At 70.8% G+C, this 57,671-nt stretch carries 50 protein-coding genes and 1 tRNA gene (2 of these 51 cut by a window edge); 38 read left to right on the forward strand and 13 right to left on the reverse strand.

All coding sequences use genetic code 11. The annotated features are described in order from the left end of the window. From ACFYPG_RS16800 to ACFYPG_RS16810, 3 genes are all read right to left on the reverse strand, one after another. Window positions 1-497 carry the 5' portion of an MMPL family transporter gene (locus tag ACFYPG_RS16800; RefSeq protein ID WP_387352626.1) on the reverse strand. 1,705 nt of this gene lie to the left of the window's left edge, so 497 of the gene's 2,202 nt are visible here — the first part of the coding sequence; it begins with the start codon at window positions 495-497; its stop codon lies beyond the left edge, outside the window. Next, window positions 497-1,084: a TetR/AcrR family transcriptional regulator gene (locus ACFYPG_RS16805; RefSeq protein ID WP_355008097.1), complete on the reverse strand. Its 588-nt coding sequence runs from the start codon at window positions 1,082-1,084 to the stop codon at window positions 497-499. Before ACFYPG_RS16805 ends, ACFYPG_RS16800 begins: the two co-directional genes overlap by 1 nt. Window positions 1,085-1,189: 105 nt before the next feature. Next, window positions 1,190-1,621 (reverse strand): helix-turn-helix domain-containing protein, encoded by a 432-nt coding sequence (locus ACFYPG_RS16810; RefSeq protein ID WP_355008096.1) that lies wholly within the window; start codon window positions 1,619-1,621, stop codon window positions 1,190-1,192. Window positions 1,622-1,696: 75 nt separating this feature from the next. Here ACFYPG_RS16810 and ACFYPG_RS16815 point away from each other — a divergent pair, with 75 nt between their 5' ends. The 5 genes from ACFYPG_RS16815 to ACFYPG_RS16835 all read left to right on the forward strand — a co-directional run bounded on the left by ACFYPG_RS16815 (window position 1,697) and on the right by ACFYPG_RS16835 (window position 7,512). After that, entirely contained in the window at window positions 1,697-3,181 is a 1,485-nt protein-coding gene (locus ACFYPG_RS16815) for an MFS transporter (RefSeq protein WP_387352628.1), read from the forward strand. A 31-nt stretch (window positions 3,182-3,212) separates the two neighbouring features. Beyond that, entirely contained in the window at window positions 3,213-4,172 is a 960-nt protein-coding gene (locus ACFYPG_RS16820) for a DNA polymerase domain-containing protein (protein ID WP_387352630.1), read from the forward strand. A gap of 63 nt (window positions 4,173-4,235) precedes the next feature. After that, window positions 4,236-4,685, forward strand: coding sequence for a helix-turn-helix transcriptional regulator (locus tag ACFYPG_RS16825; protein WP_355008093.1), 450 nt, complete (start codon window positions 4,236-4,238; stop codon window positions 4,683-4,685). 5 nt (window positions 4,686-4,690) lie between these two features. Continuing rightward, entirely contained in the window at window positions 4,691-5,101 is a 411-nt protein-coding gene (locus ACFYPG_RS16830) for a VOC family protein (RefSeq protein WP_387352632.1), read from the forward strand. A 29-nt stretch (window positions 5,102-5,130) separates the two neighbouring features. Beyond that, complete coding sequence (locus ACFYPG_RS16835; RefSeq protein ID WP_355008091.1) at window positions 5,131-7,512, forward strand: excinuclease ABC subunit UvrA; 2,382 nt, start codon at window positions 5,131-5,133, stop codon at window positions 7,510-7,512. A 15-nt stretch (window positions 7,513-7,527) separates the two neighbouring features. Here ACFYPG_RS16835 and ACFYPG_RS16840 read toward each other — a convergent pair whose 3' ends face one another. Beyond that, window positions 7,528-8,154, reverse strand: a complete 627-nt coding sequence (locus ACFYPG_RS16840; RefSeq protein ID WP_387352634.1) for a TetR/AcrR family transcriptional regulator — start codon at window positions 8,152-8,154, stop codon at window positions 7,528-7,530. Between the two features lie 123 nt (window positions 8,155-8,277). Between ACFYPG_RS16840 and ACFYPG_RS16845 the strand changes: the two genes are divergently transcribed. Continuing rightward, window positions 8,278-10,413 carry an ABC transporter permease gene (locus ACFYPG_RS16845; protein ID WP_387352636.1) on the forward strand — a complete coding sequence of 712 codons (2,136 nt, stop codon included), beginning with the start codon at window positions 8,278-8,280 and terminating at the stop codon, window positions 10,411-10,413. Window positions 10,414-10,470: 57 nt separating this feature from the next. Here ACFYPG_RS16845 and ACFYPG_RS16850 read toward each other — a convergent pair whose 3' ends face one another. After that, window positions 10,471-10,896, reverse strand: coding sequence for a VOC family protein (locus ACFYPG_RS16850; protein WP_355008089.1), 426 nt, complete (start codon window positions 10,894-10,896; stop codon window positions 10,471-10,473). Window positions 10,897-11,004: 108 nt separating this feature from the next. On the opposite strand from ACFYPG_RS16850, the gene ACFYPG_RS16855 reads away from it, so the two are divergent. Then, a complete protein-coding gene (locus tag ACFYPG_RS16855; RefSeq protein ID WP_387352638.1) occupies window positions 11,005-11,973 on the forward strand; it encodes a helix-turn-helix transcriptional regulator in 969 nt (322 codons plus the stop codon). A 194-nt stretch (window positions 11,974-12,167) separates the two neighbouring features. Then, the gene (locus tag ACFYPG_RS16860) at window positions 12,168-12,947 is read left to right on the forward strand and encodes a M23 family metallopeptidase (RefSeq protein ID WP_355008087.1); all 780 of its coding nucleotides are present in this window, start codon (window positions 12,168-12,170) and stop codon (window positions 12,945-12,947) included. 105 nt (window positions 12,948-13,052) lie between these two features. On the opposite strand, the gene ACFYPG_RS16865 is transcribed toward ACFYPG_RS16860, so the two are convergent. From ACFYPG_RS16865 to ACFYPG_RS16880, 4 genes are all read right to left on the reverse strand, one after another. Continuing rightward, window positions 13,053-13,127 (reverse strand) — tRNA-Arg (locus tag ACFYPG_RS16865). 92 nt (window positions 13,128-13,219) lie between these two features. Beyond that, on the reverse strand, window positions 13,220-13,915 hold the full coding sequence (locus ACFYPG_RS16870) for a winged helix-turn-helix domain-containing protein (RefSeq protein WP_387352640.1): 696 nt from the start codon (window positions 13,913-13,915) through the stop codon (window positions 13,220-13,222). Between the two features lie 320 nt (window positions 13,916-14,235). Beyond that, complete coding sequence (locus tag ACFYPG_RS16875) at window positions 14,236-14,904, reverse strand: DUF305 domain-containing protein (protein ID WP_355008085.1); 669 nt, start codon at window positions 14,902-14,904, stop codon at window positions 14,236-14,238. 8 nt (window positions 14,905-14,912) lie between these two features. Further along, entirely contained in the window at window positions 14,913-15,710 is a 798-nt protein-coding gene (locus tag ACFYPG_RS16880; protein WP_355008084.1) for a DUF3105 domain-containing protein, read from the reverse strand. A gap of 97 nt (window positions 15,711-15,807) precedes the next feature. Here ACFYPG_RS16880 and argS point away from each other — a divergent pair, with 97 nt between their 5' ends. The 10 genes from argS (at window position 15,808) to ACFYPG_RS16930 (ending at window position 34,297) form a co-directional block, all read left to right on the forward strand. Further along, a complete protein-coding gene (argS, locus tag ACFYPG_RS16885) occupies window positions 15,808-17,475 on the forward strand; it encodes an arginine--tRNA ligase (RefSeq protein WP_387352642.1) in 1,668 nt (555 codons plus the stop codon). 1 nt (window position 17,476) lies between these two features. Beyond that, complete coding sequence (gene lysA, locus ACFYPG_RS16890) at window positions 17,477-18,862, forward strand: diaminopimelate decarboxylase (protein WP_355008082.1); 1,386 nt, start codon at window positions 17,477-17,479, stop codon at window positions 18,860-18,862. Between the two features lie 8 nt (window positions 18,863-18,870). Next, the gene (locus ACFYPG_RS16895) at window positions 18,871-20,181 is read left to right on the forward strand and encodes a homoserine dehydrogenase (protein ID WP_355008235.1); all 1,311 of its coding nucleotides are present in this window, start codon (window positions 18,871-18,873) and stop codon (window positions 20,179-20,181) included. Between the two features lie 139 nt (window positions 20,182-20,320). After that, window positions 20,321-21,370 (forward strand): threonine synthase, encoded by a 1,050-nt coding sequence (thrC, locus tag ACFYPG_RS16900; RefSeq protein ID WP_355008081.1) that lies wholly within the window; start codon window positions 20,321-20,323, stop codon window positions 21,368-21,370. 141 nt (window positions 21,371-21,511) lie between these two features. Next, entirely contained in the window at window positions 21,512-24,793 is a 3,282-nt protein-coding gene (locus ACFYPG_RS16905) for an efflux RND transporter permease subunit (protein WP_387352644.1), read from the forward strand. 159 nt (window positions 24,794-24,952) lie between these two features. Next, a complete protein-coding gene (locus ACFYPG_RS16910; RefSeq protein WP_387352645.1) occupies window positions 24,953-25,771 on the forward strand; it encodes a polysaccharide deacetylase family protein in 819 nt (272 codons plus the stop codon). Between the two features lie 11 nt (window positions 25,772-25,782). Continuing rightward, window positions 25,783-27,027: an MFS transporter gene (locus ACFYPG_RS16915; RefSeq protein ID WP_355008078.1), complete on the forward strand. Its 1,245-nt coding sequence runs from the start codon at window positions 25,783-25,785 to the stop codon at window positions 27,025-27,027. A gap of 64 nt (window positions 27,028-27,091) precedes the next feature. Beyond that, window positions 27,092-28,036, forward strand: coding sequence for a homoserine kinase (gene thrB / locus ACFYPG_RS16920; protein ID WP_387352647.1), 945 nt, complete (start codon window positions 27,092-27,094; stop codon window positions 28,034-28,036). A gap of 296 nt (window positions 28,037-28,332) precedes the next feature. After that, window positions 28,333-30,600, forward strand: a complete 2,268-nt coding sequence (gene rho, locus ACFYPG_RS16925; protein ID WP_387352649.1) for a transcription termination factor Rho — start codon at window positions 28,333-28,335, stop codon at window positions 30,598-30,600. A gap of 202 nt (window positions 30,601-30,802) precedes the next feature. Continuing rightward, a complete protein-coding gene (locus ACFYPG_RS16930) occupies window positions 30,803-34,297 on the forward strand; it encodes a phosphodiester glycosidase family protein (RefSeq protein WP_387352651.1) in 3,495 nt (1,164 codons plus the stop codon). A gap of 43 nt (window positions 34,298-34,340) precedes the next feature. Here the strand turns inward: ACFYPG_RS16930 and ACFYPG_RS16935 are convergent, their stop codons facing one another. Then, window positions 34,341-35,237, reverse strand: coding sequence for an AAA family ATPase (locus ACFYPG_RS16935; RefSeq protein ID WP_387352653.1), 897 nt, complete (start codon window positions 35,235-35,237; stop codon window positions 34,341-34,343). Window positions 35,238-35,512: 275 nt separating this feature from the next. Here ACFYPG_RS16935 and rpmE point away from each other — a divergent pair, with 275 nt between their 5' ends. Both rpmE and prfA read left to right on the forward strand, forming a co-directional pair. After that, complete coding sequence (gene rpmE / locus ACFYPG_RS16940) at window positions 35,513-35,737, forward strand: 50S ribosomal protein L31 (protein ID WP_355008073.1); 225 nt, start codon at window positions 35,513-35,515, stop codon at window positions 35,735-35,737. A 133-nt stretch (window positions 35,738-35,870) separates the two neighbouring features. Next, the gene (gene prfA, locus ACFYPG_RS16945; RefSeq protein WP_387352655.1) at window positions 35,871-36,959 is read left to right on the forward strand and encodes a peptide chain release factor 1; all 1,089 of its coding nucleotides are present in this window, start codon (window positions 35,871-35,873) and stop codon (window positions 36,957-36,959) included. A gap of 121 nt (window positions 36,960-37,080) precedes the next feature. On the opposite strand, the gene ACFYPG_RS16950 is transcribed toward prfA, so the two are convergent. Continuing rightward, entirely contained in the window at window positions 37,081-38,625 is a 1,545-nt protein-coding gene (locus ACFYPG_RS16950) for a diguanylate cyclase domain-containing protein (protein ID WP_387352657.1), read from the reverse strand. A gap of 73 nt (window positions 38,626-38,698) precedes the next feature. On the opposite strand from ACFYPG_RS16950, the gene prmC reads away from it, so the two are divergent. The 4 genes from prmC (at window position 38,699) to ACFYPG_RS16970 (ending at window position 43,123) form a co-directional block, all read left to right on the forward strand. Then, a complete protein-coding gene (prmC, locus tag ACFYPG_RS16955) occupies window positions 38,699-39,646 on the forward strand; it encodes a peptide chain release factor N(5)-glutamine methyltransferase (RefSeq protein WP_387352659.1) in 948 nt (315 codons plus the stop codon). After that, window positions 39,646-40,293, forward strand: coding sequence for an L-threonylcarbamoyladenylate synthase (locus tag ACFYPG_RS16960; RefSeq protein ID WP_091406475.1), 648 nt, complete (start codon window positions 39,646-39,648; stop codon window positions 40,291-40,293). Before prmC ends, ACFYPG_RS16960 begins: the two co-directional genes overlap by 1 nt. Then, window positions 40,294-40,905: a phosphotyrosine protein phosphatase gene (locus ACFYPG_RS16965; protein ID WP_355008069.1), complete on the forward strand. Its 612-nt coding sequence runs from the start codon at window positions 40,294-40,296 to the stop codon at window positions 40,903-40,905. Between the two features lie 106 nt (window positions 40,906-41,011). Next, the gene (locus ACFYPG_RS16970; protein ID WP_355008068.1) at window positions 41,012-43,123 is read left to right on the forward strand and encodes a transglycosylase domain-containing protein; all 2,112 of its coding nucleotides are present in this window, start codon (window positions 41,012-41,014) and stop codon (window positions 43,121-43,123) included. A 339-nt stretch (window positions 43,124-43,462) separates the two neighbouring features. On the opposite strand, the gene ACFYPG_RS16975 is transcribed toward ACFYPG_RS16970, so the two are convergent. After that, the gene (locus ACFYPG_RS16975) at window positions 43,463-44,926 is read right to left on the reverse strand and encodes an SDR family oxidoreductase (protein ID WP_387352661.1); all 1,464 of its coding nucleotides are present in this window, start codon (window positions 44,924-44,926) and stop codon (window positions 43,463-43,465) included. Between the two features lie 35 nt (window positions 44,927-44,961). Here ACFYPG_RS16975 and glyA point away from each other — a divergent pair, with 35 nt between their 5' ends. From glyA to ACFYPG_RS17040, 13 genes are all read left to right on the forward strand, one after another. Then, window positions 44,962-46,251, forward strand: a complete 1,290-nt coding sequence (gene glyA / locus ACFYPG_RS16980) for a serine hydroxymethyltransferase (protein ID WP_387352662.1) — start codon at window positions 44,962-44,964, stop codon at window positions 46,249-46,251. Next, on the forward strand, window positions 46,244-46,669 hold the full coding sequence (locus tag ACFYPG_RS16985) for a hypothetical protein (RefSeq protein WP_387352663.1): 426 nt from the start codon (window positions 46,244-46,246) through the stop codon (window positions 46,667-46,669). Before glyA ends, ACFYPG_RS16985 begins: the two co-directional genes overlap by 8 nt. Window positions 46,670-46,850: 181 nt before the next feature. Beyond that, on the forward strand, window positions 46,851-47,087 hold the full coding sequence (locus tag ACFYPG_RS16990) for a hypothetical protein (RefSeq protein WP_355008064.1): 237 nt from the start codon (window positions 46,851-46,853) through the stop codon (window positions 47,085-47,087). Window positions 47,088-47,098: 11 nt separating this feature from the next. Next, complete coding sequence (atpB, locus tag ACFYPG_RS16995; RefSeq protein ID WP_355008063.1) at window positions 47,099-47,896, forward strand: F0F1 ATP synthase subunit A; 798 nt, start codon at window positions 47,099-47,101, stop codon at window positions 47,894-47,896. A 63-nt stretch (window positions 47,897-47,959) separates the two neighbouring features. Then, a complete protein-coding gene (locus ACFYPG_RS17000) occupies window positions 47,960-48,187 on the forward strand; it encodes an ATP synthase F0 subunit C (RefSeq protein ID WP_074314047.1) in 228 nt (75 codons plus the stop codon). 32 nt (window positions 48,188-48,219) lie between these two features. Next, a complete protein-coding gene (locus tag ACFYPG_RS17005; protein WP_355008234.1) occupies window positions 48,220-48,759 on the forward strand; it encodes a F0F1 ATP synthase subunit B in 540 nt (179 codons plus the stop codon). Then, a complete protein-coding gene (locus ACFYPG_RS17010) occupies window positions 48,759-49,580 on the forward strand; it encodes a F0F1 ATP synthase subunit delta (protein WP_355008062.1) in 822 nt (273 codons plus the stop codon). Before ACFYPG_RS17005 ends, ACFYPG_RS17010 begins: the two co-directional genes overlap by 1 nt. Before the next feature lie 143 nt (window positions 49,581-49,723). Then, entirely contained in the window at window positions 49,724-51,376 is a 1,653-nt protein-coding gene (gene atpA / locus ACFYPG_RS17015; RefSeq protein ID WP_355008061.1) for a F0F1 ATP synthase subunit alpha, read from the forward strand. A 4-nt stretch (window positions 51,377-51,380) separates the two neighbouring features. Then, window positions 51,381-52,310, forward strand: a complete 930-nt coding sequence (locus ACFYPG_RS17020) for a F0F1 ATP synthase subunit gamma (RefSeq protein WP_355008060.1) — start codon at window positions 51,381-51,383, stop codon at window positions 52,308-52,310. Next, a complete protein-coding gene (atpD, locus tag ACFYPG_RS17025) occupies window positions 52,310-53,746 on the forward strand; it encodes a F0F1 ATP synthase subunit beta (protein WP_387352664.1) in 1,437 nt (478 codons plus the stop codon). Before ACFYPG_RS17020 ends, atpD begins: the two co-directional genes overlap by 1 nt. A 224-nt stretch (window positions 53,747-53,970) precedes the next feature. Next, a complete protein-coding gene (locus ACFYPG_RS17030; protein WP_355008233.1) occupies window positions 53,971-55,113 on the forward strand; it encodes an LCP family protein in 1,143 nt (380 codons plus the stop codon). Window positions 55,114-55,201: 88 nt separating this feature from the next. Continuing rightward, on the forward strand, window positions 55,202-55,483 hold the full coding sequence (locus ACFYPG_RS17035; RefSeq protein WP_355008058.1) for a F0F1 ATP synthase subunit epsilon: 282 nt from the start codon (window positions 55,202-55,204) through the stop codon (window positions 55,481-55,483). 12 nt (window positions 55,484-55,495) lie between these two features. Further along, window positions 55,496-55,951, forward strand: a complete 456-nt coding sequence (locus ACFYPG_RS17040) for a DUF2550 domain-containing protein (protein ID WP_355008057.1) — start codon at window positions 55,496-55,498, stop codon at window positions 55,949-55,951. A gap of 405 nt (window positions 55,952-56,356) precedes the next feature. Here ACFYPG_RS17040 and ACFYPG_RS17045 read toward each other — a convergent pair whose 3' ends face one another. After that, entirely contained in the window at window positions 56,357-56,929 is a 573-nt protein-coding gene (locus tag ACFYPG_RS17045) for a cob(I)yrinic acid a,c-diamide adenosyltransferase (RefSeq protein WP_355008056.1), read from the reverse strand. On the opposite strand from ACFYPG_RS17045, the gene murA reads away from it, so the two are divergent. Further along, window positions 56,928-57,671 carry the 5' portion of a UDP-N-acetylglucosamine 1-carboxyvinyltransferase gene (gene murA / locus ACFYPG_RS17050; protein ID WP_387352666.1) on the forward strand. 699 nt of this gene lie beyond the right edge of the window, so the window shows 744 of its 1,443 coding nt (coding positions 1-744); its start codon is at window positions 56,928-56,930; its stop codon lies off the right edge, out of view. The genes ACFYPG_RS17045 and murA overlap by 2 nt on opposite strands.

Consider the following 57,671-nt stretch of genomic DNA (forward strand, 5'->3'; position numbering starts at 1 on the left):
AGCACCTCGCCACCCGGGGCGACCTGCCAACCCTTCGCCTCGACGGCCGCGCCGACCTCCTCGTACGCGGTGCGCTGCTCGTCGGTCACCTCGTCGCCGCCAGTGGCGAACTGAACCTGGACCAGCGCGTACCGGCCGTTGGGCGAGACCGCGCCGACCTGGAACGGGTTGACCGCGCCGACCACGCCGGGCAGTGTCGAGGCCTCCTGGACCAGCTCCTGCACCACGGCCTGGCCGTCGGGGGTGGCCAGTTGGCCGTCGGCGGGTGCCTTGAGCGCGATGGTGCCGGTGGCACCACTGGCCGCAGGGAACTGGTCGGCCAGCAGGTCGAGCGCGCGCTGGCTCTCGGTGCCGGGCATGGTGAAGTTGCTCGCCGTCGGGCCGCGCAGGGTCGCCGCGGCCAGGCCGGCGACGACGAGTACGACGAGCCAGAGCGCGACGACGAGCCGTCGCCGGCGCAGCGCGCCCCGGCCGAGCCGGTAGAGCAGGGTGGCCATCAGGAGTCCTTGTCCTCGGTCGTGGGTGGATGGGGCACTGGTGCGTCGACGGGCTCGACGGCCCGCCGGGCGAGGGTGAGCAGGGCGAGGCGCAGTTCGTCGTCGGGGATGTCGGCGAACTCGGCGCATGCCTCGGAGATGCCGGCGAGCAGCACCAGCGCGGCGATCCGGGCGCCTGGCCGGTCGGAGTGCCCGGCAAGGGCGTCCCGCAGCCGGTCGGAGATCTCCTGGATGTGCGCGAAGGCGGGCTGGCACAGCAGCTCCGGGAACTCGCCGCGCAGTACGGCGATCTCCTGTCGGAACCGCACCGCGAGGTCGACGAAGCCCCGCGCGGCGACCTCCTGGGCGGCAGCTCCGGTCAGGCCGTTGAGCTGGTCGTCGAGGCTGCGAAGCACCTCGATCGCGGGTGCCATCAGTTCGGCGAGCAGGGCTTCCTTGTTGGCGAAGTGGTAGAGCACGGTGGCCTTGGAGCAACCGACCTCCCGGGCGATGTCCTGCAGGGAGGTGCCCCGGTAGCCGGTCACCGTGAACTGCCGCGCCGCCGCAGCGAGAATCTCGCCGTGCGTGTCGGGTACCGCTCTGCCCATGCCCGGTCCACCTCCCGCAGACCAGCATGCCTGACCGATCGGTCAGACCCTGACCGATCGGTCAGATGGAAGCGGTGGCGTTCACCACACCCCTGGCCGGTTTCATCAGGCGTGCTGGGCGTCGTACCTGGTCCGGGCCTCGGCGATGGCCCGCCGATGCCGCTCGGCCCAACTGGTGAGCGCGACCAGCGACTCGTAGAGCTCCAGCGCCATCGGGGTGGCCGTGTACTCGACCTTGGGTGGGACGGTCGGGTAGACGGTGCGGTGCAGCAGGCCGTCCCGCTCCAGGTTGCGCAGCGTCAGCGTGAGCATCCGCCGGCTGATCCCCTCGATGTGCCGCTCCAGTTCGGTGAAGCGCACCGGGCCGTGCGAGGCGGCCACCAGGATGCCGATGCTCCACTTGCCGCCGACCCGGTCGAGCACCTCGCGGACTGTGCACGCGCGAGCCTGGCCCGGGGTGAACGGCACGTTCTCGGCCGAGCAGGTCAGCTCGGCCTTGACCAGCGCGGACACATCGCTGTTCCTCTGGGACATCAAAGTGCCTCCTTCCGCCGCGGTTAATGGTCACAGACGATGACCTCGGTAACAAACCGTGCACCAAGGAGGGGTTCCGTGGAACGTGTCGTCCCATCCCGCTGGCCGGCGCTGCTGGTGCTCTGCGCCGGCAGCCTGATGATCATCCTGGATGGCACCGTCGTCGCGGTGGCGCTGCCCGCCATCCAGCGCGACCTGGGCTTCAGCGCCACCGACCTGGCCTGGGTGGTGAACGCCTACCTGGTCGCGTTCGGCGGGCTGCTGCTGCTCGCCGGCCGGCTCGGAGATCTGCTGGGCCGGCGCAGGGTCTTCCTGGCCGGCGTCGCGATGTTCACAGTCGCCTCGCTGGCCTGCGCGGTCGCCACCGGGCCGGCCCTGCTGGTGGGCGCGCGGTTCGGGCAGGGCATCGGCGGCGCTCTGGCCATGGCGGTCAGCCTCGGCATGATCGTCCGGCTCTACCCCGAAACGGCCGAGCGGGCCCGCGCCATCGCCGTCTTCAGCTTCACCGGCGCGGCCGGCGCGTCGGTCGGCACGGTCGCCGGAGGGGTGCTCACCGAGGCCGCCGGATGGCGGACCATCTTCCTTGTCAACGTGCCGATCGGGGCGGTCATCCTCATCGCGTCCCTCCGCCGGCTGCCGGCCGAACGAGGGATCGGCCTGCGCGCCGGCCTGGACCTGCCCGGCGCGCTGCTCGCCACCGCCGGTCTGATGGCCGCCGTGTTGGGCATCGTCGGAACGGGCGAGCACGGCTGGACCAGCCCCCGGACACTCGGCGCAGTGGCCCTCGCGGTGCTGCTGCTCGGCGGGTTCGCGCTGCGCCAGCGGGTGGCCACGGCCCCGCTCGTGCCGTCCCGGGTGCTGCGCGTCCCGGGCCTGGTGGCGGCGAACGCCGTGCAGTTCCTCATGGTCTGCGCGTACTTCGGGTTCCAGTTCCTGCTCGCCGTGGAGCTGCAACTGGTGCTGGGGTTGGATGCCGCCGCGACCGGCTGGGCCTTCCTGCCCACCCCGGTCGTGATCGCCGTGGTCTCGCTCGGCCTGGCCGGTCGGCTGATCGCCCGCTTCGGTGCCCGGATGGTCCTGCTGGTCGGGCTCGGTCTGGCGAGCGTCGGCTTCCTCCTGCTCGCCCGGCTGCCCGCCGACGGCGCCTACGTCGCTGACGTACTCCCCGCGATGTTGATCTTTGGGGTGGCCGGCGGCCTGACCCTGCCGGCGGTCACCACGGTGGCCATGGCCGGCGCGACCGACACCGACGCCGGGCTCGCCTCCGGCCTGGTCAACACCACCCAACAGGTAGGCGGAGCGGTCGGCCTGGCCGCGCTGGCCACAATTGCCGCCACCCGCACCGACGGGCTGCGGGCCGCCGGCTGGGCCGAGACCGCCGCGCTCGCCGGCGGCTACCGGACGGCGTTCGCCGTGGCCGTGGGTCTCGTGGTCGCCGCATGGCTGGTGGCGCTGACCACACTGCCCCGACGCCCGGCCCGGCCGTCGTCGGCGGCCGACCCGTCGGAGCCGGCCGGGGTGGGTGCCGGAATCGATCCGTACCGAAGCGCCGCGTCCAGTTGACCGACGGCGGTGCGGCCGGGAGGGTGGTCGGGTGAGCAAGGCTGACGAGACCCGGGACGGCGTGGCCCTGACCAACCTGGACCAGCCGCTGTCCGACCGGGACGACGCGACGAAGCGTGACCTGGTCGACTACCTCGACGCGGTCTCCGACCGGATCCTCCCGCAGCTGCGGGGCCGGCCGCTGTCGGTGATCAGGGTCCGCCCCGGCCAGCCGCCGTTCATGCAGAAGAACCTGCCCCGCTACACCCCGGACTGGGTCCGCCGGGCGCCGGTCTGGGCGGAGGCATCGCACCGGGAGATCTCGTACGCCCTCTGCGACGACCGCCGCACCCTGCTCTGGTTCGCCAACCAGCGGGCGGTGGAGTACCACCCGACGCTGGCCACCGTGGCGGATCTGCACCGCCCGACCCACCTGATCCTCGACCTGGACCCGCCGGACGGCGACGGGTTCCGCGCGGCGGTCGACGCCGCCCTGCTGGTCCGGCAGGCGCTCGCCGACGCCGGCCTGGCCGGTGCGGTCAAGACCAGCGGCGCCAAGGGCGTGCACGTCTTCGTTCCGGTGACCGACGAACCAACGGCCGAGGAGTTGGCCGCCGCGACCCGGGCGCTCGCCGTCCGCGCCGAGCGGCTCGACCCGGCGCTGGCCACCACCGCGTACATCAAGGAGGACCGGGGAGGCAGGGTCTTCGTGGACGCCACCCGGGCGGGCGGGGCGACGGTGGCCGCCGCGTACAGCCCCCGGCTGCGCCCCGGAATGCCGGTCTCGTTCCCGGTCGACTGGGCGGACCTGACCGAGGTGACCCCCGCCGACTTCACCATCCGGACCGCGCCCGCACTGCTCGCCGACGGCGACCCGTGGGCCGCGCTGATGCCGGCCCCGCAACCGCTCCCCGCCGACCTGGTCGCCGAGGGCCGGACCATCCCTGTCGCCCGGGTGCAGGCCATGCACGAGGGGAAGCGCCGGGCCCGCGCCCGCCGCGAGGCCGGCTGACCGGCCTGCCGGCCCCGCCCGGCGAGCGGCGGATTGTCGGTGGGTTGTGGCACGATTTCGCAGGTGAGCAGCAAATCCGACGCGACCCAGCGACTGGCCGACCTGGCGCGGCTGCGCCGGGTCCGCGACCGGATCGACCGGGAGTACGCGTCTCCGTTGGACGTCGAGGCGCTCGCCCGTGGCGCGCACATGTCGGCCGGGCACCTCAGCCGTGAGTTCCGGCTCGCCTATGGCGAATCTCCCTACAGCTACCTCATGACCCGTCGGATCGAGCGGGCGATGGCCCTGTTGCGCCGTGGCGACCTGAGCGTCACCGACGTCTGTTTCGCTGTCGGTTGCTCGTCATTGGGCACCTTCAGCACCCGCTTCACCGAGCTGGTGGGCGTGCCGCCCAGCGTCTACCGGCGGCAGGCGGCGCAGGCGACGGCCGGGATGCCGTCCTGCGTGGCGAAACAGGTGACCAGACCGGTCAGGAATCGAGAAGCGCGGGTCGCCGAGCCGCAACTAGCGTGACCAGCATGGACATCACCATTCATTCGAGTTTCCTGCCGCACACCGACCCGGAGGCCTCGCTGGCCTTCTACCGCGACATCCTCGGCTTCGAGGTCCGCCTCGACGTCGGGTATGAGGGGATGCGGTGGATCACGGTCGGGCCGGTCGGCCAGCCCAGCACCGCCATCGTCCTGCACCCGCCGGCCGCCAACCCCGGCATCACCGACGACGAGCGGCAGACCATCCTCGAGCTGATGGCCAAGGGCAGCTACTTCGGCGTCAACCTGGCCACCACCGACCTCGACGCCACCTTCGCCAAGCTGGAGGCCAGCGACGCCGAGGTCGTCCAGGAGCCGACCGATCAGCCGTACGGCGTGCGCGACTGTGCCTTCAGGGACCCCGCCGGCAACATGATCCGCATCCAGGAAGTGCGCTGAGTCCTGCGCGCCCGACAGATGGAGACACGATGAGCACGGCCATCCAGCGGTCCGCGCCGCACGTCGCCGACAGCCACGACCTGATCCGGGTGCAGGGCGCGCGGGTGAACAACCTCAAGGACGTCAGCGTCGAGATCCCGAAGCGGCGGCTGACGGTGTTCACCGGTGTCTCCGGCTCCGGCAAGAGTTCGCTGGTGTTCGGCACCATCGCGGCCGAGTCGCAGAGGATGATCAACGAGACCTACAGCGCCTTCGTGCAGGGCTTCATGCCGACGTTGGCGCGGCCCGAGGTCGACCTGCTGGATGGCCTGACCACGGCGATCATCGTGGACCAGGAGCGGATGGGCGCCAACTCCCGCTCCACCGTCGGCACCGCCACCGACGCCAACGCGATGCTGCGCATCCTGTTCAGCCGGCTCGGGCAGCCGCACATCGGCTCGCCCAACGCGTACTCCTTCAATGTTCCCTCGGTGAAGGCGACCGGGGCGATCACCGTCGATCGCGGTGCCGGCAAGACGAAGACCGAGAAGGCGACCTTCAACCGTCTCGGTGGCATGTGCCCACGGTGCGAGGGCATGGGTGCGGTGACCGACATCGACCTGTCGGCGCTCTACGACGACAACCTCTCGCTCAACGAGGGCGCGATCACCATCCCGGGTTACAGCATGGAGGGCTGGTACGGCCGGATCTTCCGGGGCTGCGGCTACTTCGACCCGGACAAGCCGATCGCCAAGTTCTCCAAGCGGGAGCTGCACGACCTGCTCCACCGGGAGCCGACCAAGATCAAAATTGACGGGATCAACCTGACGTACGCGGGCCTCATCCCGTCGATCCAGAAGTCCTTCCTCGCCAAGGACATCGACGCCTTGCAGCCGCACATCCGCGCCTTCGTGGAGCGCGCGGTGACCTTCACGACCTGCCCCGAGTGTGCCGGCACCCGGCTCAGCAAGGAGGCCCGGTCGTCGAAGATCAAGGGCAGGAACATCGCCGACGCGTGCGCGATGCAGATCAGCGACCTGGCCGCCTGGGTCCGCGGGATCGACGAGCCGTCGGTGGCCCCGTTGCTGGCCGGCCTGCAACACCTCCTCGACTCGTTCGAGGAGATCGGGCTGGGCTACCTGTCCCTCGATCGACCGTCGGGCACCCTCTCCGGCGGTGAGGCGCAGCGCACCAAGATGATCCGGCACCTCGGCTCCTCGCTCACCGACGTCACCTACGTCTTCGACGAGCCGACGATCGGGCTGCACCCGCACGACATCCAGCGGATGAACGAGCTGCTGCTCCAGCTGCGCGACAAGGGCAACACAGTGCTGGTCGTGGAGCACAAGCCGGAGGCCATCGCCATCGCCGACCACGTCGTCGATCTTGGGCCCGGCGCGGGCACGGAGGGCGGGACCGTCTGCTACGAGGGCACGGTGGAAGGTCTGCGGGCCAGCGGCACCATCACCGGCCGGCACCTCGACGACCGGGCGGCCCTCAAGGAGGCGGTGCGGACGCCCACCGGCAAGCTGGAGATCCGCGGCGCCACCGCCAACAACCTCCAGGACGTGGACGTCGACGTACCCCTCGGGGTGCTCGTCGTCGTGACCGGCGTCGCCGGCTCCGGCAAGAGTTCGCTGGTGCACTCCTCGATTCCGGCCGGCGCGGGCGTGGTCTCGATCGACCAGGGGGCGATCCGCGGATCACGGCGCAGCAACCCGGCCACCTACACCGGGTTGCTCGACCCGATCCGCAAGGCGTTCGCGAAGGCCAACGGGGTGAAGCCGGCGCTGTTCAGCGCCAACTCCGAGGGTGCCTGCCCGAGCTGCAACGGCGCTGGCGTCATCTACACCGACCTGGGAATGATGGCGGGCGTCGCCGCCCCCTGCGAGGACTGCGAGGGCAAGCGGTTCCAGGCATCGGTGCTGGAATACCGTTTCGGCGGTCGGGACATCAGCGAGGTGCTCGCGATGTCGGTGACGGAGGCCGAGAAGTTCTTCGGCGCCGGCGAGGCGCGTACGCCGGCAGCGCACGCCATCCTCGAGCGGCTCGCCGACGTCGGGCTCGGCTACCTGAGCCTGGGGCAGCCGCTCACTACCCTCTCCGGCGGCGAGCGGCAACGGCTCAAGCTGGCCACCCACATGGCCGAGAAGGGCGGCGTCTACGTCCTCGACGAGCCGACCACCGGTCTGCACCTGGCCGACGTCGAGCAACTGCTCGGCCTGCTCGACCGCCTGGTCGACGCCGGCAAGTCGGTGATCGTCATCGAGCACCACCAGGCGGTCATGGCGCACGCCGACTGGATCATCGATATCGGTCCCGGCGCCGGCCACGACGGCGGCCGGATCGTCTTCGAGGGCACACCCACGGACCTCGTCGCCGCCCGCTCCACCCTCACCGGCGAGCACCTGGCGGCGTACGTCGGCAGGTGAGCCCGTGGACGGCGATCAGCGCTCCGCTCGGCGTGGCCGGCTGATGGGGGCGCTGAGCATTCCGGTGATGGCGTCGACGAGGAAGTCGCCGACCTCGGGCCATCGGGGGTCTTCTCCGTTGCGTTCGGCGAGTGCCTCGACCTCGGCTGTCGCGGTGCTGACGATGCGGGTGATCAGGCGCGCCCGACCGGCGACCACGTCCGGGTCGAGGTGCCGTAGTCGCGCGGCCAGTGAGGCCCGCAGCTGTAGTGCCTGTGGCGTGGTGTCCTGGGCTTCCCGCATGAACGGCTCAGTGGCGGGGTTGTGCAGCATGTGATCGAGGAACCGGGCCCGCCAGCTCGGGCGCGGTAGCTGGTCGAGGACGCGCATGCTCGGTGCCACGAGACCGCGTATGTCGCCGAGGACGGAGTCCTCGGTTGGGGGCATGCCGGCGCGCACCTGCGCCACGTCGTGCACGTGGCGGGCCATCAGTGCCTTGAGCAGGCCCTCGCGCCCGCCGAAGTAGTAGCGCACTGCTGAATGGTTGGTGTTGCCGGCCGCTTCAGCCACCCTGCGGTCGGAGACCTCGGCGACTCCCGACTCGGCGAACAGCCGCTCCGCCGCGTCGAGCAGCGCGGTGCGGGCCGCCTCGGACCGCCTCATGACCGGCCCCCTCGTGTCCTCGCCCGGCTGTGACTCAGGTCAACCTAGCCGGATTCCCGCTCCCGGCATCCGCCGCCTACAGTTTGTAAGTCACTTGGCGTACAAATATGAGCTGGAGCGTGCATGGATACCGAAGCCGTGATCGAGGCTGCCGACGTGGTGGACGGCCGCCCGCCCGGCGCGGACCGCAAGGAACAGATCATCCGAATGGTCGCCCTGTTCGTGATGCCGTTCCTCATGGTCACGATGATGTTCGCGACCTACATGTCGACCATGCACTCACCGCACCCCCGGGACATGCCGGTGGCGGTCGTCGGCAGCGGCGCCACGGCGCAGGCCCTCGTCGACCGGCTCGACTCGGGCGACAGCACCGAGGCCACGCTGGTGACCACCCGCGACGACGCCGTCGACCTGCTGCACGACCAGGAAGTCGCCGGCGCGCTCGTCCTGCCCACCGACGGCAGCGCCAACGCGACAATCCTCACCGCCTCGGCGGCCGGAGCCTCGCAGAACGCCACCGTTCAGCAGTTGCTCGCGCCCGTGGTCTTCCAGAACAGCTTGCAGGCCACCACCGAGGACGTCGCACCGCTACCCGCGGGTGACTCGGCCGGCATCGCGGTCCTGTTCGCGGCGATGGGCATGATGCTGGCCGGTTACGTGCCGTTGAGCATCATGGTGATGGGCGTCCCCCACCTGCTGCGGCTGCGACGGTTCCTGCCCGTGCTGGCCGGCTGGTCCGCGCTCACCAGCTCGATCATCTGGCTCATCCTCGGGCCCGTCGTGGGTGCCGTCGACGGCCACTACCCCACCTTCCTCGGCGTCGGCATGCTCGCCACCGCAGCCGTCGGCCTGGCCCAGCTGCTGCTCTCCAAGCTGATCGGGCCCCTCGCGGTGCTGCCCGGCATGCTGCTCTGGGTCGTGTTCGGCATGCCCGCATCGAACCTGGCCCTGTCCGTGCACAACATGCCCGGGTTCTTCCAGTTCCTCCATGGTGTGCTGCCGCTTCCGGCGGCCGGTGAGGCGCTGCGCTCGGTCCTGTACTTCGACGGCAACGGTCTGGGCACCCACCTGATCGTCCTGGCTGTGTGGATCGTGGCCGCCCTCGCGCTCTGCCTGCTCAAGGAGCGCAGCGCGAGCGGGAACATGATCCCCGGCGTCCCGCCGATCACCGACCCCGACGCGAAGGCCCCCGCTCTGGCCGGCGGGCCGCCGCGCTCCAAGCGATTCCGGTACGTGGCCGCAGCGGGCTTCCCGCTGGCCATCCTCGTGGTCGTCGTGGGTGCCATGGGGTTCTCCATGCACAAACCGCAACCGCACGACATCCCGGTCGTCGTGGTCGCCGCTGCCCCTGGGCAGGCTCAGCAGACCGCTGCCGGTCTCAACGCGCAGCTCGACGGCATCCTCGACGTCACCGTCGCCGACACGGTCGCCGAAGCCACCGAGCAGATCCAGTCCCGCGACGTGGTGGCCGCCTTCGTCCTGCCGTCGGCACCGGACACTCCGGCGACGCTGTACTCGGCGTCCGCCGCCAACGCCAGCCAGCAGTCCGCGATCCGCGCGATCTTCCAGCCGATCACCGCGGCCCAGGGCCTCCCGCTGATGCTCACCGACGTGCAACCCCTGAGCGAGACCGACACCGGCGGCAGCAACAGCATGTACGTCGGCATGTCCTGGATCATGGCCGGGTTCCTGTTCCTGGCCGTCCTGCGCGGCGGTGCCCCGCACGTGCGCCGCCTGCGCCAGTTCCTGCCGCTGCTGGGCGGCTGGGCGATCGGCATGTCCGTCTGGCTGTGGTTCCTCTTCGACGTCCTCATCGGCGCGATCAGCGGCAACGCCCTGGAGACGATCGCCTACGGCGCTCTGACCATCTTCTCGGTCTCCCTGGCCACCGGAGTGCTCACCCGTACCGTCGGCCTGGCGGGCATCATCCCGATGATGGTGGTGCTGATGATGGCCGGCGTACCCGCCTCAGGCGGTGGCATGTCGGTGTACCTGGTCCCCGAGGTGTTCCGCCCCCTTCAGGACGTGCTGCCGTTGCCCGCGGCGGTCGACATCGCCCGATCCTTGCGGTACTTCGGCGGCGTCGGCGTCGGGCAGAATCTGCTGGTCATCGCCATCTGGGGCGCCGTCGGGCTCGTCGGAAACCTCGTGGTCGACCAGTGGCTCAAACGCCGCGAGCGCCGCTCGGACTCCGGCGGCCCGGACGCGGGTACGGCATCCGGGCCGCACCTGAGGTTGGTGCCGGCCGAGGCGCACTGAGCGGCACCGCAGCCCACCGCCGATCCCTCGTGATCGGCGGTGGGCTGCTCCTTCTGGTCAGGCAGGCTTGTACCCGACGGCGACGTCGAGCACCCAGGTGACGCCGAACGGGTCGGTGAGCATGCCGTAGAGGGGAGCCCAGCCGGCGGGCGCCAGGTCGACCAGGACGGTCGAGCCCTCGCTCAGCTTCTTCCAGTAGCCGGTGATCTCGTCTGCGTCGCTGCCCCGGACCGAGACGAAGAACGGCCTCTCGCCCTGGCTCCACGGCCGCGCCGACGGCACGTCGTACGCCATGATCTGGAAGCCCTCGGCGGACGTGACCTGACCCCACATGACCTGGTCGGCCTCGTCCGGGCTCTGCACGTTGTGGGCGTCGGCGTAGGTCACCGCGGCGAGGTCCCCGCCGAAGACGGACCGGTAGAAATCGAGGGCGGCCCGCGCGTTGCCCCGAAGGTTGATGTGCGCGACGGTGTTGATGCTCATTGCTGCTCCTCGTGTGACGTGACCCGCGGCTGGTGCCCCGGGTGCAACGCCGACGATGGCAGGGGTAGCGGTCAGATTGTGTCCGCTACCTGGGGCAGACTCGGATGCATGGCCACGACCTCCGCGAGACTGCTGTCGCTGCTCTCGCTCCTCCAGGCCCGACGTGACTGGCCGGGTGGCCTCCTGGCCGAGAGGCTGGACGTGAGCCCGCGAACGGTGCGACGCGACGTCGACCGGCTGCGCGAGCTCGGCTACCCGATCAGCGCCTTCAAGGGGCCGGACGGCGGGTACCGGCTCGACGCCGGTGCCCAACTGCCACCGCTGCTGTTCGACGACGATCAAGCCGTGGCCATCGCCGTCGCACTCCAGGTGGCAGCCCTCTCCGGGGCGGACATCCAGGAGGGCGCGGCGCGAGCGCTGAACACCATGCGGCAGGTCATGCCCAGCCGACTGCGGCACCGCATCGACGCTCTCCAGGTCACCGCCGTCGGACAACCCACCACCGAGCCGGACTCCCCGGTCGACCGCACCGTGCTGACAGCCATCGGCGCGGCCGTCAACGCCCGCGAGGTTCTGCGCTTCGACTACGCCTCGACGAGCGCCGCCACCGACGCGACGCCTCGCCGCGTGGAGCCCCACCACCTCGTCACCTGGAATGGGCGCTGGTATCTCGTCGCCTGGGACCTCGACCGGGACGACTGGCGAACCTTCCGCTGTGACCGGGTGAGCCCGCGTACACCGACCGGACCACGCTTCACCCCACGACAACTACCCATGGGAGACGTGGCCACGTACGTCACGGGCCGCTTCCGAGGTTCCACCGACGGCTCGGCGTGGCCCTGCGTGGGTGAGGTCATCATCGACCTTCCCGCCGCCGTCGTCGCCGCGTACACCCGCGACGGGCTTGTCGAAGAACTCGGCCCCGACCGCTGCAGGCTCGCACAGGGCTCCTGGTCCTGGGTCGGCCTCGCAGCCGCGCTCGGCAGGTTCGGCGCGGACATCGAGGTGATCGGGCCGGCCGAGCTCAAGGCCGCCTTCGGGGGACTCGCCCGCCGCTACGCCGAAGCAGCAGGATGACGGCAGGTTGCCGACACCCATCTTGCGGTAGAGCAAAGGATGCCCGGAGCAACAGTCTTGACAGGCCACACATTGATTGTCTTAAGATCCACATCACCGCGAACGGGCTCATCGCTACCGCTTCATGTTGAGCGTTGAGCACCCGCGTTCCGATGGGAGCGAGGACGTCTGTGCGGCAAACCGAAGGAGCAGCGGTGGACATTGGGCACTCGCCGCAGCACATCAACCGTCGTCATCTGCTCGGCGTGATCACGGCCGCGCTCGCCGCCGGCGTCATCCCGGAGGCGTGGCTCGCGGAAGCGGCGTACGGCGCCACACCCCGGTGGAACCGCCCGTTCGACAAGTGGGTCCCGATCACGTCGTCGTTCGGGTCGCGGGTCGACCCGATCACGGGCGAGACGAAGTATCACGCCGGCACCGACTACAGCTACTCCGGGATCCTCGGCTATCCGGTCCGGTCGATCGCCGCCGGCACGGTCAGCGTCGGCTACAACGCGAGCGGCTATGGCAACTACGCGGTCATCACCCACGCCGATGGTTGGCAGAGTCTCTACGGGCACATGCGGGACACTCCCGTGGTCCGGACGGGCGCGCAGGTCGCCGCCGGGCAGCAGGTCGGTGTGGTCGGCACCACCGGCCGCTCGACCGGGCCGCACCTGCACCTCGAGGTGTTCCGCCCCGGCGGCTCACTCGTCGACCCGGAGTCGGTCCTCGCCGGCGCGCCCTACGCCGGGGCGCCCGGATCTCCCCCCGAAGTTCTCACGAAGGACGGATTGATGTATCTCATCTGGAGCACCTCCGGCACCGGTTTCCTGGTCACCCCCAACCGCGTCATCGGGTTCCGGACAATTGCCCACTACAACCTGTTCAAGCGCATCATCAACTCCAACCAGGCCGCCGCCCAGCCGGACACCTTCAACCTGGCCGAGATCGACATCATCAACGCGTACCTGAACGGGACCGTGCCGGCCTGACACCCGGCGACGGTCGGGTCTCCGGCGGGCCGGGACGGTCGGAGACACGAAGAAATCCTCTGACCTGGTTTCCTGGTCAGAGGCCTTTCTGTGTTGCTCAAGCGGTGGTGCCCCCGGCAGGATTCGAACCTGCGCCCCCGCCTCCGGAGGGCGGTGCTCTATCCCCTGAGCTACGGGGGCTCAGCGACTGGAGAAGACTAGCAAACCTCCTCCGTGTACGCCGAATCGGTATCGGGTGAGCCGATCGTGTCGGCAACCGGCTCACCCGGTGCTCAGGCCGCAGCTACCGCCCGCCCGCAACTGGGCAGCGGGTGCAGGACGATTCGCCGGGGGAGCCGGCGCGGCCACTCGTTGCGTGGCCAGGAGCCGTCCACGATCAGGTGGACGGTGCGCTCCTCCTCGCCGCTGAGTCGCAGCACGAAGTCGCGGGGGAGCGGCGGGTCCACCGTCGGTGTGGTGATCATGAAGCGCACCCGGCCACGGGACGAGACCGCCGAGATCACGTCCGCCGCCGGCATGGTGCCGCGCAGCCGGACCCGGCCGATCCAGTAGACCTCCGCGAGGTGCTCCTGGGCGGCCCGGGTGATCGCCGGGTACTCGCTGCGCACCCAGCGCTCCACAGCGCTGACGCAGAGCCCGCAGGCGCGCTCGCGCGGTTCCCGCGGACCCAACCCCCAGGCCCGCAGGTACGCCCCGACCGCGCCGGTGTCCAGCGGCAGCTCGAAGCGCCGCTGGATGAGCGTGGTGAGGCTCTGCCGCGTCCACAGCTCCTCGTCCAGGCCGAACTCGTCGGGATGGACGCCCCGCAGTATGTCGATCAACTCGAGTTCCTGTTCGCGGCTGAGCATTCCCGGCTCGCCCTGCCGCTGTCCGCGACGGACGGCTGCCACCGCCCCGTCACCACCGATGGTGTGGCGTCGGCACCAACTGGTGACCGAGCGCCGTGCGTCTCTGAGTGCAACCCCCACGTCTTGGGCAACGAGCCCGAATCGCAACTGGTCACGATATGTGGGGAGAAAACTCTCTAAGCAACGTAATCGCCTGTGCCACGCAAAACGCCCAGAAGGGACGAGAGGGGTGTTCAGGTCATACGCGGCGGGTCTGGCCTCCTTGATCGACTCGGGTTCGTGGAACTCGGGGCGTCCCGGTCGCGTGGACGGCGCGGTTTCCTGCAACCCGAGTCGATCAAGGCCGTGCGGCGGAGGTCGGTGCGGACGGGACACATGGTGCGGCCCGCGTCACCGCCACGGATCGGCGGGGACGCGGGCCGTTGCGCCCGTCCGGTCGGTCAGCCCTTGGCCTGCGCCTGGAGTTGCCGGAGGTTGTTCAGCTCGCTCTGCTGGGTGTTCTTCATGGTCTGGGCCACCCGCACGACCTCGGCGTTGTCGGTCCCGCCGAGCGCCGCGTCGATCATGTGGATGCCGCCCAGGTGGTGGTCGTACATCAGGGTCAGGAACTGCCTGTCGACCTCGATGCCCTGAGCGTTGCGCAGGGCGGTCATCTGCTGCGGCGTGGCCATGCCCGGCATCAGACCGTCCTTGACGGTGGCCCCGTCGGACATCCACGACATCGGCGGGTTCGACGCGGTAGGGCTGAGGCCCCACTCGCGCAGCCAGGTCTGCATCGCGCCGATCTCGCCCTGCTGCCCGGTGGCGATGTCGACGGCGATCTGCCGCACCTCGGGGAGGGTCGCCGACCGGTACGCGATCAGGCTCATCTCCACCGCCTGCGCGTGGTGGGTCGTCATGTCCCGGGCGAAGCCCGCCTCGACCGAGGCGTCACCTGGTCGGGTGAGCCGCGGCGTCAGCAGACCACCCGCGTAGCCGAGGAGAAGCCCCACCACCAGCATGATGGCGAGCGCCAGCACGCCGTAGCGCGACGCCGGTGCCCGGCCGCCCTCGTCCGGGTCGGCCGGGATCTCGTCGTACTCGCTGTCGGTGGTCGCCGGAGCGGTCATTGCCGTCCTTACTGCTGGGGCTGCTGCTGGAGCTCACGCGGCGTGGTGCCGGTGGCGGTGATGCCGGTGTTGCAGAGCGCCGTCGGGCCCTCGACGGAGGCGTTGACCCGCAGGTCCTTGATGAACTCGTCGATCCGCGAGTCGTCGGCGTTGTCGACCTTGAGCTGGTAGCCCCAGGCCTGCAGGGAGATCGGCTTGTCCAGACCCTCGTACGGGCTCATGAAGGTCTTCTCGACGCCGCGTACCTTGCCGGCGAGCTTGTCGACCTGGTCCTTGGGGAGGTCGGGGCGGTAGGTGATCCATACCGCGCCGTGCTCCAGGCTGTGCACCGCGTGCTCGTTGGCGATCGGGGCGTCGTACACGTCGCCCATGCAGTTCTGCCAGGCGGCGTTGTGCACGCCACCCACCGGCGGCGCGTACTTCCACGTCAGCGGGCCCGACTTGTGCGACTCGTACTTCAGGCTCTCCGGGTCGGACTTGCGGATGTTCGTGATGCCGTCGATGGCGTTGGCCCGCTTGTCCCACGGCTTGGAGCCCTGGAACGACGCCCAGGCGCCGTAGCCGATGATGCCGGCCGCGAGCACGCCCACCGCGACGAAGAGCGCGATGGGGCCCCAGGCGCGGCCCTGGCTCACCTTGACCGGTGTGACCGGCTTGCGTGGGCCCTTGCCCCCGGCCCGGGGGGAGCCCGCCGGCTTGCCGGAACTGGCCTTGGCGCCGGACGCCGGCCGGCCCGCGGCCGGCTTCTTGCCGGTGCTGACCACGGTCGGGCGGCGCTCAGGGCCACCCGGGGTGCTGATGCTCATCGTGCCTCGTCAAGTCGGTCGGTCAGGGGAGTGGCGGGCCGGTAGACGCGCAGGGGAGCCGCCGAGTGCCCGAGTCTACCCCCGATAACATGGTTGGGTGACTCCTGCAGAACTAGCCTCGGTCGTCCTTGCCGCCGCCCACGCCGTCTTCGAGCAGCGTGGGCTCGACCGCGCCGCGCTGCCGGCGAGCACTGTGGTGGAGCGACCGCGCAACCCCGAGCACGGCGACTACGCCTCGACGCTCGCGCTGCAGTTGAGCAAGAAGGTCGGCGTCCCGCCCCGGGATCTGGCGGGTGCCCTGGCGGACGAGCTGGGCCGGGCAGAAGGTGTCAAATCGGTTGAGATCGCCGGGCCGGGCTTCCTGAACATCCGGCTCGACGCGGCGGCCGCCGGTCAGCTCGCCCGGGTCATCGTGGAGACCGGCGCGGAGTACGGCCGCAGCGACCGGCTCGCCGGCGAAAAGATCAACCTGGAGTTCGTCTCAGCCAACCCGACCGGGCCGGTGCACATCGGCGGGGTGCGGTGGGCTGCCGTCGGTGACGCGCTGAGCCGGCTGCTGCGGGCCACCGGCGCCAACGTCGGCACTGAGTACTACTTCAACGACGCCGGTTCGCAGATCGACAGGTTCGCCCGGTCGCTGCTCGCCGCCGCCAAGGGCGAGCCGGCGCCGGAGGACGGCTACGGCGGGGCGTACATCGCCGAGATCGCCGCCGAGGTGCAGGCCCGCCGGCCGGAGGTGTCCTCGCTCGACGACGACGCCGCCCAGGAGGTCTTCCGGGTCGAGGGCGTCGCGCTGATGTTCGACGAGATCCGCTCCTCGCTGCGCGACTTCGGGGTGGAGTTCGACACCTACTTCAACGAGAAGGACCTGCACGACCGGGGTGAGCTCGACCTGGCGCTGAACCGGCTGCGCGAGCAGGGGCACCTCTACGAGTCCGAGGGTGCCACCTGGCTGCGCACCACCGACTTCGGCGACGACAAGGACCGGGTGCTGCGCAAGTCCAACGGCGAGTGGACGTACTTCGCCGCGGACTGCGCCTACTACCTGGACAAGCGCGAGCGCGGCTTCGAGCGGGTCGTGATCATGCTGGGTGCCGACCACCACGGCTACATCGGCCGGATGAAGGCGATGTCCGCCTGCTTCGGCGACGACCCGGAGCGCAACCTGGAGATCCTCATCGGGCAGCTGGTCAACCTGCTGCGCGACGGCGCCCCGATGCGGATGAGCAAGCGGGCCGGCACCGTGATCACCCTGGAGGACCTGGTCGACGCGATCGGCGTGGACGCCTCCCGGTACGCGTTGGCCCGCTACTCCAGCGACTCCCCGATCGACATCGACATCGAGCTGTGGACCCGGGCGACCCGCGACAACCCGGTCTACTACGTGCAGTACGTGGCAGCCCGGACGGCAGGCGTGGCCCGCAACGCCGCCGAGGTGGGGCTGGTTCCGGGCGACGCCGACGCGTTCCGCCCCGAGCTGCTCGCCCACGAGAAGGAGAACGAGCTGCTCAAGGCGCTCGCCCAGTTCCCCGCGGTGGTGGCGACCGCCGCCGAGCTGCGGGAACCGCACCGGGTGGCCCGCTACCTGGAGGAGAGCGTCGCCGCCTCCTACCACCGGTTCTACGACAACTGCCGGGTGCTGCCGCTGGGCGACGAGGAGATCACCGACCTGCACCGCGCACGGCTCTGGCTCAACAACGCCACCCGCACGGTGATCGCCAACGGCCTGCACCTTCTCGGCGTCTCCGCACCCGAGAGGATGTGACATGAGGGCTCATGAGGCTGGTGCGCTGCACGCGGACATCAGCAACCGGGGGCCGGCCTGGCTGCGTACCCCGGAGGACGTGAACGCCCTGCTGCCCACGCTGTGGCCGCGCAGCGTGACGCGCGGCGCGGACGGCGCGGTCGCCGTCGCGGGCCTCAGCGTCCGTGACATCGCGGCCGAGTTCGGCACCCCGGTGTACGTCCTCGACGAGGCCGACCTGCGCTCGCGCTGCCGCGACTTCCGGGCGGCCTTCCCGACCGAGGACATCTTCTACGCGGGCAAGGCGTTCCTCTGCCGGGCGGTGGTCCGGATGATCGCCGAGGAGGGGCTGTTCCTCGACGTCTGCACCGGCGGCGAGCTGGCCACCGCCCTGTCGGCGGGAATGCCGCCGGAGCGGATCGGCTTCCACGGCAACAACAAGTCGGTCGCCGAGCTGGGTCGCGCGCTGGACGCCGGGGTGGGCCGCATCATCGTCGACTCGTTCACCGAGATCGACCGGCTCACCACGCTGGCCCGCGAGCGCGGGGTCCGGCCCCGGGTGCTGGTCCGGGTCACCGTGGGCGTCGAGGCGCACACCCACGAGTTCATCGCCACCGCCCACGAGGACCAGAAGTTCGGCTTCTCCCTCGCTGGCGGTGCCGCGGCGACCGCTGCGTTCAAGATCCTCGACGAGGGCGTGCTGGAGCTGCGCGGCCTGCACTCGCACATCGGGTCGCAGATCTTCGACGCCAGCGGCTTCGAGGTCTCGGCCCGTCGGGTGCTCGCCCTGCAGGCGCAGATCCGCGACGCGCGCGGGGTGGAGCTGCCCGAGCTGGACCTGGGCGGCGGCTTCGGTATCGCGTACACCACCCAGGACGACCCGGCGACCCCGCAGGATCTGGCCAAGCGGCTCCGCAAGATCGTCGATTCGGAGTGCGCGGCGGAAAATCTGGCGGTGCCGCACCTGTCGATCGAGCCGGGCCGGGCCATCGTCGGCCCGTCCGTGTTCACCCTCTACGAGGTCGGCACGGTCAAGGACCTCGACGGCCTCCGGACGTACGTCAGCGTCGACGGCGGGATGAGCGACAACATCCGCACCGCCCTCTACGACGCGTCCTACTCGGCGACGCTGGCCTCGCGGGCCTCGACAGCGCAGCCGTTGCTCGCCCGCGTGGTGGGAAAGCACTGTGAGTCCGGGGACATCGTGGTGAAGGATGAATTCCTGCCCGCCGACGTGCAGCCCGGAGATCTTGTCGCAGTGCCCGGCACCGGTGCGTACTGCCGAAGCATGGCCAGCAACTACAACCATGTGCCCCGGCCACCGGTGGTCGCCGTGCGCGACGGCCAGGCGCGTCTGATCGTCCGGCGGGAAACCGAAGACGACCTGCTCGCATTGGATGTTGGATGACGTCACCTGTGCGCTTGGCGCTGCTCGGCTGTGGCACTGTCGGCCAGGAGGTGGTCCGGCTGCTGCACGAGCAGTCGGCCGACCTCACCGCGCGGATCGGCGCCCCGCTGGAGATCGCCGGCATCGCCGTCCGTCGGCTCGGCCGCGACCGGGGTGACCTGCCGGTCGACGAGGACCTGTTCACCACCGACGCGCTCGGCCTGATCAAGCGCGACGACGTGGACGTGGTCATCGAGGTGGTCGGTGGCATCGAACCGGCCCGGAGTTGGCTGGTCGAGGCGTTGCGCGCCGGCAAGAGCGTGGTCACCGCCAACAAGGCGCTGCTGGCCGAGGACGGCGTGACCCTGCACGAGGCGGCGGCCGAGGGCGGCGGCGACCTCTACTACGAGGCGTCCGTGGCCGGGGCCATCCCGCTGCTGCGCCCGCTACGCGAGTCGCTGCACGGCGATCGGATCAACCGGGTCACCGGCATCGTCAACGGCACCACCAACTTCATCCTCTCCGCGATGGACGCGACCGGCGCCGGCTTCGCCGAGGCCCTTGAAGAGGCCACCGCCCTGGGGTATGCGGAGGCCGACCCGACCGCCGACGTGGAGGGCTTCGACGCGGCGGCGAAGGCGGCGATCCTCGCCTCGCTGGCGTTCCACACCCGGGTCGGCGCCGCCGACGTGCACCGCGAGGGCATCACCGAGGTGACCGCCGCGGACATGGCCAGCGCCCAGGCGATGGGCTGCACGATCAAACTGCTCTGCATCGCGGCCCGGGGTGTCGACTCCACCGGCCAGGAGACGGTCAGCGTCCGGGTGCACCCGGCGATGATCCCGCGCAGCCACCCGCTGGCCAGCGTCGGGGACGCGTTCAACGCGGTCTTCGTGGAAGCGGACGCGGCCGGGCAGTTGATGTTCTACGGCCGGGGCGCCGGTGGCGCGCCCACCGCCAGCGCGGTGCTCGGTGACGTGGTCGCGGTGTCCCGCAACCGGCTCGCCGGGGTTCGCGCGGCCAGCGAGAGCGCGTACGCGGACCTCGCGGTCCGGCCGATGGGTGAGGCGTTGACCCGCTACCACGTGAGCCTCGACGTGGCCGACCGCCCGGGTGTGCTGGCGTCGGTGGCGAGCGTGTTCGCCCGGCACGACGTGTCGATCGCGACTGTGCGGCAGGGCTCGGCGGGCGGGCCGGCGGGTCGCGACGGCGACGCCGAGCTGGTCATCGTCACGCATGTGGCACCGGACGCCGCGCTCGCCGCGACCGTCGGCGAGCTGCGCGGTCTGGACATCGTCCGGTCGGTCACCAGTGTGCTGCGGGTCGAGGGCGGCGCCTGAGTCGTTGCATCATCGACGGGGCGGCGCGCGCGTCCCGCCAGGTGGGTAGGCGGGGGTGTGCCATTGACCACTCCAGCAGGCTGGTCCAAGGTGGCCCTGACAATCGGGTGGGCACGGCGGTAGAGGCGAGGAGAGCGACATGTGGCGGGGTCTGATCGAGGCGTACCGGGATCGGCTGCCGGTCACCGCGGCCACGCCGGTCGTCACGCTGCACGAGGGCAACACCCCGTTGTTGCCGGCGCCGGTGCTGTCCGCCCGGCTCGGTTGCGACGTGCACCTCAAGGTGGAGGGCGCGAACCCGACCGGCTCCTTCAAGGACCGGGGGATGACCCTCGCGGTGTCCAAGGCGGTCGAGGCCGGCAACAAGGCCATCATCTGCGCCTCCACCGGCAACACCAGCGCCTCCGCCGCGGCGTACGCGGCCCGGGCCGGGTTGACCTGCGCCGTGCTGGTGCCGCAGGGCAAGATCGCGTTGGGCAAGTTGGCCCAGGCGCTGGTGCACGGCGCGAAGCTGCTCCAGGTGAACGGCAACTTCGACGACTGCCTCGCGACGGCCGCCAAGCTCGCCCAGGACTACCCGGTCGCGTTGGTCAACTCGGTCAACATCGACCGGCTGCACGGCCAGAAGACCGCAGCCTTCGAGATCGTCGAGGCGCTCGGCGACGCGCCCGACATCCACTGCCTGCCGGTCGGCAACGCCGGCAACATCTCCGCGTACTGGATGGGATACGCGGAGGATCGGGCCGCCGGTGCCACCACCCGTACCCCGAAGATGTACGGCTTCCAGGCGGCCGGCGCGGCCCCGATCGTGACCGGCCAGGTGGTGCCGGAGCCGTCCACCATCGCCACCGCGATCCGGATCGGCAACCCGGCGAGCTGGACCAAGGCACTGGATGCCCGAGACGCCTCCGGTGGCCTGATCGCGTCGGTGACCGACCGGGAGATCCTCTCCGCGTACCGTCTGCTCGCCCGTGAGGTGGGGGTCTTCGTCGAGCTGGGCAGCGCGGCCAGCGTGGCCGGCCTGTTGCAGCAGGCCGCGGCGGGCGCGGTGCCGCCCGGCTCCACGGTGGTCTGCACGGTGACCGGCCACGGGCTGAAGGACCCGGAATGGGCGATTTCCACCGCGCCGGCACCGGTCACCATCGCGAACGACCCGCTGGCCGCGGCGCGCGCCCTCGACCTGGCCTGAGCGCGCCGCCGTCCGGGCGGTGTTCGACGGCGGGCAGCTGAACGGCGCGACGGTCCGGGGGCGGCGGGGGCCGAGGTATGCGAGTCCGGCACACTTTCGGGTATCCCCGCCCGCATTCTCGTTCAGGAGTGAGCCAGGCCGATGTCGCTGCTCGCCAGATTCAGCCTCGCCAACCGAGGGCTGATTGCCCTCATCGCGGTGGTGACCACGGTGTTCGGAGTGTTCGCCGTGCCGTCGCTGAAGCAGCAACTGCTGCCGTCGCTCGAGTTCCCGGCCGCGTTCATCGTGGCTCCCTTCCCCGGCGCCGGCCCCGAGATCGTCGAGTCGCAGGTGACCGAGCCGATCGAGAACGCCCTCCAGGGCATCCCGGGGCTGGACCAGGTCACCTCCACCTCCCGCGAGGGGGCGGCCACCGTCCAGGTGACGTACGAGTTCGGCACCGACCTCGACGACGTCGTCAACAAGATGCAGACCGCGTTGAGTCGGATCGACTCCCAACTGCCGGAGGGCGTCGACCCGCAGGTCATCGCGGGTAGCACCGACGACCTGCCGGCGGTGGTGCTGGCCGCGGCCGGCGCTGGAGACGAGCGGGCGCTGGCCGAGAAGCTGCGCACGACGGTGGTGCCGGAGCTGGAGGGCATCGACGGGGTACGCACTGTCGAGGTGACCGGCACCCGCGACGACGTCGTGGTGGTCACCCCGGACCCGGCGAAGTTGGCCGCAGCGAAGATCCAGCCGACGGCGATCGGCGCGGCGCTGAAGACCAACGGCGTGGCGGTTCCGGCCGGCGCGGTGACCGACGGAGCGTTGGCCCTCCCGGTGCAGGTCGGCACGCCGATCGCCACCCTGGAGGACCTGCGCGGCATCGTGGTCGTCCCAGCCGCGGCACCCGTTCGCCTCGGTGACGTGGCGACGGTCGAGCAGCAGCTCGCCCCGGCCACGGCGATCACCCGGACCAACGGCAAGGACAGCCTCGGTATCGCGGTCACCGCGGCACCGGACGGCAACGCCGTGGAGATCTCGCACGAGATCCGGGACCGGCTCGACGACCTGAAGGACGCCTCCGGCGCGGAGCTGACAGTGGTCTTCGACCAGGCGCCGTTCGTCGAGAAGTCGATCGAGTCGCTGACCACGGAGGGCCTGCTGGGCCTGGTGATGGCGGTCATCGTCATCCTGGTGTTCCTGCTGTCGGTGCGCTCGACGGTGGTCACCGCGGTCTCCATCCCGCTCTCCGTGCTGGTGGCGTTGATCGCCCTGTGGATCGGTGACTACTCGCTCAACCTGCTCACCCTCGGCGCGTTGACCATCGCGGTCGGTCGGGTGGTCGACGACTCGATCGTGGTGTTGGAGAACATCAAACGCCACCTTGAGTACGGCGAGGAGAAACGGCACGCCATCATCACCGGCGTCCGGGAGGTCGCCGGTGCGGTGACCGCGTCGACCCTCACCACGGTGGCGGTGTTCGCGCCGATCGCGCTGGTCGGCGGGTTCGTGGGCCAGCTCTTCGCGCCGTTCGCGATCACCGTGACGGTGGCCCTGCTCGCCTCGCTGCTGGTGTCGCTGACAGTGATCCCGGTCCTCGCGTACTGGTTCCTCAAGCCGCGCGGCGGCACCGCTGACGACGAGGCGGTACGGCACGCGGCGGAGGAGAAGGAGCTGCGCAGCCCGTTGCAGCGGGCGTACCTGCCCGTGATCGGGTTCGCCACCGGCAAGCGGTCGACCCGTTGGATCACCGTCGGGCTCGGCCTGCTGGTGCTCTTCGGCACCTTCGGTCTGGCGCAGAAGTTGGAGACCAACTTCCTGGACGACTCCGGCCAGGACACCCTCAACATGAGCCAGGAGCTGCCGGCCGGCAGTGGCCTGGCAGCCACCGACGCGGCGGCCAAGCAGGTCGAGTCGGTGCTGTCGAACACCGACGGCGTCGAGACGTACCAGGTGACCGCCGGCGGTGGGGACAACCCGTGGGCGGGCGGCGGCGGCAACAACGTCGCCAGCTGGTCGCTGGCGCTCGACGGTGACACCGACGCGAAGCAGATGCGTGAGGTGCTGCGCAAGGAGTTCGACAAGCTCGGCGCCGGTGTGGGTGAGATCAGCTTCGGTGGCGGGCAGGAGGCGTCGACCAGCCAGCTGGAGGTGATCGTCCAGGCCAGCGACCCGGAGGCGCTGACCCGGGCCGCTGAGGAGGCGCGGGCCGCGATGGCCGGCCTGCCGGACGTCGAGGACGTCTCCACCAGCCTGGCCGCGCGGGTGCCGCGGGTCGACGTGGTGGTGGACCGGGTCGCCGCCGGTCGGGTCGGGCTCACCGAGGCCGCCGTGGGGCAGCTCGTGTCGCAGGCGTTCCGGGGAGCGCCGCTGGGTCAGGTCGCGCTCGACGGCCAGCAGCAGAACGTGGTGCTGCGGTTGGGCACGCAGCCGCCGATGACGGTGGAGGAGCTGCGGGCACTGCCGGTTGGTCCGGTCAAGCTGGGCGACATCGCGCAGGTCACCCAGGGTGAGGGCCCGCAGCAGGTCACCCGCATCGACGGTGAGCGCAGCGTGTCGGTGACCGGTGCGGCGACCGGCTCGAACCTGGGCGCGACCAGCAAGGAGTTGCAGAAGCGGCTGGACGGCCTCAACGTGCCGGGTGCGAGCTTCACCATCGGTGGTGTCAGCGCGGACCAGGCGGACGCCTTCGCGGACCTGGGCCTGGCGGTGCTGGCCGCGATCGCCATCGTCTTCCTGATCATGGTGGCCACGTTCCGTAGCCTCACTCAGGCGCTGATCCTGCTGATCTCCATCCCGTTCGCGTCGACCGGTGCCATCGGTCTGCTGTTGATCACCGGGACGGCGCTCGGTGTGCCGGCGCTGATCGGTGTGCTGATGCTGGTCGGCATCGTGGTGACCAACGCGATCGTGTTGCTCGACCTGATCAACCAGTACCGGGCGCAGGGCATGGGGGTCCGGGAAGCGGTGGTCGAGGGTGGCCGTCGCCGGCTGCGCCCGATCCTGATGACGGCGGTAGCGACGATCTTCGCGCTGCTGCCGATGGCGTTCGGGTTGACCGGTGAGGGCGGCTTCATCTCTCAGCCGCTGGCGGTCGTGGTGATCGGTGGTCTGCTCAGCTCGACGCTGCTCACGCTGATCCTGGTGCCGACGCTCTACACGATGGTGGAGCACACCAAGGAGTCGCTGCGGGCTCGGCGCGCACGACGGCGTTCCGGCGGGTCGGCGGTGACCACGACGACGGAGACCGACGAGGCGCCAGCGCCGAACCAGGTCGCGGTGCCGAGTGGTGCACCCGCCCCGGTCGCGACCGAGGGTGTGCAGCCGGCTGCGCGACCCGCGCCGTCGGCCGCGCTGGTGGAGGGCACGGACCAGTTCGAGGTGCTGCGGTTGCCGCGTAGCCGCACCTCCCCGCTGCCTCCGGCGGAGCCGACCGAGTAGGTAGCAGAGCAGTTCGGAACGCCCCCGGCGGATTGTCGCCGGGGGCGTTCCCGGTTCATTCGACCGAAAACACTCCGCCTCGACCACCCCACACTTTGTGTAACTTCTTGCATACTCCTCGTAGACGGGTGGGGGGTGTGGGTGAAGCGGGGCGGGCAGATGGCCGAGGGCGCGCGTGGGTGGGGCCGACGCGACCTGCTGCGCCGTGGCCTGCTGGTGGTGGGCGGTGTGGCCCTCGGCGCGGGGACGTCCGAGGCGTGGTGGATCACCCATCGCCGAATGCCGATCGCCGGCGGCCCCGCCAGCGCCACCCTCGGCAACGGCCAGCAGGATGTCGGCTCCGGCGCTGTGGACGTCGTCTGGTCCGGGCGGACCAACCAGCGCCTGGTGGCCCTCACCTTCGACGACGGGCCGGCACCACAGTGGACTCCCATGGTGCTCGACACACTGGCCCAGCACCGGGTGCCGGCCACCTTCTTCATGGTCGGGGCGCAGGTCCGTCGACATGCCGACGTCGTCCGCGACCGGCTCGCCGGGCACGAGGTGGGCAACCACAGCTGGGAACACCGGGACCTGGCCGAACTGGACGCCGCCGAGGCGTACGACGACCTGCGCCGCAGCCACGACGTGATCGCCGACCTGACCGGGGTGCCGCCGGCGCTCCTCCGCCCGCCGTACGGCCACCTGGGCGGGGCGGTGCTGCACGCGGCGGCCCGGCTGGACTATCGGCTGGTGCTCTGGTCGTTGCAGATGGTGGAGCGCCAGTTCCCCGACGATCCGGCTGGTCACGCCCAACGGATCGTGGCCGAGGTTCGACCGGGAACGATCGTGCTCGGCCACGATGTGGGAGCGCGCCGGCGGCTGGTCGCACTGCGGGGCCTGACCGACATGATCAACGGGCTACGGTCGCGCGGTTACACCTTCGTCACGGTTTCGGCGCTGCTGGGAGCGGGTGTGAGTACGACACCGACCAGGTAGGGTCGCGCTCCGTGGCGTCCACCCTCTCGGTTCTGACCGGCAATCGGAGCTTCCGCAACCTCTTCCTCGCCGAGCTGGTGGTCTTCGGCGCCGACTGGTTCGTCATGGTGCCGCTGCTGGTGCTGCTGCCGCACCTGACCGGCAGCGGCGTCTGGGGCGCGCTGGTGTTGGCCGTGGACACCGGCATCGTGGCGTTGCTGCTGCCGTACACCGGCACGATCGCCGACCGCTTCGACCGCCGAAAGATCATGATCGCCGCGAACGTGGCCGCGCTGGCGGGCGTGTTGCTGCTGCTCGGCGTGCGGAACGCCGGAACCGCGTGGCTGGCGCTGGTCGCCATCGGAGTGGTGGCGGTCGCCAAGGCGTTCTACTCGCCGGCCGCCCAGGCCGCGCTGCCCAACGTGCTGGAGCCCCACGAACTCGCCGCTGGCAACGCCGTCGCCGGCTCGGCCTGGGGCACCATGACCGTGGTCGGTGCGTCGCTTGGCGGCGTGCTCAGCACCGCTGCCGGCCCGTACGTCTGCTTCTGGGTCGCGGCGGTGGGCCTGGCGGCGGCCGCGGCCCTCGCCACCCGGATCCGTCGACCGTTGCAGGCGCCCCGGGACGCCGACCAACCGGCCCAGCGGACCTGGTCGGCGGTCCGCGAGGCGCTCGGCTACATCGGTCACCGCCCCCGGGTGCTCGCGCTGGTCACCGTCAAGTCCGCGGTGGGCCTCGGCAATGGCGTGCTGACGGTGTTTCCGCTGCTGGCCGGCGTGTACGGTGTCGGCCCGCTCGGCGCCGGCCTGCTCTTCGCCGTACGTGGCGCGGGAGCGTTGGTGGGGCCGATCCTGATGCGCCGGGTCCTGACCAACCGGGCCTGGCTGCTGCCCGGGCTCGCGCTGTCCATGTCGCTCTACGGCCTGTCCTACCTGGGCACTTCGGTGGTGCGATGGTTTCCGCTGGTGCTGCTGCTGGTCTTCGTGGCGCACTTCGCGGGTGGCAGCAACTGGGTGATGTCGAACTTCGCCCTTCAGGGTGAAGTTCCGGACCGGTTGCGGGGCCGCGTCTTCGCCACCGACATGATGCTGGCGACGCTGGCGATCTCGGTGAGTCAACTGGCGGTGGCCCTGGTGGTGGACTCGGTCGACGAACGGGTGGTGCTCGCCGGCTGCGGTCTGATCACCCTCGTCTACGCGGTCGGCTGGCGGATCGCCACCCGCCGGCTGTCGCTCACCGATCCGGCCGTCGAGCCGGTCCCGGACCCGGCCGGCTGAACTCGACGGTCCCAGGCAGCGGGCGCGGGACCGGTTCGTCGGTCCCGAGCCCTAGCATGGGCGCGTGCCGACGAACTTCACCGCCGAGCCGGTCCGGGTCCGCGTCCCGGCGACCAGCGCCAACCTGGGCCCGGGCTTCGACGCGCTGGGTCTCGCCCTCGGGCTCTACGACGACGTGGCCGCCGAGGTCGCCTCGGGCGGTGTCCGGGTGACAGTGACCGGGCAGGGCGCCGGTGAGCTGCCCGACGACGACCGGCACCTGGTGGTGCGGGCCATGCGCGCCGCGTTCGACGTGCTCGGGGCCCACCCTGCGGGGCTGAGCGTGGAGTGCGTCAACCGGATCCCGCAGGCACGTGGGCTGGGCTCCTCGTCCGCCGCGATCGTCGCCGGGGTGCTGCTGGCCCGTGCCCTGGTCGTCGATGGGGAGCAGCGCCTCGACGACGCCGGCGCGCTGCGACTGGCCGCCGAGATCGAGGGCCACCCCGACAATGTGGCACCGTGCCTGCTCGGCGGTTTCACTGTGGCCTGGTCCGAGCCGGGCGGCGCCCGGGCGGTTTCGCTGCCTGTCGCCGCAGCGGTGCGGCCCACTGTTTTCGTTCCGGCGGAACGCGGTTTGACCGCGACCGCGCGGGCGGCTCTGCCGGCAACCGTGCCGCACGGTGACGCCGCGTTGACCGCCGGGCGGGCAGCGCTGCTGGTGCACGCGCTCACCGCGGACCCGGCCCTGCTGCTGCCGGCGACCGTCGACCGACTCCATCAGGATTACCGCGCAGCCGGGATGCCAGGCACGTCTGCCCTGGTCAGCGCGTTGCGTGCGGCCGATGTGGCAGCTGTGGTCAGTGGGGCGGGGCCGACTGTTCTGGCGCTCAGTCAGCCTCCGGCGGGCTTCCCAGTGGGAACGGACTGGGAGATCTGGCAGTTACCGATAGACGTCAGCGGCGCGCGGGTCGCACGGGGTAGACTTGGACACGCCGAGCGGGACCCTGTTGCCGCAGGTCGGAAGAGTTGATTACGCTCTAGACCTAGCACAGCCGCGAAGCACGCGATCTCCTGCGGGGCGGCGCACCCCCGAAGCTCTCGGCGGTCAGCCCGTCTACCCCTGCCAAAGGCCCACGCCGCACCGCAGTTTCCACAGGTCGCCGCAGACGGCGAGACCTGCTCACCGACGTTGGTGAGTCGGGATACCGACCGGCTGCTGTGTCACAGACTCCCGCGACGCGTCCTTGCGAGGCGGGTGCACCGAGGCCGCCCGGCCACCTGAGCTCCGACTCCGGGCAGTCCCGGCCTATCGAGGGAAGGAATCCATTGAGCGACACCACCGACGTGACGTCGGATGTTTCCAACGTCGCTGGCGATGCCACCGCAGCCGCTCCCGCCCGTCGTCGGCGTAGCGGCACCGGTCTGTCGGCGATGCTGCTGCCAGAGCTGCAGAGCCTGGCTGCGTCGCTCGGCATCTCCGGCACGGCTCGCATGCGCAAGGGCGAGCTGATCGCCGCGATTTCCGAGCGGCAGGGCGGCAACGCCGCCGGGACCCCTCGACCACGGGCCGAGGTCGCGGCGGCCGCAGCCCCGGCCCGTGAGGGAGTGCGCGCCGAGGTGCGGGAGACCGCCGACCGGCCGGCAGCCGAAGGACGCGGTGCCGAGCAGGCGCCGGCCGAGCCGGCCGCCGAGACCGAGGGCCGTAGCCGCACCCGGCGGAGCCGGACCGCAACGGCGGAGGCCCGTACCACCGAGGCTCGCCCCGCTGAGGCGCGGGCGACCGAGGCGCGGGCGACCGAGCCGCGGACGACCGAGCCGCGGACGACCGAGGCGCGGACGACCGAGGCGCGGGCAACCGAGGCGCGGACGACCGAGCCGCGTAGCGACGAGGCGGAAGCCGGCGAGCGGGCCGAGCGTGGCGAGAACCGCCGCGACCGGGCCGAGCGTCCGGAGCGCGCCGAGCGTGCCGACCGGGCCGAGCGTGCCGACCGGGGTGAGCGGACCGAGCGTGCCGACCGGGGTGAGCGGACCGAGCGTGGCGAGCGGACCGAGCGTGGCGAGCGGACCGAGCGGGCCGACCGCGGTGAGCGTGCCGACCGGGGTGAGCGGACCGAGCGTGGCGAGCGCAACGACCGGGGCGACCGTGCCGACCGGGGCGATCGTGCCGAGCGTGGCGAGCGCAACGACCGGGGCGAGCGCAACGACCGGGGCGAGCGTTCCGACCGGGGCGAGCGGGCCGAGCGCAACGACCGACCCGACCGCGGTGACCGCAACGACCGCAACGACCGTGGTCAGCGTGTCGAGCGTGTCGAGCGGGACAGCGACGACGACGACGAGAATGGCGGCCGGCGCGGCCGGCGTAGCCGTTTCCGGGACCGTCGCCGTGGGCGCGGCGAGCGTACCGAGACCGGTACCGACACCGGCGGGCGTGAGCCGCAGGTCAACGAGGATGACGTACTCGTCCCGGTGGCCGGCATCATCGACGTGCTCGACAACTACGCCTTCGTGCGGACGACCGGTTACCTGGCCGGCCCGAACGACGTGTACGTCTCGATGTCCCAGATCAAGAAGTACGGCCTGCGCCGCGGTGACGCGATCACCGGTGCGGTGCGGGCGGCCCGCGAGGGCGGCAACAGCGGCGACCAGCGGCGCGACAAGTACAACCCGCTGATGCGGCTGGACACGATCAACGGGATGGAGCCCGAAGAGGCCCGGCGTCGTCCGGAGTTCTACAAGCTCACCCCGCTCTACCCGCAGGAGCGCCTGCGGCTGGAGACCGAGCCGCACATCCTCACCACCCGGGTCATCGACCTGGTCATGCCGATCGGCAAGGGCCAGCGGGCACTCATCCAGTCTCCGCCCAAGGCGGGTAAGACGATGGTGCTGCAGGCGATCGCGAACGCGATCACCCGCAACAACCCGGAGTGCCACCTGATGGTGGTGCTGGTGGACGAGCGGCCTGAAGAGGTCACCGACATGCAGCGGTCGATCAAGGGCGAGGTCATCGCGGCCACGTTCGACCGTCCGCCGCAGGACCACACCACAGTCGCGGAGCTGGCCATCGAGCGGGCCAAGCGCCTCGTCGAGCTTGGGCACGACGTCGTCGTGCTGCTCGACTCGGTGACCCGGCTCGGTCGGTCGTACAACCTGGCGGCACCGGCCAGCGGCCGGATCATGTCGGGTGGTATCGACTCCACGGCGCTGTACCCGCCGAAGCGCTTCCTCGGCGCGGCCCGCAACATCGAGAACGGCGGGTCGCTGACCATCATCGCCACGGCGCTGGTGGAGACCGGGTCCATGGCGGACACGGTCATCTTCGAGGAGTTCAAGGGCACCGGCAACGCCGAGTTGAAGCTGGACCGGAAGATCGCCGACAAGCGGACCTTCCCGGCCATCGACATCAACCCGTCCGGTACGCGTAAGGAAGAGGTCCTGCTCGCACCGGAAGAGCTGGCCATCATCCACAAGCTCCGGAAGGTGCTGCACTCGCTGGACTCGCAGGCCGCGATGGATCTCCTGCTGGACCGGCTCAAGCAGTCCCGCACGAACATCGAGTTCCTGATGCAGATCGCGAAGTCGACGCCGGGGGAGTAACCATCCCTGGGTGACGACGAAGGGGCACGGCCATCGCGGCCGTGCCCCTTCGTCATGTTCCCGGGCCCGACATCCACAGCCGGCGGGAGCGGGAGCCGCAGCCGGCGGGCGATGACCTCCACGCCGTCAGATGATGGAATTTTCCTTCGGTTCAGTCGACAGGTATTGAAACTTCTATTCATCGCCGGGTTGACTGTCGTCCATGCGTACCCGCAGACGATCCGCCCGCCGCACCGGCGTCCTGCTGCTGACGCCGCTGCTCGCCCTGGCCCTGTCCCCGCCGGCCACCGCCGCACCCACCATCGACCCGCCCACACTGGCCTCACCGTCCGTGGCCTCACCCACCATCGCCGAGGACGCGCCGCCCGCGTCCTCCCGCCCGGCCGGCTCGGTCAGCCTGTCCGCCGCGCCGACGGTCGCGACCGCCCCGACCACCGGCGCTGGTGGTCTGGAGCCGGCCGGCGGGCTGGAGACCACGAAGGCCACCCGGCCGGTCGCGCCGGGCGTGCGACTGACGTCCTTCGACCGGTACGACGCCGAGGGTTGGCTGCGCGCCGACGCGCTCACCACCGACCTGACCGGCGGCTCCACCGTCGACTACGTCAACTCCGGCGCGGTCAGCCGGGCCGAGCCGCTGCGAAAGGCGGTGGACCAGTCGCGCGCTGTCGCCGCGGTCAATGGCGACTTCTTCGACATCAACAACTCCGGTGCCGCCCAGGGCGTCGGCGTCCGTGACGGCGAGCTGATCCAGTCGGGGGTCAGCGGTCATCGCAACGCGGTGGCGGTCACCACCAACGGGGTCGGGCGGGTGATCGAGGTGAACTTCGACGGCAGCGCCACCCTGCCCACCGGGCCGGTCCCGCTGACCCAGTTCAACAACATGGTGCAGGCCGACGGCATCGGCGCCTTCACCGAGCTGTGGGGGACGTACTCCCGGCAGCGTGCCGTGGAGGGCGCGGCCCGCGTGGTCGAGGTCACCGTGACCGGCGGTCGGGTGGCCGCGGTGGGAGGCGTGGCCGGTAGCGGCCCGATCGTCGCGGGCAGCACCGTGCTGCTCGGCCGCGACCTTGGCGCGGACGCGCTTGCCGGTCTGCGCCCCGGTGACCCGGTGGCGGTCGCCTGGCGGCCGAAGCCGTCCGATGGCAGCACCCTGCACGCGGCGGTCGGGGGCGGCAACGTCCTGGTCCGCGACGGTGTCGTGCAGGCCATCGCCGACCCGACCCTCGCACCCCGCACCGCCGTCGGGTTCAGTGCCGACGGTCGAAAGATGATCATGCTGACGGTGGACGGTCGTCAGGTCGACAGCCGCGGCGTGACGCAGACCGAGATGGGCCGGATGATGGCCGAGCTGGGCGCCCACCACGCGCTCAACCTGGATGGCGGCGGATCGTCCACGCTGCTGGCCCGGGAGCCGGGCTCGCCCACCGTGCAGGTGGAGAACGGCCCCTCCGACGGCAGCGAGCGGGCCGTGCCCAACGGCCTGGCCATCTTCGCGCCGAAGGGCAGCGGGCGACTCACCGGCTACTGGGTCGAGACGGCCAGCGACCCCACCACCGCCCCGGGTGTCTCACCGGTGCGAGGTGGGCGGCCCGACCGGGTCTTCCCGGGGCTGACCCGTACTCTCACCGCATCCGGCTACGACGAGACGTACGGCCCGGCGTCCGGCGCCCCCACCTGGCGGGCGACCCCGGCGGTACGCGGCCGGGTGGACAGTGGCGGCGTGTTCCACGCCGCCGCGCCGGGGGCCAGCACGGTCACCGCCGGACGGGGGCGGGTCACCGGCTCGCTGAACCTCACGGTGCTCGGCCCGCTGGCCCGGATCGGCACCACCGCGCCGCGGGTCGGGCTGACCGGCCGGGACAGCGACGCCCTGGTCGGCGTCGTCGGGTACGACGCCGAAGGCAACACCGCGCCGATCGAGCCGGACGACCTCACCCTCGACTACGACCGGGACCTGCTGCGGATCACCCCCACCGGGGACGGCAACCTGTCCATCGCCGCGTTACGGGACGCCGGCTCCGGCCTGGTGACCGTTCACGTCGGACGCTCGAGCGCGGTCCTGCCGGTCACCGTCGGGCTGACCGACGTGCCGGTAGCCGGTTTCGACGATGCCGCGTCCTGGCGGTTCAGTCAGGCCCGTGCCAGCGGCTCGGTGGCGCCGGCGCCCGGGCACACCGGCACCGGCCTGCGAATGTCGTACGACTTCAGCCAGTCCACCGGCACGCGGGCCGCGTACGCCGACCCGCCCGCCTGGATCGAGGTGCCCGGTCAACCGCAGGCCTTCGGGATGTGGATCCACGGCAACGGCACCGGGGAGTGGCCCAGCCTGCACCTGCACGACGCCCAGGACACGCAACACGTGCTGCGTGGCCCACTGATCACCTGGACCGGTTGGCGGTACGTGGAGTTCGCGGTGCCGGCCGGGGTGCAGTACCCGGTGCGGGTACGCCGCTTCTACGTGGCCGAGACGAACGCGGCGGCGCAGTACACCAGCGAGGTGATCATCGATGACCTGGTGGCGAAGGTGCCCCCGACTGTCGACGTGCCGCAGGTGGCCCCGCGTACCGATCGGGTGGTGGTCCGCGACGGCACTGTGGACGGCGCGCCGTGGCGGTTCGCTGTGCTCTCCGACGCCCAGTTCGTCGCCGCCGACCCGGACAGCGACCTGGTCGCCCAGGCCCGGCGGACGTTGCGCGAGGTGCTGGCGGCCCGGCCGGATTTCCTCCTGATCAACGGCGACTTCGTGGACACCGCCTACCCGGCCGACTTCGCGCTGGCCCGGCGGATCCTCGACGAGGAGTTGGGCGACGCGCTGCCCTGGTACTACGTGCCCGGCAACCACGAGATCATGGGCGCTCCGATCAGCAACTTCGCTGCCGTGTTCGGTGCCACCTCCCGGGTGTTCGACCACAACGGCACCCGGTTCGTCACGCTGAACTCGTCCACGGGGACGCTGCGCGGCGGAGGCTTCGACCAGGTACGGATGCTCCGCGAGACGCTGGACGCCGCGGCCACCGACCGGCGCGTGGGTTCGGTCGTCGTCCTGCACCACCACCCGACGCGTGACCCCAGCCCGGCGCAGGCCAGCCAGCTCGGCGACCGCAAGGAGGCGGCGCTGCTGGAACAGTGGCTGGCCGACTTCCAGCACCGCACCGGCAAGGGCGCGCTGTTCGTGGGTGGGCACGTCGGCACCTTCCACGCCGACCGGGTCGACGGGGTGCCGTACGTGATCAACGGCAACGCCGGCAAGACGCCGTCCACCCCTGCCGACCAGGGCGGCTTCACCGGTTGGACGGAGTTCGGCGTGGATCCGGTGACCCCCGCCGAGGCCGACCGGGCCCGTCGTGACCCTCTCGCCGAGGGCCCGCGTTGGGTGGACGCGGAGTTCCACGCGCACGCCGACCGCCTCACCGTGGCCGCCCCGGCCAGCGTCGCGGTCGGCACCCCCGTGGCGGTCACCGCCACGCTGACCCAGCCCGGCGGGCGTACGGTCCGGGTGGCCGCACCGGTCAGCGCCGACTGGTCGGCGTCGCCGGGAGTGCACGTCGGCTCGGCGGCCGGGGTGCGCCCCTGGCACACCGCCCGGTTCGACCCGGCCACCGGCACCCTGACGGCACTGCGGCCCGGCGCGCCGATACGCCTGACGGTCGAGGTGAACGGCGTGCGCGCCGAGGCCACCATCACCGTCACCGGGTGAAACCGTCCGGACGGGCCCCACGAGCGGGGCCCGTCCGGACACCTCAGAAGTCGCCGTCGGCCACCTGGAAGACGGTGAGGCCCAGGGATCGCCACATCTGGACCACCTGGACGCGGTCGTCGAAGACTCCGGCCACCCGGTAGCGGTTCCGGATCTCCCGGTCGTAGATCTCCCGCTTGACGATCGAGTCCTTCCGGGAGTCTCCGACGGCGCGCAGGTGCAGGTCCAGGTACGGCACTCGTACGTGCCGGGCCAGCCACGCCTCGGTGGCCGCGCGGGCGGAGGCGTCCCGCCCGGAGCAGAAGACCACCCCGTAGCCGGCGGCGTGCATCGCCCGGACCGCCGCGATGACCGCCGTGTTCGGCTGGTCCTGACCCACCCGGGTCATGTCGTACGGGCTGCGGGAGACGGCCAGCGCGACTGTGCCGTCGATGTCCACCAGGACGATTTCCGGTGGCTCGGTCGACGGCGGGTGCACCACGGCGGGTCGTCCGGTGCGAGCCTGCGGCACCGGCAACGGCAACTCCCGGCCCTGAAGGTAGCGCTCGTGCAGCCGGCGGATCGCGTCCGCGCCGACCTGGTCGGTGGCCGGTCGGGCGGCGTCGCGGCGCAGGCACTCGTCCAGCGGCACGTCGGTGAAGTCGTGCACCTCGAAGTCCGCGCCGTGGCGGGCGGCCAGCTCGGCCCAGCCGCGCAGGGTCCGCGCGCGTAGGTTGGTGTCGTCCACGCAGACGTCCGCTCGGGCCCGCAGCAGCGCCTCGACCTGAGCCTGCTGTACGGCCGTCACCTGTGCCTCGGCCCACTGGGTGAACAGCCGTTCGCCGTGCAGCATCCGACGCAGATCGTCCCGGTTCACCCGCGACACGGACGGCTGGAGCGTACGGGCGAACGTCGTCTTGCCTGAGGCGGGCAGTCCCCGGGTGGCGATCAGACGGGTCATCGACCCACCTCCGGCTCGACGGGCGTACCCCGGTCGGGGTACCTGGCGGCGGTCCGCCGGGTGCGCGAATGCCCCGCCAAGCGGCGGGAATGCGGACGGGTAGGCACGTGTTGACGATGCCGGAAGAGGTGTGCGGCCCGATTACCGGGTCGGCTCAGGCCCATGGCACACTGGTCAATCGGCCACCGGTTCCGGTTCACGCCCGAGCCCGTCGCGTACGGCGCGACGAGCGATGACGGCGACCCGGCGACCACCAACGAGAGGACCGAGGCGACATGAAGGCAAACATCCACCCGGAGTACGTGACCACCGAGGTCAGCTGCTCCTGTGGCAACACGTTCACGACCCGCAGCACCGCCAAGGGCGGCACGATCCACGCCGAGACCTGCAGCGCCTGCCACCCGTTCTACACCGGTAAGCAGCGCGTTCTCGACACCGCCGGCCGGGTCGCGAAGTTCCAGCAGAAGTACGCCAAGGTTCAGGCCAAGAAGGCCAAGTAACTCCTCGTTCGGCGCCCGCGTCCGGTTTTTCACCGGACGCGGGCGCCGTCCGCGTTTTCCTCCATTTCCGCCCGGCCGCTGGCCTCCCGGCCCCGGCCCGGTCGTCGCGCACCGTCGAAGGAGCATCCGCAGCATGAGCAGCGAGCGTCTGGCCGGCCTTCTCGACGAGTACGCGGAGCTGGAGAAGCGGTTGGCCGATCCGGCCATCCACGCCGACCAGGCCACCGCGCGCAGGGTCGGCCGCCGGTACGCCGAGCTGGTGCCGCTGCACAAGGCCGCCGACGAGTTGGAGCAGGCCCGCGCCGATCTGGCCGCGGCTCGCGAGCTGGCCGCCGAGGACCCGTCCTTCGCGGCTGAGGCGGACGGCATCGCCGGGTCCCTGCCGGTGTTGGAGGAACGGCTCGCCGAGCTGCTCATTCCGCGCGACCCGCACGACGCCAAGGACGTGATCGTCGAGATCAAGGCCGGTGAGGGTGGCGAGGAGTCAGCGCTGTTCGCGGGTGACCTGCTGCGGATGTACACCCGGTACGCCGAGCGGCACGGCTGGGTCACCGAGGTGATCGACGCACAGGATTCCGACCTCGGCGGGGTCAAGGACGTCTCCCTGGCGATCAAGACCAAGGGTGTGCCGGACGGTGGCAACGGCGTCTGGTCGCGGCTCAAGTGGGAGGGCGGCGTGCACCGGGTGCAGCGGGTCCCGGTGACGGAGTCGCAGGGCCGGATCCACACCAGCGCCGCCGGGGTGCTGGTGCTTCCGGAGGCTGAGGACGTCGACGTCACGATCGACCAGAACGAGCTGCGCATCGACGTGTTCCGCTCGTCCGGCCCGGGTGGCCAGTCGGTGAACACCACCGACTCGGCGGTGCGGATCACCCACCTGCCGACCGGCATCGTCGTCTCCTGCCAGAACGAGAAGTCCCAGTTGCAGAACCGGGAGCAGGCGATGCGGATCCTGCGGGCCCGGCTGCTCGCCGCCGCCCAGGAGCAGGCCGACGCCGCCGCCTCGGACGCGCGCAAGGCCCAGGTGCGCACCGTGGACCGCTCGGAGCGGATCCGCACCTACAACTTCCCGCAGAACCGGATCACCGATCACCGGATCGGCTACACCGCGTACAACCTGGATCTGGCGCTCGGCGGCGAGCTGGACGGGGTGCTGGACGCCCTCACCGAGGCCGACCGGGCCGCCCGACTGGCCGGCGACACCGAGCTGACCCGCCGCTGACCCGACCCCAACCCCCGGCCCTTGCTGTCAGGTTCGATCATGGGATTGTGGTGGGTTGATTGTGGCGTCGTGGGCCTTTTGTGGGGCACCACAACTCCATGATCGACCCCGCAGGGGGTGATCAGCTTGCGCGCGGACGGGTCTTGGCGCGGAGCATCTCGCGGTCGGCCTGCTCGAACGCGACGCTGAGCGCGTCGCGCAGCCCGCCGCCACCGGAGACCTCGGCGAAGCCGATGCTGACCCCGACCGGGGTGCCCGGGACCAACGACTCCCAGTCCTCCAGGCGGACCGCTGCCTCGATCCGGCGGGCCACCTCGGCGGCCTCGATCATGCCGGTGTCCGGCAGCACCACCACGAATTCGTCACCGCCGTAGCGGGCCACGAAGTCGCCCCGGCGCATCACCCGGTTGATCACGCCGGCGATGCGTTGCAGCACCAGGTCGCCCGAGTGGTGCCCGTGCCGGGTGTTGACCGCTTTGAAACCGTCCAGGTCGCAGACGCCGATCACCACTCGATCGCCGCGGGTGACCACTGCCGTGATGTAGCGCTCCAACCGGCGGCGGTTGGGCAGCCCGGTGAGCGGGTCGGTCAACGCCTCGCCCTCGAAGCGTGCCGCCTCACGGCGCATCTCCTCGTGGTCGATGCGGGCGGCGATGCCGTCGATGTAGACGTCGCGCAGCCGGTCGTTGCGCTGCGCGGCGAGCCGGAACGCCAGCCGGTCGGCCCGGTGCGCCGCCAGGTGGTCCCCGGCGCGGGTCAACGCGATGCTGCGCAGCCTGGCCGGCTCGGCCGCCCCGAGCGTCTCGTTGGAGACCTGGACGGTGTCCAGTCGGGCGACCGCCTCGATCGGCCGACCATCGGCGACGGCGAGGCACACCTGCCCGAGCTGACGCAGGTCGCGGGCGCGGGCGCTGTCCCCGCCATGTGTCATCAACCGGGCCGGCTCGGGGCCTTCGGTCGCCACCTGATCGCCGAGCGCGGCCTGTCGAGCCGCCGCGTAGCCGTATGCGGCGAGGCTGCTCGGGCGTAGCTGGGCCGCCCGCCCGGCGCGGACGAAGCGGGTCAGGTCGGAGGCCACGTCCCGGAGCACCCGCAGGCAACCGTCGCTGTCGCCGTTGTGGTCGAGGGCCACCGCGTTGCGCAGCCGGATGCCCGGCGCGGCGAACGTCTCCTCCGGGATCCCGGCGGTCAGCCCGAGCTGCCGGGCCCGCTCGATGGCCCCCAGGGCGTACCCGTGGAAGCTGAGGTAGCTGTAGGCCATGGCCAGGTCGTGCCAGCCCCAGGCGGTGTCCCGGTCCGGGTCGGCGACGGCACCCAGAGCCCGGGCCGCCCGGACGAGGTGCATGACGCAGCGGTCCAGTGCGCCCTGGTGGTGCGCGGCGAGCGCCGCAAGGGCGTTGAGGTGACCGTGCAGATAGGGCTCGGCGAGGTCGCGGACCGCCGCCGACGCCTCTTCGATGGCCCGGGTGAACTCCGCCGTCCGACCGAGATTGATCAGCGCGGAGAGGCGCTGCACCATGGCGTCCGCTCGCGCCGCCGGGTCGTCGGTGGTGCGGATCACACGCTCCAGCAGGACGTACGCCTCCGCGGAGCGGCTGGCCTCCTGCAACGCCCGGGCGTGCGTCAGGGCGTCAACCTGGTCATCGACCCGGTCGAGCCAGCCCACCCGTCAACCTCCTGTCGTGCGCGCCTGGGCGCACCTGTTCGTCACGTCGCCCGCGACGCTTCATGATTATGTCGTGAGTACTTTGCCGCAACACCCCCCCGAAGGGACAGGCCCCATCCGGCCGTCCGCCGCGGTGGCCCGAGCGGCCCGCGCCCTCGCCGCCGCCGGGGTCGGCTCCGCCCGGGTGGAGGCCGAGTTGCTGGCGGCGTACGTGCTCGGGGTTTCCCGGGGTCGGTTGGCCATCGCCGACGGCCTGAGCGACGACCAGGTGGCGCGGCTCGACGAGTTGACGCGCCGCCGCGCCGCACGTGAGCCGTTGCAGCACCTGACCGGGCGGGCCGGGTTCCGGCACCTGGAGCTGTCGGTCGGCCCGGGTGTCTTCGTGCCCCGCCCGGAGACCGAGCTGTTGGCCGGCTGGGGCGTCGAGCAGGCCCAGGGGCGGCCCGACCCGGTGGTGGTGGACCTGTGCAGCGGCTCGGGCGCGATCGCCCTCGCGGTGGCTCAGGAGCTGCCGGGGGCGCGGGTGATCGCTGTGGAGCGGTCTGCGGGGGCGCTGGTGTGGCTACGGCGCAACGCGGCGGAGCGCGCCGCGGCGGGGGACCGGCCGATCGAGGTGGTCGAGGCCGATGTGACAGCGCCGGACCTGCTGGCCGAACTGGTGGGCCGAGTGGACGTCCTGCTCTGCAACCCGCCGTACGTGCCGGACGACGTGGTGGTCCCGCCGGAGGTGGCCGGGCACGACCCGGCGGAGGCGGTCTTCGGCGGCGCGGACGGTCTGGTGGTGATCCGGCCGGTCGTCGCCCGGGCGGCGGTGCTGTTGCGCCCGGGGGGTGCGTTCGGCGTCGAGCACGACGACACCCACGGCGCGGCGGTGCCCGAGCTGCTCGCCCAGGACGGCGGCTTCACCGCTGTCGCGGAGCATCTGGACCTCACCGGGCGTCTCCGCTACGCGACCGCGTCCCGACGGGCGGACGGCCAGCACGCCCCGATCGGGGCGGCGTGGCAGACTGACTCCTCGTGATGCTCTACGACTGCCGATCGCCCGCCGATCGGGACCGCGGCATCGCCGCGGCGATCGAGGCGGTCAAGAACGGCGAGCTGGTCGTTCTCCCGACGGACACCGTGTACGGGATCGGCGCGGACGCGTTCACCCCGTACGCGGTGAAGGCGCTGCTCGATGCCAAGGGCCGGGGTCGGCAGATGCCGCCGCCGGTGCTGATCGGCTCGCGGCACACCCTGGACGGGTTGGTCTTCTCGCTGCCCACGGCCGCCCGGGACCTCGTGGAGGCGTTCTGGCCGGGTGCCCTGACGATCGTGGTCGAGCACTCGCCGAGCCTGCAGTGGGACCTGGGCGACAAGACTGGCACGGTGGCGGTGCGGATGCCGCTGCACCCGGTGGCGTTGGAGGTGCTGCGCGAGACCGGCCCGATGGCGGTCTCGTCGGCCAACAAGACCGGCCAGCCGGCCGCGGTCACCGCCGACGAGGCACGTGACCAGCTCAGCTACTCGGTGCGGGCCTACCTGGAGGCCGGCCCCTGCCCGGATCCGGTGCCCAGCACGATCGTCGATCTGACCGGTGAGGTGCCGCAGCTGTTGCGGGCCGGGGCGATCCCGTTGGAGAAGCTGCGCGACGTGGTTCCGGATCTCGTCGACGGTCGGGCGGTCTGAGTGCCCCCGTTCACTGTTCTGCACGTCTGCATGGGCAACATCTGCCGCTCGCCGATGGCGGAGCGGCTGCTGGCCCTGGCGGTGCGGGAGCGGCTGACCCGGCGTTCGCAGGACCCGGCCCAGGCCGAGGAGCTGGTGCACAGCCACAGCGCCGGCACGGGTGGCTGGCACGCGGGTGAGGAGATGAACCCGCCGGCGGCACGGCAGGTCACCGGCCGTGGTGGGGACGTGGCGGGGTTCGCCGCGCGCAAGCTGCGCTCGGACCACATCGACGCCGCCGACCTGGTCCTGACCGCCACCGCCGACCAGCAGGAGTACGTGGTGGCGCTTCGTCCGGACGCGGCGGCCCGCACGTTCGTGCTGGGTGAGTTCGGCCGGCTGCTGGCCGCCGTGGACACCGCCGCGCTGCCGCCTGGTGACGCCACCCCGGAGGCCGTGTACGCCCGGGGGATGGCCCTGGTGGCGGCGGCGCACGACGCGCGGCTCGGCGCCTCGGCGCTGACCACCGATGATCTGGATGACCCGTGGGGTCGTGGCGACCAGTGCTTCAGCCGGGTCGCCGACGAGATCGAGGAGACGGTCCACCCGCTGGCCGGCGCGCTGCTGCCCTGAGCGTGGTGCGAGTTTCCTCCGGGTTTGGGGAAAACCCAGGGCCAAAGGGGCGTTCCGGGTCATTCTGAACGGGTCCTAGCGTGACCGGCTCCTGCGGGGAGAGCTGATGATCCGGGCCCAACTCGACAAACTGCTGACCGTGGTGATCGCCGGAGTGCTGGCCGGGTTGGTGCTGGCCGCCGCCGCACTGCCCGCGGCCCTGGTCTTCGGGATCGGCTTCAGCGCCCTGTCGACGCCGTACTCGGAGCTGCCGAACACACTCCGGACGCCGCCCACCGCGCAGCGCTCCAACCTGTACGCCAACGACGGCACCACAGTGATCACCTCCTTCTACCAGGAGGACCGGGTGGACGTGCCGCTGCACGAGGTGGCGCCGGTCATGCGCCGGGCGATCGTGGCCGCCGAGGACGTCCGGTTCTACCAGCACAGCGGGGTCGACCTGCGGGGCGTCGTGCGCGCGTTCACAGTGAACAAGCGCGACGGCCAGACCCGGCAGGGCGCCTCCACGCTGACCATGCAGTACGTCCGCAACGTGCTCAGCAACGACCCTCGGCTGACCGAGGCGCAGCGGGACGCCGCCACCGAACTCACCACCGTCCGCAAGCTCCAGGAGATGCGGTACGCGCTCGCGTTGGAGCGGGAACTCGACAAGGACGAGATCCTGACCCGTTACCTCAACATCGCCTACTTCGGTGCCGGGGCGTACGGCATCGCGGCGGCCAGCAAGCGGTACTTCTCCCGCTCCCCGGCCGAGCTGACCCTGGCCCAGGCGGCACTGCTCGCCGGTCTGGTGCGCTCGCCGGACAGCGACGACCCGATCAACGGCGACGCCGACAGCGCGGTGGCCCGACGCTCGTACGTGTTGGAGCGGCTGGTGGAGACGGGGCAGGTGCCGGCGGACGCGGCGGCGGCGGCCCGCGCCGAACCGCTGCAACTGCGGCCCAGCGAGACCCCGAACGACTGCACGGGTGTGCCCGACGCGCACCGCGACTGGGGCTTCTTCTGCGACTGGTTCACCCGCTGGTGGAGCAGCCAGTCCGCGTTCGGGGCGACCGCCGACGAACGGCAGCGCACGCTGCGCCGGGGCGGTTTCTCCATCGTGTCGTCGCTGGACCCGGGGGTGCAGCGGGCCACCACCGAGCAGGTGCTGAAGATCTACGCGCCGACCAGGGCCGAGGCGGTGCCCACCGCGGTGGTGCAACCGGGCACCGGGCGGGTGCTGGCCATGTCGGTGAACCGCTCCTACAGCGTGGCGGACAACCCGGTCGGGCAGAAGAACCGACCGAACACCGTCAACCAGTTGGTCGCCGGCGGCGGCGCGATCGAGGGGTACCAGGGCGGCTCGACGTTCAAGCTCTTCACCCTGCTCGCCGCGCTGGAGTCCGGCCTGCCGCTGTCGACAGACTTCGTGGCGCCGACCCAGTTGCTCACCCGCTTCCCGGTGACCGGTGCAGCGAGCTGCGACGGACGGTGGTGCCCGGCGAACGCCAGCCCGTCGTCGATGGACGGCCCCCGCACCATGTGGAGCGCGTTCGGCCGCTCGGTGAACACGTACTTCGCCTGGCTCACCGAGAAGGTCGGTGCCGACCGGGTGGTGGAGATGGCCGAGCGGCTCGGCATCGTGCTGCGGGCCGAGTCCGACGCCAAGCTGGCCCGCTACGGCGCGAAGGACTGGGGTCCGTTCACCCTGGGCGTGGCCGCGACCACCCCGTTGGACCTGGCCAGCGCGTACGCCACAGTGGCGGCCGAAGGAACCTGGTGCGCGCCGCTGCCGGTGGTCTCGATCACCGACTCGGGCGGCCGACCGGTCGACGCCGCCAAGCCGGACTGCCGACAGGTGCTCGACCCCGACGTGGCACGGGCGGCCACCGACGCGGCCCGCTGCCCGGTCGGCGACCAGTCGATGTACGGGCGCTGCGACGGCGCCACCGCACCCGGGCTGCGGGCGAAGCTCGGCCGCCCGGTGGCGGGCAAGACCGGCAGCTCCGAGCGGTACGAGACGGAGACGGTGGTGGCGTTCACACCGCAACTCGCGGTCGCCTCGATGGCCGCGAACCCGGACGATCCCCGGGACGCGGTCGGTCAGGCGGTGCAGGCCCAGATGGTGAACGCCGTCGGCGAAGTGCTCGCCTTCGCCCTGCGCGACCAACCAATCCGCGACTTCGTCCCGCCGAGCGAACGCACCGCCTTCCAAACCCAACCCCAAGCCGGCAACTAACCCACCCCACCCCACCCCTCCCCACCCCCAAGCCCACCCCACCCCACCCCAGCCCGGTCGATCATGGACTTGTGGTGGGCATTGAATCCACAAGAGCCCTTTTTGTGGGGCACCACAACTCCATGATCGACGCGGGTGAGGCCCCGCGCCGCCTCACTCCCGCGATCTTGCAGTTTCTGTCGCGACAAAGGGCGCACCAGCTCTCAAATCGACAACACAAAGTGCAAGATCGCGGAGTGGGGCTGGCGGGAGTGCGGCGGGGCGGGGTGCGGCGGCGCGGGCGACGTGAGCGATGCCGCCGCGCGGGGAGGCAAGAGAGGCGCGAGAGGCGCGGGGTGGTTAGCGGGGTTGTTCGGCGTTGCGGGCTATGTTGCGGGCCATTCCGCCGAAGACCACCGCGTGGAACGGGGCCACCGACTTCCAGTAGGCGTGCCCCGGCAGGCCGCGCGGCAGGAAGACGGCGCGTTGCTGGTAGCGGCTGCGGCCGTCGTCGGCCGGCAGGACCCGCATCTCCAGCCAGGCCCGGCCAGGTAGGCGCATTTCGGCGCGCAGTCGCAGCAGCTCGCCCGGGATGATCTCCTCGACCCGCCAGAAGTCCAGCGCCTCGCCGACCTGGAGGCGGTGCGGGTCGCGTCGACCTCGCCGCAGCCCGACCCCGCCGACCAGCCGGTCCAGCCAGCCGCGGATCGACCAGGCGAGGGGGAACGAGTACCAGCCGTGTTCGCCACCGACGCCCTCGACGACCCGCCAGAGCGCAGTGGGTGGTGCGTCAACCGCTCGCTCCCGGACGTCGGTGTAGGCGGTGCCACCGGACCACACCGGGTCGGTGGGCAGTGGCTCGGCGGGCGCGTCCGGGCCGCTCGCTGTGGACCAGCGGGTCTCCACCTGGGCGTCGCGCACCTTGGCCAGCGCCAGCGCCACCGCCTCGTCGAAGCCGGTCAGCCCGCCGGGCGGGTCCGGGATGTAGCGGGCGATGTCGTGTTCGTGGGCGACCGCTTCGTGGATCAGGCTCTCCACCAGGGGGCGGGCAATCTTGTTCGGCACCGGGGTGATCAGCCCGACCCAGTGCGAGGAGAGGGACGGGGTGAGCGGGCGGACCGGCACGATGATCCGCCGGCGCAGCCCGGCCACCCGGGCGTAACGCTGCATCATCTCGCGGAAGGTCAGCACGTCCGGACCGCCGACGTCGAAGCCCCGGTTGACCTCGGTCGGCAGTTCGGCGCAGCCGGCCAGGTAGTGCAGCACGTCGCGGACCGCTATCGGTTGGATCCGGTTGCGGACCCAGCGTGGGGTGATCATGGCGGGCAGCCGCTCGGTCAGGTAACGCAGCATCTCGAACGACGCCGAGCCGGACCCGATGATCACCGCGGCGCGGAGCACCGCAGTAGGCACTCCGCTGCCCAGCAGGATCCGGCCGACCTCGGCACGGGACCGCAGGTGCGGGGAGGGCACCTCCGCGTCGGACGCCGGCTCGGGGCCGCCCAGGTAGACGATCCGCCGTACGCCGGCCGCGCGCGCGGCGGCCGCGAAGTTGGTCGCCGCCGCCCGGTCGGCCGCTTCGAAGTCGGACCGGCCCAGCGAGTGCACCAGGAAGTACGCGACGTCCACGTCGGCGAACGCGGCGGGCAGCGTCTCCGGCCGACTCAGGTCTCCTTCGACGATTTCGGCCGCCGAGGCCCAGGGCACGTCGCGCAGCCGTACCGCCTTGCGGGCGAGGCAGCGCACTGTGTGCCCGTCGGCGAGCAGCAGCGGCGTCAGCCGCCCGCCGATGTAGCCGGTAGCGCCGGTGACGAGGCATCTCACGGGTTCCAGTGTGCGGCCCCCTAGACTCGTTCGCTGTGGAGACCGAGACGAGCACCTTCTGGGGGCCGGATTTCGCGCAGCTCAGGGCCACCGACCCGGAGATCGCCGGGGTGGTCCTCGGCGAGTTGGACCGGTTGCGGGGTGGCCTGCAGCTCATCGCCAGCGAGAACCTGACCTCGCCGGCGGTGCTGGCCGCGCTCGGTTCGACGCTGACGAACAAGTACGCCGAGGGTTACCCGGGCCGGCGCTACTACGGCGGTTGTGCCGAGGTGGACCGGGCCGAGGAGATCGGCATCGCCCGAGCCAAGGAACTCTTCGGGGCTGAGCACGCGAACCTCCAGCCGCACTCCGGGGCGAGCGCCAACCTGGCCGCGTACGCCGCGTTGGTGCAGCCGGGGGACACGGTGCTGGCGATGGACCTACCGCACGGCGGGCACCTCACCCACGGCAGCCGCGTGAACTTCTCCGGCAAGTGGTTCCACCCGGTCGGCTACCCGGTCCGGCCGGACACCGAGCAGATCGACTACGACGAGGTACGGGACCTGGCGCGGGCGCACCGACCCAAGCTGATCATCTGTGGGGCCACCGCGTACCCACGCCTGATCGACTTCGCGCGGTTCCGGGAGATCGCCGACGAGGTCGGCGCGTACCTGATGGTGGACGCGGCGCACTTCATCGGCCTGGTCGCCGGTCGGGCGATCCCGTCCCCGGTGCCGTACGCCGATGTCGTCTGCGCCACCACCCACAAGGTGCTGCGCGGGCCGCGCGGCGGCATGATCCTGTGCCGCGAGTCGCTGGCCCAGCGGATCGACAAGGCGGTCTTCCCGTTCACCCAGGGGGGCCCGCTGATGCACGCGGTCGCGGCCAAGGCGGTCGCGCTGCACGAGGCCGCCCAGCCGGAGTTCCAGACGTACGCCCGGCAGGTGGTCAGCAACGCCCAGGCTCTCGCCGCCGGGCTGGCCGACGAGGGGATGCGCCCGGTGTCCGGTGGCACCGACACCCACCTCGCCCTGATCGACCTGCGGGAGCTGGGGGTGACCGGCACCGAGGCCGAGCGCCGCTGCGACGCCGCGTCGATCACCCTGAACAAGAACGCCATCCCGTACGACCCGCAGCCGCCGATGGTGGCCTCCGGCATCCGGGTGGGCACACCGAGTGTCACCACGCAGGGAATGCGCGAGGGGGAGCTGCGTCAGGTGGCGACCCTGATCGCCCGTGCCGTGCGCACCGATCCCGGTGCTGCGGGCGGGGTCGACGAGTTGACCCGGCTCGGTGCCGAGGTGGCCGAGCTGGTCGCGGCGTTCCCGGCGTACCCCCGTGGCTGAGCCTGGGGTGGTCGAGCCGGGCACCGACCGGCGGTGGCGGCTGCGGCACCTGCCGGTGTTGCTGGCCGCGTCGGCGGCGCTCGCCGTGGTCGCCGCGGTGGTGGGCGGGGTGACCGGCGGTGTGACGGCAGCGGTCGGCGCGGCGGCCGGCGTGGGCGTCACAGTGCTCAGCTACACCCTCACCACCGTGGTGCTGGCGCGGGCCGACCAGGTCAACCCGCAGTTGCTGCTGCCACTCGGGGTGGGCCTGTACGTGCTGAAGTTCAGCCTGTTGGGTGCGGTGCTGGTGGCGGTGGCGTCGACTGGTTGGCCCGGTTTGATCCCTCTTTGCCTTGGCATCGTCGCCGGGGTGGCAGTGTGGACAGCGGTGCACCTCTGGTGGCTGACCACGGTGCACGCTCACCGGCCGCACGGCTGACCCGGCGGTCGTCCCAACCAGCGGACGCGCCGCAATGTGTCGGCCTCCGGTCATTTTCCGACGGGCGGAAGGGGAGTAGCGTGCCCACAGACGACGGCGCCCACGAGAAGCCCACACAACGACGGTTGTGCGGGGGGTGAGGCACAGCCTCGTCTTCCCGGCTGATATCGTTCGCCCCGTCATGGCTGGTGACCAAACCCCCCGTCCCGCCGGTGATTCGGACGATTATCCGTCCGGCGCCGGTCAGGGTTGGACCGCGCTCAGCTACCTCATCGGAGGAATGCTCGTGTGGGGTTTCATCGGCTGGCTGGTCGACCAGTGGCTCGATACAGGTGGCGTCGCCACCGGGATCGGCGTCGTGCTCGGCGTGACCGGGGGGATCATCCTCGTCGTCCGCCGGCTCGGCACGCCTACTTAGGAAGGGACACGGTGTTCGGACAGGCGAACGTTCTGGCAGCGGGCCAGGCGGCATTCCCACCCAGTGTGGACGACTTCTACCTGCCCGCGATCGTGCCCTGGGGCGTGGAGAACGCCCCGTGGTTCACCAAGTTCACGCTGATGATCTGGATCGCGGTCGGCGTTCTGATCATCTTCTTCCTGGCGACCTATCGGAACCCGCAGTTGGTGCCGACCAAGAAGCAGTGGTTCGCCGAGTCGATCTACGGCTTCGTGCGCAACAACATCTCGGTCGACATGATCGGTCACCAGGGCGTGCGGTTCGCTCCGTACTTCACGACGCTGTTCTGCTTCGTGCTGTTGACGAACTCGTTCGCGATCATTCCGTTCTTCCAGATCTCGCCGAACTCGCACATCGCCTTCCCGGCGATCCTCGCGGTGATCAGCTACGTGCTGTTCAACTACATCGGCATCCGGCACCACGGCTTCGGTAAATACTTCAAGCACGCCCTGATCCCGCCGGCACCGTGGTACATCCTGCCGCTGCTGATCCCGATCGAGGCGTTCTCGACCTTCATCATCCGGCCGTTCTCGCTGGCCGTTCGTCTCTTCGCGAACATGTTCGCCGGCCACATGCTCCTGCTGGTCTTCACGCTCGGCGGCTTCGCGATGCTCAACGCCAACGCCTGGCTGGCGCCGATCTCGGTGGTCTCCTGGGTGATGACAGTGGCGCTGACCCTCCTCGAGGCGCTGGTCATCGTCCTGCAGGCATACGTCTTCACCGTGCTGAGCGCCAGCTACATCCAGGGCGCGCTCGCCGAAGAGCACTGATCCACGCACCAACCGTTGTCGTCCCGCGTGAGAGTCACGCGTGATAACCAGGAGGAACCACTAATGGATTACGTCGCCGCGGTAGAGGGCAGCACCGCCGCCATCGGCTACGGCCTCGCGGCCATCGGCCCGGGCATCGGCGTTGGCCTGGTCTTCGCCGCCTACATCCAGTCGACCGCCCGGCAGCCCGAGTCGTCGCGCATGACCCTGCCGTACGTCTGGATCGGCTTCGCCGTCATCGAGGCGCTCGCGCTGTTCGGCATCGCCTTCGGCTTCATCTGGGCCGGCTGATTCCGCCCCTTCCGACCGGGAGGTCACCCATGTTGTTCCTCCTCGCCGCCGAGGGTGGTGAGTCAGACCACAACCCGATCATTCCGATCTGGCAGGAGATCGTGGTCGGCACGGTCGCCTTCGCCGTGCTCTGCTTCGTGCTGATGAAGTTCGTCTTCCCGCGCATGGAGCAGACGTTCCAGGCTCGGGTCGACGCGATCGAGGGCGGCATCAAGCGCGCCGAGGCCGCCCAGGCCGAGGCGAACCAGCTGCTCGAGCAGTACCGTGCCCAGCTCGCTGAGGCTCGGACCGACGCCGCCAAGATCCGTGACGACGCGCGGGCCGACGCCGAGGGCATCCGCCAGGACATCCTCGTCAAGGCGCGGGAAGAGTCCGACCGGGTCATCCAGGCGGGCAAGGACGCGCTCGCCGCCGAGCGGGCCACCATCGTGCGCGAGCTGCGCGCGGAGGTCGGCACCATCGCGGTGGACCTGGCCAGCAAGATCGTTGGCGAGTCGCTGGCCGACGAGGCGCGGCGTAAGGGCACCGTCGACCGGTTCCTGAGCGGCCTCGAGAGCACGGGGGCCCGCTGATGCAGGCCGCCAGCCGGGAGTCGTACAAGGTCGCGGCCGAGCGCCTCGACGCGTACGTCCGCGGCGCGGAGCCGTCGGCGGTGGCTTCCACCGCCGACGCCATCCTCTCCGTGGCGACCCTGCTGCGGCGTGAGCCGCGGCTGCGCCGGGCGCTCTCCGAGCCGGCCCGCTCCGGCGAGGATCGCGGGGCGCTGCTCGGCGACATGCTGGGCGGGCGGATCGGCGCGGACGCGCTCGACCTGCTCGTGTCGCTGGTCGCCGGCCGGTGGTCGGCACCGTCGGAGCTGCTCGACGGCACCGAGCGGCTGGGCGTGGAGGCGCTGCTGGCCAGCGCCGACAAGGCCGGCGAGTTGGGCGAGGTCGAGGACGAGCTGTTCCGCTTCGGCCAGGTCGTCTCCGGGCAGTCGGCGCTGAGCAACGCGCTCGCCGACCCGGTCGCCCCGGTCGAGCAGCGGGCCACCCTGGCCCGCGAGCTGCTGGCCGACAAGGCCCGCCCGGTCACCGTCCGCCTCGTCGAGGCGGCGCTCGGCGGGTTCGGGGGACGCTCCTTCAGCGGGGCGCTCACCCGGCTGGTCGAGCTGGCCGCCGACCGGCGTGACCGGCAGGTGGCGTACGTGACGGTCGCGGCCCCGTTGAGTGACGAGGACGAGCGTCGGCTGGGTGCGAGCCTCACCGCGATATACGGTCGAGAGGTCTCCGTCAAGCAGACGGTCGACCCCGCCGTTCTCGGTGGCGTGAGCGTCCGGGTCGGTTCCGACCTGTACGACGGCACCATCCTGCGCCGCCTCAACGAGACCCGCAACGCGCTCGCGAAGCGCTGAACGGCTCCGCCGCCCAGCAATGCGGTGGTTCCGCCGCCTCACCGCTGGGGCGGCTCCGCCGCCGCAGCGCCCGGATTGACAGACGCCATTCGGACCGGTTGGTACTAGGTATCCCGGGCCCCTGAATTTTAAGGAAGCAGAGGATGGCCGAGCTGACCATCTCGACGGAGGAGATCCGCGGCGCCCTGGAGCGCTACGTCTCCTCTTACTCGTCCGACGTCTCCCGCGAGGAGGTCGGCACCGTCGCCGACACCGGCGACGGCATCGCCCACGTCGAGGGCCTGCCCTCGACCAAGACCAACGAGCTCCTGGAGTTCGAGGACGGCACGCTCGGCGTGGCGTTGAACCTCGACGTGCGGGAGATCGGCGTCGTCGTCCTCGGTGACTCCGCCAAGCTCGCGGAGGGCCAGCGGGTCAAGCGCACCGACCGGGTCCTCTCGGTCCCGGTCGGCGACGCCTTCCTCGGCCGCGTGGTCAACGCCCTCGGCCAGCCGATCGACGGCCTCGGCGACATCGCCGAGGAGGGCTACCGCGAGCTGGAGCTGCAGGCTCCGAACGTGATGGCCCGGCAGTCGGTGTTCGAGCCGCTGCAGACCGGCATCAAGGCCATCGACGCGATGACGCCGATCGGCCGGGGCCAGCGGCAGCTGATCATCGGTGACCGGAAGACCGGCAAGACCACCGTCGCGCTGGACGCCATCCTCAACCAGCGAGACAACTGGCGCACCGGCGACCCGAAGAAGCAGGTCCGCTGCATCTACGTCGCCATCGGCCAGAAGGCCTCCACCATCGCCTCGATCAAGGGGCAGCTGGAGGAGGCGGGCGCGCTGGAATACACCACTATCGTCGCCTCGCCGGCCTCCGACCCGGCCGGCTTCAAGTACCTCGCCCCGTACACCGGCTCGTCCATCGGGCAGCACTGGATGTACGGCGGCAAGCACGTTCTGATCGTCTTCGACGACCTGAGCAAGCAGGCCGAGGCGTACCGGGCCGTGTCGCTGCTGCTGCGTCGCCCGCCGGGCCGTGAGGCGTACCCGGGTGACGTCTTCTACCTGCACTCCCGCCTGCTGGAGCGCTGCGCGAAGCTCTCCGACGAGCTGGGTGGCGGCTCGATGACCGGTCTGCCGATCATCGAGACGAAGGCCAACGACATCTCGGCCTTCATCCCGACCAACGTCATCTCGATCACCGACGGCCAGATCTTCCTGGAGACCGACCTGTTCAACCAGGGCGTTCGTCCGGCGATCAACGTCGGCACCTCGGTCTCCCGGGTCGGTGGCGCCGCGCAGGTGAAGCCGATGAAGAAGGTCTCTGGTTCGCTGCGGCTCAACCTGGCCCAGTACCGCGAGCTGGAGGCGTTCGCCGCCTTCGCCTCGGACCTGGACCGCGCGTCGCAGAACCAGCTGAACCGTGGTTCGCGTCTGGTGGAGCTGCTCAAGCAGTCGAACTACTCGCCGTACCCGGTGCAGGAAGAGGTCGTCTCGGTCTGGTCCGGCGTCGAGGGCAAGCTCGACGACATCCCGGTCGGCGAGGTGCGGCGCTTCGAGTCGGAGTTCCTCCAGTACCTGCGGCACAAGCACGAGGGTGTCCTCGCGTCGATCGCCGACAACCAGTGGAACGACGACATCACCGGCTCCCTGGACACCGCGATCGCGGAGTTCAAGCAGGTCTTCCTCAACAAGGAGGACGAGCGCAAGGTCAACGACGCGCCGGCCACCCCACTTGAGGGCGACGAGAACCGCGAGACGGTGACCCGCTTCCGCGACAGCGCGACCGACCGCCCGGCCGAGAGCTGATCCCATGGCGGCCCAGGTTCGCGTTCTTCGTCAACGAATCCGCTCGGCGAAGTCGATGAAGAAGATCACCAAGGCGATGGAGCTCGTGGCGACGAGCCGGATCGCCAAGGCCCAGGCCCGGGTGCAGGCGTCCCTGCCGTACGCCCAGGCCATCACCGGTGTGCTCACGGCGCTGGCGTCCAACGCGCGGATCGACCACCCGCTGCTCACCCCGCGCGAGCGGGTGCGGCGGGCGGGTGTCCTGTTGGTCACCAGCGACCGTGGCCTGGCCGGCGGTTACAGCTCCAACGCGATCAGGATGGCCGAGTCGCTGGTCGCGCGGCTCAAGGCGGACGGCAAGGAGCCGGTGCTCTACGTCATCGGGCGTAAGGGCGTCGGGTTCTACCGGTTCCGCGACCGGCCGATCGAGGCGAACTGGACCGGGTTCAGCGAGCAGCCGTCGTTCGAGGATGCCCGTACCGTGGGTGAGACGCTGATCAAGGCGTTCACCGCCGGTGCGGACGACGTCGACGGTGGCGCTGGCGCGGACGGGGTGCTCGGCGTCGACGAGTTGCACATCGTCTACACCGAGTTCCACTCGCTGATGACGCAGAACCCGGTCACGAAGATCATCGGCCCGATGCAGGTCGAGGACCGGCCGCGCTCCGAAGGACTGCTGCCGGCGTACGAGTTCGAGCCCGAGGCGGAGGCGCTGCTCGACGCGCTGCTGCCGAGGTACATCAACACGCGGATCTACGCGGCGTTGCTCGAGTCGGCGGCGAGTGAGTCGGCGGCACGGCGGCGGGCGATGAAGAGCGCCACCGACAACGCCGAAGAGATGATCGAGAAGTACACGCGTGAGATGAACTCGGCCCGTCAGGCCGGGATCACCCAGGAGATCAGCGAGATCGTCGGCGGCGCCAACGCGCTTGCCGCGTCGGGAAGTGAAGTGTGATGACTGCACCAGTAGAGACCAAGACGGCCACGGGTCGCGTGGTCCGGGTCATCGGCCCGGTCGTCGACGCCGAGTTCCCGCGCGACGGCATGCCGGCCCTGTTCAACGCCCTGAACGTCACCGTGAGCCTGTCCGGCGGTGAGAAGACGCTGACCCTGGAGGTCGCCCAGCACCTGGGTGACAACCTGGTCCGCGCCATCTCGATGCAGCCGACCGACGGTCTGGTTCGCGGCGCGGAGGTGCGTGACCTCGGCGAGCCGATCAGTGTGCCGGTGGGCGACGCGGTCAAGGGCCACGTGTTCAACGCGATCGGCGAGGTGCTCAACCTCAAAGAGGGCGAGACGTTCGAGGCCGACGACCGGTGGGGTATCCACCGCAAGGCCCCGGCCTTCGCGGACCTGGAGCCGAAGACCGAGATGCTGGAGACCGGCATCAAGGTGATCGACCTGCTCGCCCCGTATGTCAAGGGCGGCAAGATCGGTCTGTTCGGCGGCGCGGGCGTGGGCAAGACGGTGCTCATCCAGGAGATGATCACCCGTGTTGCCCGTAACTTCGGTGGTACCTCGGTCTTCGCCGGCGTGGGTGAGCGCACCCGTGAGGGCAACGACCTCATCGCCGAGATGACCGAGTCCGGCGTCATCGACAAGACCGCGCTGGTCTACGGCCAGATGGACGAGCCGCCGGGCACCCGGCTGCGGGTGGCGCTCTCCGCGCTGACCATGGCGGAGTACTTCCGCGACGTGAAGAAGCAGGAGGTGCTGCTCTTCATCGACAACATCTTCCGCTTCACCCAGGCCGGCTCCGAGGTCTCCACCCTGCTCGGGCGTATGCCGAGCGCTGTGGGTTACCAGCCGACCCTGGCGGACGAGATGGGCGAGCTCCAGGAGCGGATCACCTCCGTCCGGGGCCAGGCCATCACCTCCATGCAGGCGATCTACGTGCCGGCGGACGACTACACCGACCCCGCCCCGGCCACCACGTTCGCCCACCTGGACGCGACCACCAACCTGGAGCGGTCGATCTCCGACAAGGGCATCTACCCGGCCGTGGACCCGCTGGCGTCCTCGTCCCGGATCCTCGCCCCGGAGTTCGTCGGCGCCGAGCACTTCCAGGTCGCCACCGAGGTGAAGCGGATCCTGCAGCGCTACAAGGACCTGCAGGACATCATCGCCATCCTCGGCATCGAGGAGCTCTCCGAGGAAGACAAGATCACCGTGGCCCGGGCCCGGCGGATCGAGCGCTTCCTGTCGCAGAACACCTACGCGGCGGAGCAGTTCACCGGCGTGCCGGGCTCGACGGTCCCGATCAAGGAGACCATCGAGGCGTTCCGCAAGATCAGCGAGGGTGAGTACGATCACTTCCCCGAGCAGGCGTTCTTCATGTGCGGCGGTCTCGAGGACCTGGAGAAGAAGGCTGAGGAGCTGATGAAGGCCTGACCAGCCCTCGTCGATCCCCGTAGCAAAAAGACTGCCCCGGCAATGCCGGGGCAGTCTTTTGTTCATGTTCGCGCCTTAGCATCGTCGCGGTCCGTTACTCGTGGTCGTCACTTCCACGGCTCCCGAGCTACGGTTCGTTCCGCGCTCACCTGAACGAGCGTTGATCTTTGCAACCTTTCGACGACGTGCGCCCGTCTTCCTCGTCGTGGGCGTAACGAACGGAGCTGCTCGTGGGTAAGGCCGGCAAGAGTGGCCGCAAGGCGTCCCTCTGGCGAGGTGTGCCGCGGTGGGCCAGGCTCTGCACGGTGTTCGGCACCGTGCTGACAGTGCTCAGCGGCGCCGTGCTGGTCGGCACCGAGGTGCTGATGGCCCGCTACGAGGGGTCCGTCGGCAAGGCCGACCTCTTCGGCGACCAGGCGGCGGGCGCCCAGGCGAAGAAGAGTGACATCAAGGGGCCGCTCAACATCCTGCTCGTCGGCATCGACCCGCGTACGCCGACGGCCGCGCCGCTGGCCGACTCGATCATGGTGCTGCACGTGCCGGCCTCGATGGACCGGGCCTACCTGTTCTCGCTGCCTCGTGACCTCTACGTGCGGATTCCCGCGTTCAAGAAGGCCGAGTTCCCGGGCGAGACCACGAAGATCAACGCGGCGATGTCGTTCGGCAGCAGGGTGCCGGGGGCCAACCCGGACGCGGCGCGGGGCTTCGAGTTGCTGGCCACCACCGTGCAGAACGTCACCGGCATCAAGCGCTTCGATGCCGGCGCGATCATCAACTTCACCGGTTTCCAGAAGATCGTCGACGCCATGGGCGGTGTCGACATGTACATCGAGCGCGACGTGAAGTCCGAGCACAAGCAGCCGGACGGCAAGCCGCGGCCGGGCAACACCCGTGGTGAGGGCTACGTCGGCCCGCAGGCGATCTACAAGAAGGGCAACCGGCACCTGAGTGGGTGGCAGGCGCTGGACTACGTCCGGCAGCGCTACCCGAAGAACGGCGTTCCGGATTCCGACTACGGTCGTCAGCGCCACCAGCAGCAGTTCGTCAAGGCGATGGTCGGCCAGGCGTTCAGCGCCGACGTGGTGTCCAACCCGATCAAGCTGGACAAGGTGCTCCGCGCCGCCGGCCAGTCGTTGATCTTCAACGGTCGAGGCAACAGCGTTGTCGACTTCGGGCTCGCCCTGAAGGACATCCGCCCGAACACCATCGAGATGATCAAGCTGCCCGGTGGCGGAGTCTTCGAGGGGCAGAAGTACCTGGGCGAGCAGTTCCAGGAAGGTGTGCCGGACTTCTTCACCGCCCTGCACAACGAGCAACTCGACCCGTTCCTGCTGGAGCACCCGGAATTCGTCAACAAGGCCAAGTAGTCAGGTCGGCGTTGTCCCCACCCGCGTTGGGCGCGCCGCATCGTCAGGCTAGACTTTCGGCAATCCGTAGCCGCAGCAAGGAGACAGCGTGGCACAGCAGCTTCACGTCGAGCTCGTCGCCGTCGAGGAGAAGGTCTGGTCCGGTGACGCCGAGATGGTCGTCGCCCGGACGACCGAAGGCGAGCTCGGTGTCCTGCCGGGGCACGCGCCGCTGCTCGGCCAACTCGCCGAGCCTGGTCAGGTGCGCATCAAGCTCGCCGGCGGCGAGCAGGTCGCCTACGAGGTGGCCGGCGGCTTCCTCTCGGTGAGCGCCGAAGGTGTCACAGTGCTGGCCGAGAGCGCAACCCCGGTCTCCGCGCAGAGCCGCTGAGCCACACCGGGGATGGAGATCGTCGAAGGATTCGGAATCGGCGTTGTCGTCATCCTCGGCGCGCTTCTGACCCTCTTCGTCCGGCGAGCTCTGGTCACCCGCAGCGGCGGCATCATCCGGCTCAGCGTCCGAGTCTCCACCATGCTCGACGGCCGCGGCTGGTCGCCCGGCTTCGGCCGGTTCGCCGGTGACGAGCTGCGCTGGTACCGGATGTTCAGCTTCGCGATCCGGCCCAAGCGGGTCCTCTCTCGCAAGGGGCTGGCCGTGGAGCGCCGCCGGTTGCCCGAAGGTCAGGAACGGTTCTCCATGCCGGCCGACTGGGTGATCCTGCGCTGTACCAGTCACCACGCACCGGTGGAGATCGCCATGGCGCGATCGACAGTGACCGGTTTTCTCTCCTGGCTCGAGGCCGCCCCTCCGGGGGCGGTCTCGCCGCGTATGGCCTCCCAGGACTGGCCGGCTGCCTGATCTGCTCTTCTGTGGTTGCTCTTCTGGGTTTCCGGGGGAGCCCGCCCGGCTCCGGGCGGTCAGGCTTGATCCCTGCGCCGGGCGGGCTCCCCCGGAAACCCTTCGTCGGTCCCTGTCCGCTGGTCCGGCGCGGTTTTCTCACCTGCCGTTACCCGTACAGCGGGGTCTCGCCTTTTCGGCGGACGTGGCAGCGTGATCGACTCGGCTTCCTGGAAACCGTGGTGTTTCGGTGGCTGGGATGGCCCGACTTCACGGAAGCCGAGTTGATCTAGACGCTGGTTGCCCTGGCTGTGCGGGCCCGCCCTGGCCGTGCGGCCGGTCCGGGCTGAGGAGCCGGCCCTGGCTACGCGTGGTGGCGGGCAGAGTGGGAACTCAGACCTCGACGTGGTGCGGAGCGCCCGACGTTCAGCGCTTGCCGCCCGGCACCCATAGCACGTCTCCTGCCGGATTTGCCGTTCTTGACAGGATAAAGAGCAGATCGGAGAGCCGGTTGAGATACTTTGCCGGGAGCGTGCTGGTTCGGTCCGGATCGTGGCTGACCAGCGCCCACGCTGCCCGTTCGGCACGCCGGGCGACGGTCCGCGCCACGTGCAGCAGCGCCGCACCTGCGGTGCCGCCGGGGAGGATGAAGGAGTCGAGCTTGCTCAGGCGTGCGTTGTACTCGTCGCACCAGCCCTCCAGGCGCTCGACGTACTCCTCGGTGACCCGCAGCGGCGGGTACTTCGGCTCCGGCTCGACCGGGGTGGACAGGTCGGCGCCGACGTCGAACAGGTCGTTCTGCACCGACCCCAGCACGCCGCGAAGCTCCTCGTCGAGGTTTCCCAGCGCGAGCGCGACGCCGATCGCCGCGTTGCACTCGTCGACATCCGCGTACGCGGCGATCCGCGGATCGGTCTTCGGCACCTGCTCGTTGTTGCTCAGCCTGGTCATGCCGGCGTCGCCGGCCTTGGTGTAGATGCGCGTGAGGTGGACGGCCATGACGCACAGCCTACGGATTCCCGACCTGACGATCCCGGCGCGGCCGGACAGCACCGCCGGCTGGCCGGTGGTGGTGGGCCCCGGCGACGCCGGCGATTCGACGGTCAACGATGTCGACGTCATCCGGGTACGCGGTGACGCCCGACTGTCCGGCACCGTGCACGTGGTCGGTGCCAAGAACTCGGCGTTGAAGCTGATGGCCGCCGCGCTGCTCGCCCCGGGCCGCAGTGTGATCACCAACGTCCCCCGGATCACCGACATCGCGATCATGGGGGAGGTGCTACGTCGGCTGGGCTGCGACGTCCAGTTCTACGCGGACGACCCGGTCGACCCGATGGTCGCCCGTGGCGGTGTGGCCCGGTCCCGGTCGGTGACGATCGACGTACCCGAGCAGCCGGGCGCGGAGGCCGACTACGACCTGGTCCGACGGTTGCGCGCGTCGATCTGCGTGCTGGGCCCGCTGCTGGCCCGCCGGGGGTACGTGCGGGTGGCCCATCCCGGCGGTGACGCGATCGGGTCGCGGGGGTTGGACATGCACATCTCCGGGCTGACCCGGATGGGCGCGGAGATCTCCGGTGAGCACGGGTTCGTCATCGCCTCCGCCCCGCACGGGCTGCGCGGCGCGGACATCGTGCTGGATTTCCCCAGCGTCGGCGCGACCGAGAACCTGGTGATGGCGGCGGTGCTGGCCCAGGGCACCACGATGATCGACAACGCGGCCCGGGAGCCGGAGATCGTCGAC

The sequence above is a fragment of the Micromonospora sp. NPDC005553 genome (assembly GCF_042871765.1).
GTDB lineage: Bacteria > Actinomycetota > Actinomycetes > Mycobacteriales > Micromonosporaceae > Micromonospora.

Coding starts and splice junctions, on each gene's coding strand:
- ACFYPG_RS16805 (WP_355008097.1), bottom strand. CDS start 1,084: ATGGGCAGAGCGGTACCCGACACGCACGGCGAGATTCTCGCTGCGGCG.
- ACFYPG_RS16830 (WP_387352632.1), top strand. CDS start 4,691: ATGGACATCACCATTCATTCGAGTTTCCTGCCGCACACCGACCCGGAG.
- ACFYPG_RS16835 (WP_355008091.1), top strand. CDS start 5,131: ATGAGCACGGCCATCCAGCGGTCCGCGCCGCACGTCGCCGACAGCCAC.
- ACFYPG_RS16840 (WP_387352634.1), bottom strand. CDS start 8,154: ATGAGGCGGTCCGAGGCGGCCCGCACCGCGCTGCTCGACGCGGCGGAG.
- ACFYPG_RS16845 (WP_387352636.1), top strand. CDS start 8,278: ATGGATACCGAAGCCGTGATCGAGGCTGCCGACGTGGTGGACGGCCGC.
- ACFYPG_RS16850 (WP_355008089.1), bottom strand. CDS start 10,896: ATGAGCATCAACACCGTCGCGCACATCAACCTTCGGGGCAACGCGCGG.
- ACFYPG_RS16855 (WP_387352638.1), top strand. CDS start 11,005: ATGGCCACGACCTCCGCGAGACTGCTGTCGCTGCTCTCGCTCCTCCAG.
- ACFYPG_RS16875 (WP_355008085.1), bottom strand. CDS start 14,904: ATGACCGCTCCGGCGACCACCGACAGCGAGTACGACGAGATCCCGGCC.
- ACFYPG_RS16880 (WP_355008084.1), bottom strand. CDS start 15,710: ATGAGCATCAGCACCCCGGGTGGCCCTGAGCGCCGCCCGACCGTGGTC.
- lysA (WP_355008082.1), top strand. CDS start 17,477: ATGAGGGCTCATGAGGCTGGTGCGCTGCACGCGGACATCAGCAACCGG.
- thrC (WP_355008081.1), top strand. CDS start 20,321: ATGTGGCGGGGTCTGATCGAGGCGTACCGGGATCGGCTGCCGGTCACC.
- ACFYPG_RS16905 (WP_387352644.1), top strand. CDS start 21,512: ATGTCGCTGCTCGCCAGATTCAGCCTCGCCAACCGAGGGCTGATTGCC.
- ACFYPG_RS16910 (WP_387352645.1), top strand. CDS start 24,953: ATGGCCGAGGGCGCGCGTGGGTGGGGCCGACGCGACCTGCTGCGCCGT.
- ACFYPG_RS16930 (WP_387352651.1), top strand. CDS start 30,803: ATGCGTACCCGCAGACGATCCGCCCGCCGCACCGGCGTCCTGCTGCTG.
- ACFYPG_RS16935 (WP_387352653.1), bottom strand. CDS start 35,237: ATGACCCGTCTGATCGCCACCCGGGGACTGCCCGCCTCAGGCAAGACG.
- rpmE (WP_355008073.1), top strand. CDS start 35,513: ATGAAGGCAAACATCCACCCGGAGTACGTGACCACCGAGGTCAGCTGC.
- prfA (WP_387352655.1), top strand. CDS start 35,871: ATGAGCAGCGAGCGTCTGGCCGGCCTTCTCGACGAGTACGCGGAGCTG.
- ACFYPG_RS16960 (WP_091406475.1), top strand. CDS start 39,646: ATGCTCTACGACTGCCGATCGCCCGCCGATCGGGACCGCGGCATCGCC.
- ACFYPG_RS16970 (WP_355008068.1), top strand. CDS start 41,012: ATGATCCGGGCCCAACTCGACAAACTGCTGACCGTGGTGATCGCCGGA.
- ACFYPG_RS16990 (WP_355008064.1), top strand. CDS start 46,851: ATGGCTGGTGACCAAACCCCCCGTCCCGCCGGTGATTCGGACGATTAT.
- ACFYPG_RS17000 (WP_074314047.1), top strand. CDS start 47,960: ATGGATTACGTCGCCGCGGTAGAGGGCAGCACCGCCGCCATCGGCTAC.
- ACFYPG_RS17010 (WP_355008062.1), top strand. CDS start 48,759: ATGCAGGCCGCCAGCCGGGAGTCGTACAAGGTCGCGGCCGAGCGCCTC.
- atpA (WP_355008061.1), top strand. CDS start 49,724: ATGGCCGAGCTGACCATCTCGACGGAGGAGATCCGCGGCGCCCTGGAG.
- ACFYPG_RS17020 (WP_355008060.1), top strand. CDS start 51,381: ATGGCGGCCCAGGTTCGCGTTCTTCGTCAACGAATCCGCTCGGCGAAG.
- atpD (WP_387352664.1), top strand. CDS start 52,310: ATGACTGCACCAGTAGAGACCAAGACGGCCACGGGTCGCGTGGTCCGG.
- ACFYPG_RS17040 (WP_355008057.1), top strand. CDS start 55,496: ATGGAGATCGTCGAAGGATTCGGAATCGGCGTTGTCGTCATCCTCGGC.
- ACFYPG_RS17045 (WP_355008056.1), bottom strand. CDS start 56,929: ATGGCCGTCCACCTCACGCGCATCTACACCAAGGCCGGCGACGCCGGC.